Below are 56752 nucleotides of genomic sequence, written 5' to 3'. Positions count from 1 at the left end.
ATAGGGGATGTGATTCGCAACAAGACGTCGAGCCTCGCGCAGCCGGTTGGCTCTCATTACAGCGCGGCGTTGCCCAACCTCCACGCTCATCGATGCCTCGAAGCCCCTGCCCAGCGCAGCACTTCCGGAAAATCGTCCGCATACGCATTTAATTTAAAATGATGCAGCGCCGCTTTACGCATACTCCACGCGACGGCGTTACAATCAAAAATGTTTTAGAGCCTCTTTATACTCCGGATTTATTTTACAGTGCTGAAGGGCGTATTAGCGCAGATCGTGCCGGATCCGGCGGCGATCGTCGAGCGAGACAAGGGCGTCGCATTTCTTTCTGCCACGCGTTCGATTTATCATCTCAATGATCTTTTCTATTTGTGTGTGAATATCCCCCGGCATTCGAGCCGTGCGTTCGTACATTGTGCGTTCAGCAGTGATTTTGCGAGCCAGGCGATTACGCCTTATCCCATTCCGCCTGCGCAACTCGCGGACTTGGAAATCACGAAACTCGCGCAGCGTTGGAAAGGCTGCAGCACCAACGAAGCTTCAGAGTCCGCAATTGAGCTGACGGCCCGCGGCCGTGAGATCGCGATTTTAGGATACACGCGCAGCGTGCCTCTGGCGGGCGACACGGAAGCGGAAGGCGCGCCTTCCTGTGCAGAGCTCAAGACGCTCGGTGACTATTTCCATAGCCATATGCTCCGCCGAAACGGCATCGATACATCCGATGCGCTCGTGATATCGGCGAGAGAACTGGATTGCTTGCGATGGGTGGCGGCCGGCAAGTCGGCTTGGGAGGCAAGCGTGATCCTCGGGATCAGCGAACGCACCGTACGATTCCACCTCAATTCCGCGCGAGAGAAGCTGAACTGCACGACGACGACGCAGGCTGTCGCGAAAGTCGTTGCTCAGCAACTCATCGCGATATGACGGCTTTTCTGTTTAGAGTTCCCAAGCGGCAGCACATTTGCCATCGCAAACTTGGGCGGAAGTGACGGCGAAGGCGAGACCTCCGCAACGGCGGAAAGGTTTTCGAACTTTGCTCGAACGCGGACATATGCTGTCCATGCGCACGTCGCCATCTTCCATCCCCCGATCACGCCTTCAAATGAGCGAAGCGCGCGGCCGGCAATGATGGCTGCTGCGATCGTCGTTCCGATGGTCAGTGTGCCTCCGAGCAAGAGATGCGCACTCCAGCCAAGGATCGCGGCCGCCGTCAACGCCTGCGCGACGTAGGAGGTCCGGCGCGTGCACTTTAGAACAATGGTCCCAGATACGAGGGCTGAGATCAACACGATCGCTCCGAGACCGGGATCAATGAGGACGAGTCCAGTAAAAAAAAGTGGCAGCATCGGCGCATCAGTGAGGTGCAGCATTGTCGGGCTTCCGAGGAAAATGCGCACTTGGTGTACGTCGCGTAGCCTTTCCACATAGCCACGTTCCTGCGTCGGCCCGGAGGCCAGCATCGCAGAAAGTAGCGCGTTGCCGAAGAGCATTTCCATCGAGACCGCAAGGCCGTTCAAAATCGTCCTTCGACGAATGTCGAGCATGGACATCGCGGCGATCAGGATCAGCGTCAGAAGCGGCAATGACAGAAGCGGCGCAAGCCCTCTATCCGGCAAAACGAAATCGGATAGTTGAAGAAGAGAGAGCGGCACGATCAGCACCAACAGATTGGCCAAAATCGATACCATCGCAACGCGAATGAGCGTCCGCTTTGCCATCTGCCGCCAACGCACCAGTGTTTCGATGGCGCGCTCGGGCTGTAGCGATGCGGTTTCTTGGGGCGGCTTTTGTGCGAACGATTGCTCGAACTCGCGCTGAATGTTCACAAGTCGCCGTAATGCCGGATGTGGAATAACGGTTCCGCTTGCGTCACAACCACTTGTCAGTGAGGCATTGTGCTCAGCCGCTGGCATGGCCGGCCTCGAAGAGGTCGAGCGTGCTGGTCAGATGATCGAGATCGATGTTCGATGCCGTCAAATGATGTGCGGGAAACGGCTGCGGTGCAGCGCCAATCTCTTGCCGAAAGATCGATCTTACCCGGCAGCGGCCGCGCGTCATCCGCTGGCTGATGATATTCCGGCGCAGGCGATAGGCGAGATGACGATGGAAGCTGCGGCCGACTTTCCGGTATTGCAACGGATTCTGATCGTTCATCCACCTCTCCTATCGGTGCAAGGCGACGTTGCTGGCAAGCTTTGCTGGGCGCGAACAATGCCGGAGAAGCATCGTTCAAGAACCTGATCGGAACGACAGTGGCGCTTCGAGAATTCTGCTCAAATTGAAAATAGAACGCTTGCGCGACTTCTACGTAACCACCGGACGCAAATTTGCCGGTGGCATTGGCGGGTTGATCTGTACAGAGAGAATTGCGAGAGCTTCTCGCTTGCGGGCGCCTCGGTCTGGGAGAGAAACGAGACGCCCGCTATCCGGCCAACGCGCGGACGGAGGCTTCGCTGGCCCGCCCAGAGTCTCACATAGGCGCAGCCAATCAACTGTCGAAACCGTCAGGGGCATTTGCTGGAAAAGCCCATAGCGTGCGCGCGTTTTGTAGGTTCAATTGGCATGAGGCTTCGACTGCCCCGTTTCGCCAACTTTTTTGCCCGGAAAGATCGATCGATGAAAGCCATGGTCTTCCACGCCGTCGGACGGCCACTGGAGCTCGAAGAGCGGCCCGATCCTATACCCGAGAGCGGCCAGATACGCATTCGCGTCGAGGCTTGCGCCGTCTGCCGGACGGATCTTCACATCATCGACGGCGAATTGCCGTTTCCGAAGCTGCCGATCATTCTTGGTCATCAGATCATCGGCATCGTGGATGCGGTGGGTCCTGGTACGACGGATCATCGGGTTGGTGACCGCGTTGGTGTGCCTTGGCTCGGACACGTCTGCGGACACTGTCCCTATTGCGCCAGCGGACGAGAGAACCTCTGCGACGTCCCGCTCTTCACGGGCTACACGCGTGACGGCGGTTTCGCGACACATACCATCGCGGATGCCGATTTCGCGTTTCCCATGGCGAATTTCGATGATCCCGTCGCAGCAGCGCCCTTGATGTGCGCGGGCCTCATCGGCTGGCGATCATTGCGGCTCGCCGGTGAGGGCGAGCGGATCGGCATCTATGGCTTCGGGGCGGCGGCGCACATCATCACGCAAGTGTGCCGGTGGCAGGGCCGCGAGGTCTATGCCTTCACCCGATCGGGCGACGAAGCCGCGCAGCGGTTCGCCCTCGCTCTCGGCGCGCGCTGGAGCGGCACATCCGACGCTATGCCGCCGGACCCTCTCGATGCCGCCATCATCTTCGCGCCGGTCGGATCGCTGGTCCCCGCGGCGCTGAGGGCCGTCCGGAAGGGCGGCCGCGTCGTCTGCGGAGGTATCCACATGAGCGACATTCCCTCGTTCCCCTATTACATACTCTGGGAAGAGCGGGAAATTCGATCGGTCGCCAACTTAACCCGGCAGGACGGCAGGGAGTTTGTCGCCATTGCTCCGAAGGCCGCGGTCAAGACAACGACGACAATCTATCCGTTGACGGCCGCGAACGAGGCGTTGGCGGATCTCAGGGCGGGACGCTTTTCCGGCGCGGCCGTGCTTGTTCCTTAAGCCGCCGCGCCGCCCCATCGACTGCGCTTCTCAGAGACAACCAGAAACGCTCGAGGCGTTACGCCCGGGTGTCGATGTTCCGTGCTTGCAGCGCCATTGCGCTCAAGGCGCAGCCACCAAAGATCAAGTTGATGCCGACCAGAAGGCCGATTGCCCAGCCCGCTGAGGATGGCAGACCAAAGAAGATCAAGCCCGCCAGCACCAAGTCGACAATTCCGCTCAACAGCATGGCCCACCAGCTTCCCGGCAATTCGGCGCGATGCTCCAACGCGAACAGGATCGAAGCGATACCTTCGAGAATGAAGAAGGCAATCAGGACGAGAGTGAGCGATATCACGCCGGATATCGGCCAGAAGAGAAGCATCAAGCCGGCTGCGATCCCGATCAAAGCCGAGAAGAGCGACCACCAGAAACCCGGCATCGGACGAATCGAGAAGGTCGTAAAAAGACCGGCTATGCCGCTGAACAGCAGGAGCCAGCCAATGAAGAGCTCGACAGTCAGCGTCGCGATTTGAGGAATGAGGATTGCGGCTATGCCAAGAATGATCAGCACGATGCCTTCGAACAGATAGAGCTTCCAATGGGCCTGAAGCGACGACGCGAGTTCCATTCTGAAGCTGCGGACACCCGATTGATCGAACGTCATTTGTCAAACTCCCGTGGGTTGGAGTGAGAAATCATACCACGGACATTACGACAAAACCCAACGTCCTGCCGCAAGAGCCGACACGTCGTGAATAACTTATGACCGGCGCTTGGAAATTCCGTTGCCTTAGCCTCGACCGGCGCGCCTGTGGGTCGAAAGTCACCATGGGATTTAGCGAGTTGCGCTTGCAAGCTTCGCCGTTGACCGAGAGGGTGCAGAAGTGGCGCCTCTATCGGCTTCGCAATCGACACCTCCGCCGCGCTCTAGCGTGGCCGATGCGCGGCTTGGCACATCATTGCCCTCGGCGTTGCGACGCGATCTGCTTCGAAACAAAGCCACGAGTTTGGAGATGTCGCGCATTCATTCCGCTAAAACGGCAATGGCCATTTTTGCACGCGCATGCATGACGAATACGTGTTTTAACCAAATCATCGGCCACGATTTCGCCGCAACCTATTCACGCGGGCTTCATACGGCTGCCTTTATCCCTCAGCGTCGAAGGGATAGCTTCGGCGCCGTCGGATGCGGCAATTGCCGGAATTCCAACTAAGAAGAACGTCGAAGCTAAATCGATTCGCAACGTCATCCGGGGACGCTGCAATAATTCGAGGGATCAGCATGACATCTACCCGAAAAGCGATCTTGGCGACCGCTTCGCTATTGGCAGTATTTGCCGCGGCGCCGACGCTCGTTCGCGCCGACGATCAGCGTCAACCGCCGGCAGGCGACAATAACGGCAAGGACGACAATTCGAAGCGCCACGGGAAGGACGATCGCGGCGGCAACGACCATAGGCAGCAACCTGGACAGCCGGGCGGCGGACAAGAACAGAACCGGCAAGATCGGTCTTGGGGCCAGAAGCAGCAGGGCCAGCAACAGGATCAACAGCGCCCGCAGCGGGAAAGACCTTCAAGAGAGTTCGGTGGCGGCAACCAGCCTCAGGGCAACCCGAATGCGTTCGGCAATCCGCAGAAAAATCAGCCTCAACAGGGCCAGCAGCAGGATCAGCAGCGCCCGCAGAGGGAACGACCTTCAAGAGATTTCGGTGGCGGCAACCAGCCTCAGGGCAATCCTAACGCGTTCGGTGATCAGCAGCAGAGAAATCAGCAGCAGCAGGGCCAGCAGCAGGATCAGCAACGCCCGAAGCGGGAAAGACCTTCAAGAGAGTTCGGTGGCGGCAACCAGCCTCAGGGCAACCCGAACGCGTTCGGCAATCCGCAGCAGAAAGATCAGCAAAACAAGCCGCCGGTTGTGAATAACCCGGTCAAGGCTCCGCCCCCGCAACAGCAGCAGGCTGAACCGCAGCCACAACAACAGCCGTTCAACGGCAAGCCGAAAAACCTCAACGATCAGTTCGGCGGCCCGGGCAACGACCGGAACCGGCCCGACAAATCGAAGCAGTTCGGTGGACGCGATCGCGACCACGATCAGGCGCCAAATCCAGGATCCAACCAGCCTCCGCCCGGACGTCCTGTCATCGACAATCCCGGCGGCGGAACCCAGCCACAACCGCCGGCGCAGACGAACAATTTCGGTGAGCCGAACAGGCCGCTTTCGCCCGCAGACGCCAAGCGCAGGTTCGAAAACCTGCGCGAACAGCGCAAGGAAGTGAAAATCGACGGCGGCAAGGGAGTCGTGATCGAAGAGCCGGGCCAGCGCCGGATTTTCAAAGAGAACAATCGCGTCGTCATCCAGCACGACGAGAACGAGCGCTTGCGGCGTGTGGACCCGCGTGCGCGCTTTGAAAAAGGCCAGGGCGGCACGAACGTTTCGATCATCGACCGGCCGGGCGGTTTCAAGGTTTATTCGGAAACCGACGCGAACGGACAGCTTCTGCGCCGTTATCGTCGCGGGCCGGACGGGCGCGATGTCATCATCATCGACAATCGCCGCCGCGGGGGTGATGGCATCGGCAGAGGCATCGCGACAGGCATCGGCATCGGTATCGGCGTCGCTGCCGGTGCGGCGATCCTGAATTCGGTTCTCGACGTGCCGCCGCCACGCGTCCTTATTCCGCGCGACAAATACATCGTCGATTACGAACGTGCGAGCGACGACGACGTGTACGAGGCCCTGAGCGCGCCCCCGGTCGACGATTTCAGCGATCGTTACACGCTGGACGAAATCCGGGCGACGGTCGGTCTTCGCGACCGCATGCGTCGTGTCGATCTTGACGATATCACCTTCGAGTTCGGTGCGTGGGATGTCGATCCGAGTCAGTATCGCAAGCTCGAGCGGATCGCGCGGGGCATGAACCGCATCATCGATCGCAATCCCAACGAGGTCTTCATGATCGAAGGCTACACGGATGCCGTCGGCTCGGTGGAAGACAACCTTTCGCTATCGGACCGGCGCGCGGAGTCTGTTGCCACAGTGTTAAGCGAACAGTTCCAGGTGCCGTTCGAAAACATGACGACCCAGGGCTATGGCAAACAGTATCTGAAAGTGCCGACATCAGCCCCAGAACGGTTGAACCGCCGCGTCGCCGTTCGCCGCATCACGCCGCTTCTCGCGCGTGATGGTGGACCTCCGCCGCCGCCACCGGGTGGAGACCGGCCGTATGGCGATGATCGGCGCGGCGATAACGGACCGTATGATGGCCCTCCGCGCGATCCGCGGTACTGAGATCGTGAGGGACGGCCGTGCCTCGCCGCATCATGCTGATAGGAGCAACAGGCTTCTTCGGGCAACGGCTGGCACGGCGGCTTGCGACGATCGAGGGCGTGGAACTCACGCTCACGTCACGTAGCGAAGAGCGCGCCAGGGCTCTTACGCAGAAATTGAAAGGGGGTGCGCGTTGCATCCCCTTTGCTTTTGACCGGAACGATCCGTCGAGCATGGCCCGGCTGCGGTCGCTATCGCCGTGGCTCGTCATCGATGCCTCGGGCCCGTTTCAATCCGCCAACTACGATCTTGCACGCGCGGCTATAGGCCTTGGCGCGCACTGGATCGATCTTGCCGATGCGCGCGATTACCTTCTCAACTTCGGAACGGCACTCGACGCCGTCGCGCGCTCCCGGGGCGTCGCCGCACGTGCCGGGGCAAGCTCGACACCGGCGTTGTCGATGGCTGTCGTCGAGGATCTGACCACGGGATGGCGGCGCGTCGACAGCATCGATATCGCGATCATGCCGGGAGGCGGCGGCGATGTCGGCGAGGCTGTCATTCGTGCAATTCTCTCCTATACCGGCGCACCGATCACGGTCTTCGACGAAGGCAGACAACGTGGCATTGCTGGTTGGGGCGGCGTTCGGCGCACCAAGATCGAGCGGCTTGGAACGCGCTATCTCTCGCCAGTCGAAACGGCCGACGCAGTGCTGATGCAGCGGCGCTTTGACGTCCGGTCACGGGTGTCATTCAGCGCCGGGCTTCAGTCGCGCATCGAGCATTTTGGACTATTCGCGCTCGCGCAGCTCAGGCAGCGCGGCGTGATTACGAAAATCGAATCCTTGGCGCCGTTGCTGGAGAAGGCGCGACGCATCACGCGTCTCTTTTCGACCGATCGCGGCGGCATGACGGTGACGTGCGCCGGCATCGATGCGAGCGGGCGACAGACCCGTGCGCGCTGGCTTCTCATTGCCGAAAAAGGTGCAGGTCCGGACGTTCCGGTTCTTCCCGCCGTTGCGTTGACGCGGTCGTTGCTTCGCGGCGGCGAGAGGGCAGGCGCCGAAATCGCAGCATTGCCGCTCGCGTCGATCGAGGCCGAGATGTCGCCGCCGTCGCTTACGACCTCGCGGACCATTCAGTATGCTGACCCGGATTGCCTCATCGCGTCCGCGTCCGGAAGCGCGAGCTACAGGCGATTGCCCCACGCCGTTCGTGCATTTCACGATCAGGACGCGCCGCCGGTCTGGACGGGCAAGGCGGACATCGATGCTGCGACCTCCCTCGCCGGACGCCTGGTGAGAGTGTCCGCCGGTTTTCCGGCGTCGGCCCGCGGCGCCGACGTGACGGTTACGGTCGATCGTGGCGGAGGGGAGGAAATCTGGCAGCGGAATTTCGCTGGGAGCCGCTTTGCGTCCCGCCTCAGATACGAAGGCGGCACCGTTATTTCTGAGCGCTTCGGGCCATTCGATATCCGGCTCGGGCTCAGCACCGAACGCGGCGAAGTGCGGATGCCGGTCGTCGGCTGGCGTATCGGCCCAGTGAGGCTGCCGCTCTTTCTGGCGCCGACGTCCGACACGCGCGAGTTCGAAGGCGAGGACTGGCGCTTTCACTTCGACGTCAGAATTGGACTGCCGCTCATCGGGCTACTGGCGCACTATCGCGGGTGGCTCGAGCCAATGAAGAAGAACGCTGCCGAGCCGAACGTGGATGAGACGTCAATCAGCGCCCGTCCCACGGCATGTGATAGATGCGGCCGTGCGACGAGACATTGCCTTTGATCGCGCAGCCTTTCGGGGCGGCGACTTCGGCGACCTGCCATTCGTTGCGGCGAAAATCCCAAGGCGCCTCGGCCGGGCCTTGCCACACGCCTATGTTTCCCTTTCGCGCTTCGGCTTCGATGGCAACGTAGACCGTCGAATATTTGACGAAGGCCCAGGCGAGCCCGGCGCGCACCATCGCTTCGCCGATGTCGACGCCTTCGACGAAGCAGGTCGCGAGCGTTCGATGATAGCGATCGGTGCCCGTGCGGTCGCAGGCGACGTCCTGGCGCTCGGACAATTTGCGCATCATGGCCGTTGCAGCTTTCCCGCATGCCCAGGATTCCCCAGTTGCGGTCTGGCAGGTCTGCGCCGTTTCCGGGGCATCGATGCCTTCGAGGCGAACGCGCGTGGCGCCCACATCGAGTGTGTCGCCATCAACGACTCGGCCTAAACCTGAGATGATTGCCGGCTGACCGTTTTCCGGCGCTGTCGTCGCGATGGCGGCAATTGGCGGAACGGACAGGAGAAAGAGCGCACCTGCCCGAAGGCAAGTGCGCGATAGTCGTAACGGGAAAGACGGTTCTGGCATTGCCAAAGTCTGCCGGGAATATGCGTCGCAACCTTGGCGAAGTTATGACTTAATTATGCAACCTATGAGGGATTCTACGATCGCGAAAATAGAAATCCCCGCACACTCGCCTCGGGGTAAAATCCGAGGTGCTTAAAAAACGAGGAAAGAAATGGTCCAGCCTGCAGGTAGCCCGCTGACGCGCCTCCCGGGGCATTTCGACTTTGCACCCCAGGGGTTTGCGGCCCGTAAGTGACATAATTCGCATCGATATTTTGCGCCGCTTTACGCGGCCCGTTCGCCGCTCTTAAGAGGACTGCATGTCGTACAATTCCGCGCCGCCGCCGCTGCCGCCTATAAGGCCGAGCTTCGAGCGCGCGCCCCTCGGTTCTGGACCCCGCCGTACGCCGCCACCACCGGGCGGCGGAGGAGGTGGACGGCGGAGACCGCCCGCTCCTCGGAGCAGCCTCTGGGCCGGGGTGCTTTACGTCAGCCTTCTCATCCTCGCTGTCGTCGGCGCCGGCGTTGGTTATCTGCTGCTCAACCCGCCAAGCGACTTGATCCGGCAGACGATCACCGAGCAGGTCAAAGCTCGTACCGGCCGCGATCTCGTCATCGCGGGAGGAGCCGCGTTCACTTTCTTCCCCGTTCTCGGCATCTCGCTGAAGGACGTGTCGCTGTCGGGTCCGCCAGGAATGGAGGGCAATTTCCTCAAGGCGCAAGCGCTCGAGGCGAGCGTCGATCCGATGACGCTTTTGCAGCGGCAGCCCAAGATCAATGCGGTGACGCTCAAGAGCCCCACGCTCGACCTGCGCGTCGATAAGGACGGCCACAGAAATTGGGAGTTCGCAGCCGTCAACGCGCCGACGCGGCTTGCAGAGTTGCAGATGCGGGGAACCCGGCTTGACGCGGCGCCGATCGCAGTCGCGATGGCGGACAACAGCGGCGCGGGCGACAATGCGGCGGACGTGCAAATCGAGAACGTGACACTGCAGAATGGAACCTTCCGCTTTACCGACGAGCGTTCGGGGAAGGTTTCGGAAGTCTCCGAGGTGAACGTTTCGCTCAGGCTGCCTTCGCTCGAAAGTCCGCTCGTCGCCAACGGCAATCTCGTCTGGCACGACCGGCGGCTCGACTTCGACGGCAAGGTCGACGATGTCCGCGGGCTCGCCGCGGAAAAGCCCACTCACCTCGCCTTCAACGCGAACAATCCGTTGATCACCGCATCCTATGACGGCGGCCTCGTCGTCAAAGACGGCGCCTTCCTCGACGGCCAAGTCAGCGCGCAATCGAATTCGACGCGCGGACTTGCCACCTGGTTCGGAACTCAGCTGCCGCCCGTCTCTGGTTTCGGCCCCATGTCGATCAAGGGACGGCTCAAGACATTCGACAACATCACTGTGTTCACGGATGCCGAATTCGGACTCGACGGCGCGGCTGCGAGGGGCACGATCAAGGTCACGACGGGCGGTATCAGGCCCTACGTCGAGGCCGACCTCGGCGTTTCGGCACTCGATCTCAACAAATACCTGACCAGCGCGGTGACCGGCCCGCTCGCGACCGAGGGAGCAGCGGCCAGCCACGATGCCACGCCGGCGCCAGAGCCAGCTCCAGTGCCTGAACCAGAGGCAGCGCCAGCGGCGCCCGCGAGGCAGCCGACGCCGGCGACGCCCGATCAGATCGAGAAACTGCTGCAAGGCTCGAAAGTGTATGGCGTCGAACAGCGGCTAGGCTGGTCGAGCGAGGCGCTGAACCTGACGCTTCTCGGCGTCGCCGACGGCAACGCACGCGTGAGCGTCGACAAGCTTCAGTTCAAGAACATCGCAATCGGCAAATCCTCGGTCGAGGTCGCGGTCAAAGATCTGGTGATGCAGGCGAAGTTCAACGACGTCGCGCTTTACAAGGGGCACGGCAACGGCGTCCTCACAATCGGTGGGTCGGCAGGAAGCGCAAATGTCGGCGCGAACTTCAAGCTCGACGGCGTTTCAGCGCTGCCGTTCCTGAAGGATTCTGCGAATTTCGGGTGGATTTCGGGCAACGCCAATGTGGCACTGCAGCTGACGGCGAACGGCGTCAGCCAGTTGCAGCTGATCGAAAGCCTCAACGGCACGGCCGGCTTCCAGTTTGCGGATGGCGCCATCGTCGGCTTCAATCTGCCCGGAGCGATACGCGGCCTGACACAAGGCAACCTCGGAGGATTTAAAACGGCGCCGTCGGAAAAGACCGACTTCAGCGCGCTCGGCGCGACGTTCACGATCGTCAACGGCGTGGCGCAGAACCAGGATCTGCAGCTCATCAGCCCGATGCTGAGGGTTACGGGTTCGGGCACCGCGCGCATGCCCGAGCGCACCGTCGATTACACGATCCGGCCGAAGCTCATTGCCGCGGCGGAGGGTCAGCCGAGCGATGCGGGAGCCTCCGGGATCGAGGTTCCGGTCCACATCACGGGCTCCTGGGACAAGCCTTCCTATCGTCCAGACTTCAAAGCCGTGCTTTCCGACAAGGACAAGACGGTGGAGACGATCAAGGAGATCGGCAAAAAGTTCAAAGGCAAGAATCCCAACGAGATCGTCGATCAGCTCTTCGGCAAGAAGGCCGACGAGGATCCGTCGAGCACCGCTGCGACCAACAAGAAGAAAGCAAAAGATCTGCTGAACAAATTCCTCGGCAAACAGGACGAGTAATTTGCGCAATTGTCGCGCTTGGATCCCTCAATCAGATCGATTGTTTTATCTTCGGTTAAGTCGATGGAAGCCCTCGACGAAAAAAAATCCGCATGAGGGTCAAAAAGCTCTTGCGTGGGGGGGGCATTGGCCTCATATGCAGCCTCTCTCGTCTGTCCACCTGCCAACATGGTCGAGGTTTTCCAGAACCAATGAGGTAAGGAGCGGGCGAGTCAAACCTATCTGCTGGTTGGGGAGGGTCACATGGCCTTTAATGACACCCTCTTCCAATTGGGGATGGACTTGACTCGTTCAAGCACCGCCCAAGAGGAAGATTTTTCGCGCGCTGCGTTCAACACGGAAGCTCTGGACTCGACTAGGAGTCCGACTGCTGAGCATAGCGTCAATAGTGCAGGGACTACGATCTTTATCGATCTCCACGGCGCGGAGCGCCTCGACGACGTCAAGTCGGCCGAGCGTGCGACAAAGCGTGCCGTCGAGAGCTTGGGCCTCAAGCTCAAGAGCCTCCACCTCGATCGCGTCGCCGGCGGCGGCGTGTCGGGTGTCGCGGTCTTGAGCTCCGGGCACCTGTCTTTGCAGGCATGCTCGCGGACTGGCTTTGCCGCCGTCGACGCGCGCGGATGTGTGGGACTGAAGCCGTCATCGGCTCTGCTCGCCCTCGCGCAGGCGTTCGGCGCTCGCGAAGCCGTCATCCGTCGCAAGCGGACGGTCACGGACTTGACCGTTCCGGCCCTTCGCGTGGTGCCTGAGGCACCGCGCAAGGCTCCGCGCCAGAAGGCCCAAGCGAAGAAAGCGGCTTAAACCGCTTCCGCTCTCCACGACCAGCGATAGTGGCCGCGATCGGACCTCCGATCGCGGCTTTCGTGCTTGGCTAAGCCTATCCGACGTGGCCTTCGCTGAGGCGGGCGACTTCCTTCGGCGGCTCCGCCGCCTTCATCGCTTCCGTCGGCAGGAGCGACGCGCCGGCGGATAGCGAAAGCTTCCTGAAGAACAGGATCGACGATACTGAGACGATTGCGATCAGGATGAAGACCGGCGGGAAATGTCCGGCGTCGATGGCAGTGCCGCCGACGAGGTGCTGCATGCCTTCAAGGCCCATCGCGGCGATGGTGACGCCGACCGAGCCGGACAGTTCCTGACAGACCACGGCGAAGCTCGTCGCCGAGCTCAAGCGCTCAGGCGGCACGTCGGCGTAGGCGAGTGTGTTGACGCTCGTGAACTGAAGCGAGCGGGAGAGGCCTCCCAGGAGGAACAGTCCGACGATCAGCAGCGGCGGCGTGGCGCTCGAGAACAGCGACGGGAAGGCCGCAAAGAGGCTCGATATGACGGCATTCACCATCAGCACCCGCCGGAAGCCGTAACGCCGGATGATCGTCGCGGCCTGCGTCTTCATGAACATGGCGCCGATGCCGGTTGCGAAGGTCATCAGCCCCGATTGGAATGCCGTCATGCCGAATCCGGATTGAAACAGCAGCGGCAATAGAAACGGGCCGGCGCCGAGGCCGGTGCGGAAGAAAAAGCCGCCGACGACACCCGCGCGGTAGGTCGGTATGGTCAGCAATCGCAAGTCGACGATCGGTGCAGGCACCCGCAGGGCATGCCAAACGTAAGCGCCGAGAAGGACCGCTCCGGTTGCCGAAATCAGAAGCACGGTTTCTCTGTCGACGATGCCGAGCCCCATCATCGTGATGCCCGTCAGGAACATCGACAGGCCGGGCCCGATCAGCAGGAAGCCTCGCAAATCGAAGGTGCGCGTCACCTTCTCGCGCACGTCCGGAATGAAGCGGGTGATCAACGCCAACCCGACAACGGCGACCGGAATGTTTATCCAGAAGATCCAACGCCAGTTGAAATAGGTGGTGATGAAGCCGCCAAGCGGGGGGCCCATGACGGGACCGACGAGGGCCGGGACGGTTAACCACGCGATGGCGCCGATCATGTCGGCCTTCGGGATGGTGCGGAGCACGATCAGCCGGCCGACCGGCGTCATCATCGCGCCGCCGATCCCCTGAAGGATGCGTGCGGCAACGAGCGAGCCGAGATCGGTCGAGAGGCCGCAGGCGATGGAACCGGCCGCGAACACTACCATCGCAGCGCGAAAGATGTTCTTGGCGCCGAAGCGGTCGGCCATCCAGCCCGACGCGGGGATGAAAACGGCCAGCGCCAGGAGATAAGTCGTCAGCGCGAGTTTAAGATGAATCGGATTTGCATTCAGATCCTTAGCAATGGCCGGTAAGGATGTGGCAAGCACCGTCGCATCCAGGTTCTCCATGAAGAGAGCCGTGGCAACGATGAGGGGAATTAGGTTGCGGCGGAACAGTTCTGTCATTGCTGGTGTCTGGTATGCATGAAACGATCACCCGGCAACCTTTCCGCCGTGCGCCTTTCGCAGGTCTCATGTGCAATAAGGTGCGGCATAAGCCACGCGTTCCCCCTCGGATAGGGGCTGATTACCCCCTTGAGTGGTGCATGCCCATTCGAGCTGAGCTATGCGCGAATGGCGGTCCGGCCACCAATCCGGTATCCGAATATAAAACAAACAACAGCACGGCTCTGCAGGGACCGCTCGACGTCTCGCCGAAGCCGGAACTGTGACTCTCGGGGAAACGCATCGCATGACTACGAGCAAGGTCATTTCGGCGGACGAAGCCATCGCACGCATCGGCGATAACGCCGTCGTCACGACAACGGGGTTTGTCCAGAGCTGCATTCCAGAAGCCCTGCATGCGGCTCTGGAAAAGCGCTTCGTCGAAACGGGTGCTCCGCGCGATCTGACCCTGATCATGTGCGCGGGCGCCGGCGACAGCAAAGGGCTCGGCACCGGCCGGCTCCATCACGAAGGCCTGCTGAAGCGCGTGATCGCGGCGAACTTCGGTCGGATGCCCAAGGTCGCGCAGGCGGCACAGGACGACAAGATCCAGGGCTACAACCTTCCCCAGGGCGTCATCTCCAAACTTTATCGCAGCTGCGCATCCGGCAGCCCCGGTCTTTTCACCCGCGTGGGTCTCCATACGTACGTCGATCCGCGCCTCGGTGGCGGCAAGGTCAACACGAAGACGAAAGAGGATCTCGTCAAGCTCGTCGAGGTCGATGGCAAGGAGTGGCTGTTCTATAAGGCGACCCCCATCAACGTCGCGCTCATCCGTGCGACGAGCGCCGATCCGCTCGGCAACCTCAGCATGGAACGGGAAGCGCTGACGCTCGACGTGCTGGCGCAGGCCATGGCCGCTCACAACAACGGCGGCATCGTCATCGCGCAGGTCGAGCGCATCGTCGCGGAGGGCTCGATCAAGCCCAAGGACGTGAAGGTTCCAGGCATCCTCGTCGATTGCGTCGTCGTCGCCGATCCGCCCGAGATGCACCGCATGAACTACGGCGTCATGTACGACCCGGGTCTTGCGGGCGAAGTTCGCGTGACAGTCGACAGCCTGCCGACGATGGAACTCGACGAACGCAAGATCATCGCACGCCGCGCGTCGTTCGAGCTGCCGCCGAACGGCGTCATCAATCTCGGCGTCGGCGCGCCAGACGGCGTTGCCAACGTCGCCAACGAAGAGAAGGTCACGCCGTACCTCGTCATGACGACGGAAGCCGGCGCGGTCGGCGGCGTGCTTGCTGGCGGATCGAGCTTCGGCTCATCGGCGAATGCGCACTCGATCCTCGACCAAAACCAGATGTTCGACTTCTATCACGGCGGCGGTCTCGATCTCACGTGCCTCGGCATGGCGGAATGCGACAGCCTCGGCAACGTCAACACCAGCAAGTTCGGCGGCAAGCTCAACGGCTGCGGTGGGTTCATCGATATCTCGCAAAACGCGCGGGCGGTCGTTTTCGCCGGCACGTTCACCGCCGGTGGTCTCGAGGTCGCAATCGAGGACGGCAAGCTGCGCATTATCAAAGAAGGCCGCGCGCGCAAATTCGTGAAGCAGGTCGAGCAGGTGACGTTCTCCGGCAAGTACGCGGCGCAGAAGGCGCAGCCCGTCATCTATGTCACCGAGCGCTGCGTCTTCCAGCTCACCGATCACGGTCTCGAGCTCATCGAGGTGGCGCCGGGCATCGACATCGACCGCGATATCCTCGCCCATATGGCGTTCAAGCCGCATATCCACTCGCCGGTGACGATGAATCCGCGGATCTTCGTCGATCAGCCGATGGATCTGCTTGCCGATCTCCTGAACCAGAATCTCAAAGATCGCGTCAGCTTCGACACCCAGCAGAAGATCCTCGTCCTCAATCTCGAAGGCTGGAGCGTACGCAAGAAGGCCGACATTGCGGACCTCAAGAAGGTGATCGTCGAGGCCTGCGAGGGGATCGGCAGCCGCGTCAACATCATGATCAATCAGGCCAGTTGCCGGATCGCGGAAGATCTCTACGACGAATACGCCGACATGGTCGCTTATGTCACGAAACACCACTATGGACGCTCCGCCCGCTATGCGACGAGCGCGCTTACCCGGCAGAAGCTGCTGGAAGCGCTGAGGCGGCGCGGCCTCGATACGCACGTTTTCGCCAACGCGACCGAGGCTTACGATTTCCTGCGGCAGCAAGCGGCGGCGGAGTAGCAGTCAGTCAGCGGAACATCCGTTCGGCGGCAAGTTTGGCCGAACGGTGACGCATGCCTGGAATGCGCCGCAGTGCTGTGCGGCACTTGATGGAAATGAGGCTCGTCGCCATTTGTTCGCGACCTCAATTCCTCGGGTGCAACATGGAACACAGCTTTTTCCGGGTTCTCGACGATAGCGGCATCGAACGCGACGGCGCTCGCCAGGACGGCGTTCAGCGCGATGACACCGCGCTCATGGATGCCTACAGCAACGCCGTGGTCGATGTCGTCGATGCGGTATCGCCTGCCGTCGTGCATGTTCAGGTTCGCAGCTCGCGCGGCGGCCGTACGGGGCAAGGGTCCGGCAGCGGCGTCATCGTTTCGCCTGACGGCATCATTCTCACGAACAATCACGTCATCGACGGCGCGCAATCGATTTCGGTTGCGCAAGGCGACGGCCAGCGTTTTGGCGCGCGGCTCATCGGGCGCGATCCGGACACGGACATCGCGGTGTTGCGGGCAGAGACGACGGAGCGGCTGAAATTCGCGCGTCTGGCGGATTCCAAAAAACTGCGTCCTGGCCAGATCGCGATCGCCATCGGCAACCCGCTCGGCTTTCAATCGACGGTGACGGCCGGCATCATCAGCGCGGTCGGGCGTTCGCTTCGCGCCGAGAACGGCCGCCTGATCGACGACGTGATCCAGACGGATGCGGCTCTCAATCCCGGAAACTCCGGCGGTCCGCTCGTCAATTCTTCGGGGCATGTGATCGGCATCAACACTGCGACCATCATGGGTGCGCAGGGGCTTTGCTTCGCCGTCGCGTCGAATACGGCCGAATACGTGCTGACTCAGATCCTGAGCCATGGCCGCGTGCGGCGTGGCGTGATGGGCATCGTCGCCGAGCACGTCGTGTTGCCGCAGCGCATTCGACGCGCGCTTGGCCTCACGCAGGCGGGCGCCATCGGCATTCGCAGCGTGCAGAACAATGGCCCAGCGGAGGCGGCGGGTCTAATGGCTGGCGATATCCTGATCGCGCTCGACGGCGTAGCGATCGCTGGCGTCGATGACGTTGCGCGCGTTCTCGACGCTGGCCGCATCGCCCAGAAGACGATCGTCACGATCTTGCGGGCTGGAGAGAAGCTCGAGTTCTCGATCGTGCCGGAGGAGCGGAGCTAAAAATCCCGCTTCAAGTCCCTCACCTGCCCTTCGGGCATCCTCTCCCGTTCCGGGAGAGGAGACGTGAAAATTACTTCCTTCTCCCAACGGGAGAAGGTGGCCGAAGGCCGGATGAGGGGTGGCTTACCCCTCGCCCTGACCCTCTCATGCAAGGAGAGGGTATGAGCGCCAATAGAGTCTGTCATCCTCGAGACAAGCCCGAGGATGACATTACTCGCGCGTCAGTCCTTTGGCGGCGAGCTCTTCGAGATATTCACCCCAGCGCGTTTCCTTTTCGCGGCCGATGAGGTGGAGATAACCCCATGTGAAGAGCCCAGTGTTGTGGCCGTCATCAAAGGCGATGCGCGTCGCGTAATTGCCGATCGGACTAAGGCCTGTGATCTTGACGTGCTTCTTCCGCGGCACCGTGATGCGCTGCGCGGGCGAGTGGCCTTGCACTTCGGCGGAAGGACTGACGACTCGCAGGAATTCGGCCGGCAGATCGAACGAGCGGCCGTCGGGGAATGCCGCTTTCAGAAGCTTGCCGCCGTCAGCGATTTCGAGAACGGGTGGCGGGGTCAGTGTTCCCTTCGCACGCTCGACCTCAGTCCAAGTGCGCGCCGCCAATTCGCGGAAAATACCCGCGTGAACGCTCTCGGGCGCGGCAACCGTCACGGGCTTGCCGCTATCGGACGTCTCGCGGATGTCCATGTGCAGCGGCACTTCGCCGAGGAACGGCACGCCGAACTTCGCCGCTTCGTCGCGGGCTCCGCCATGGCCGAACACATCCGAGCGCTCGCCGCACTTCGGGCAAAGGAAATAGCTCATGTTCTCGATGATGCCGAGGATCGGGACCTCGACACGCTTGAACATCGCGATGCCTTTGCGGGCGTCGATCAGCGCGAGATCTTGCGGCGTCGAGACGATCACGGCGCCGGAAAGCGGAACGCTCTGCGAGATCGTCAACTGCACGTCGCCGGTGCCGGGCGGCATATCGATGATGAGAACATCGAGATCGCCGGCGGTGCCTGCCCAATCGGTATCGCGCAGCATCTGTCCCAGCGCCGAGACGACCATCGGTCCGCGCCAGACGACGGGTGTTCCTTCATCGACGAGGAAGCCCATCGACATGACTTTCAGGCCCCAGCCTTCGAGAGGCTTGATGACCTTGCCGTTCGCAACCTGTGGCTTTCCGGTGATGCCGAGCAGACGCGGCTGCGATGGCCCATAGATATCGGCATCGACAATACCGACCTTCATGCCGATCGCCTGGAGGCCAAGCGCGAGATTGACGGCGACCGTCGATTTGCCGACGCCGCCTTTGCCGGAGGCGACGGCGATGATGTGTTTGACCCCTGGAATGTTCTGGGCTTTCGCGGCGGGGTTGGCTCCAGCAGCTGCTGCCTGACGCGGACCCGCAGCATCGCCCGTCGCGCCCTTGGCACGCGCCTCCTGCACGCGCGGATGCTCAGCGCGCGGACCGGACATGGCCTTGATCGCTCCGGCGGGGGCGCGCGGTGGCGGCGGCGCTGGCCGCGATTTTCCCGCTTCCGCTTCGGCGGTCAGCACGGCCGTCACGCCGGCGACACCCGCGATATCCGCCACGACTTTCTCAGCTGCGAGCCGCAGCTGTTCCAGCTCTTCCGCGCGGCTCGCTGGAATCGTGATCGAAAAATACGGATGGTCATCCTTGATGAATATCTCGGACACGAGGCCAAGATCTACGATGTTGCTTTCAAGGTCAGGACCTTTGACCCGACGCAGGGCGGCAAGCACCTGTGTCTTATCGACTGGCATGAGCGTCTCCCGGGGCGCCAAAGCAGCGCCGCTTTCCATCCGCGCGATATAAGTCCGGGCGGCTTGAGTGGAAAGGACCATTGTGGCGGCTAAACCGCCGGGGCTCAAATATTTCCGCGACTTGCAGACTTTCGGCGAGAACCCTAATCGTTGCGCATGCCCACTTCCAATCAGATCCTCGGCGTCATTCTCGCGGGAGGCCGCTCGCGGCGCTTCGGCGGCGGCGACAAGGGATTTGCCGATCTCGGAGGACAAACGATCCTCGCGCGGGTCATTGCGCAGTTTCGCCCGCAGGTCGGGCGGCTCATTCTCAACATCAATGGCGATCCGGGGCGGTTCGCGGAATACGGCCTCGTGACCGTCTCGGATGATGAAAATCCGGAGCTTGGTCCCCTCAGCGGTCTTCTGGCAGTGATGGATTGGGCAGTGCAGCATGCGCCGGACTGCACCGCGATCGCTACGGTTTCCGCTGACGTTCCGTTCTTGCCCAACGACGTCGTGGCGCGGCTCGACGCCGACAGGGCGAACGGTGTTGCGATAGCGACGTCGGGCGATCGGCGTCATCCGACAATCGCGATTTGGCCGATGAGCACGCGGCCGACAATTGCGGAAGCTCTCAACGCCCGTGCCTTGAGTGTCGATAAGCTCGCGGCCAAGCTCAAGGCTGTTGCGGTCGCCTTCCCGATGCGCGACATTCGGGACGCGAAAGTCGATCCTTTTTTCAACATCAATACGCCTGACGATCTTTCAACCGCCCGCGCTCTCTTCGCCGGACCCACAGAAGGATAACAAACCTTGGGCAAAGCGTTTCGGCAGACACCATCGTTGCCGCTCTTCGGCGTCGCCGGTTGGTCGAATTCAGGCAAAACCACGCTGATCGAAAAGCTGACGAGGCACTTTTCAGGCGAAGGGCTGCGGGTCGCGACGATCAAGCATACGCACCACAAATTCGATATCGACATGCCGGGAAGCGATACGGCGCGGCATCGTGCGGCCGGGGCTGCGGAAACGGCGATCGTCTCAGGCTCGCGTGTTGCGGTGATCGAAGAAATCGAAACCGCAGGCGAGCCTGCGCTCGAGGTGGTCGCAAGCCGGCTCAATCCGTCGGACATCATCCTCGTCGAAGGCTATAAGGCGGCCAACATTCCAAAGATTGAGGTCCGGCGTGCGGCGGTCGCGCCGGAGAAGCTGCTGGCCCCGACCGACCCGCTCGTTCTCGCTATCGCGGCCGACTACGAGGTCGATGCGCACGGCAAGCCCGTATTCGATCTCAACGATATCGACGGCATCGCGGCGCTAATCGTCAGGACGCTCGGCCCGTTCAACAAGGTCAGGCAGCGGGCCTAGGAATGGCCGCTAAAGCTGGTAAACGTGCGCAGCAGCTCGGCATTCAAAAAGGCAAAAACGAGCAGCCAGAGCACGGATGCCGTGACAAAGCCGAGCACGAAGTAAGCCGTTGGACTTTTCATTTTTCCCTCCCGCCAGATTGTATTAATACGATCTAAGACACCCTGACGCGAGGGCCGAGCTTGCCCTTGACGCCCGGAGGTACGATATGAAACGTCTCAGGCGTCTTCCGGAGATCTTCGCATGCTGGGCGAGCCTGCCCATAAGACCGAACAACCGCTGATCGATCCCTTTGGCCGGGCGATCGAATATCTGCGCGTGTCCGTGACGGACCGGTGCGATTTTCGCTGCGTTTACTGCATGACCGAACACATGACGTTCCTGCCGAAGCGCGATCTGCTGACGCTCGAGGAACTCGACCGGCTGTGCGCGGTCTTCATCCGGCAGGGCGTGAAGAAGTTGCGCATTACCGGAGGCGAACCTTTGGTGCGCCGCAACATCCTTTGGCTCTTCCGGGCTCTCGGGCGGCATCTCGAAACCGGCGCACTCGAAGAGCTGACGCTCACGACGAATGCCAGCCAGCTCGAGAAGTATGCAAGCGAGCTTTATTCAGCTGGCGTGCGGCGGATCAACGTTTCGCTCGACACGCTCGATCCGGTGAAGTTCAAGGCGGTGACACGCTGGGGCGATCTCGCGAATGTTCTGCGCGGCGTCGATGCGGCCGAAGCGGCCGGCATTCGCGTCAAATTCAATGCCGTTGCCCTCAAGGGCATCAACGAAGACGAGATCGAGGGTCTCATCCGGTTCGCGCATGGCCGCGGGGCCGATCTCACCTTGATCGAGACGATGCCGCTCGGCGACATCGGCGAAGACAGGACGGATCAATATCTGCCGTTGTCGATCGTGCGCGCCCGGTTGATGGACCGGCTGACGCTCCAGGACATTCCTTATCGGACGGGTGGACCTGCCCGCTACGTGACCGTCAAGGAGACGGGCGGCCGGCTCGGCTTCATCACGCCGCTCACGCACAATTTCTGTGAAAGCTGCAACCGCGTGCGCGTGACGTGCACGGGTCAGCTCTATATGTGCCTCGGCCAGGAAGACGATGCGGACCTTCGGGCTCCGCTCCGGGCATCTCCGGAAGACACGCTGCTCGACGCCGCCATCGTCGAAGCCATCTCGCGGAAGCCCAAGGGCCACGACTTCGTCATCGACAGGCGAACGAAGAAACCTTCGGTTGCCCGCCATATGAGCGTGACCGGCGGTTAATCGCGCAATCGCCTCGCCATCTCACACGCTGAAGCTTGCGTGGATCCCGGCCTTCACCGGGATGACGTTCAGTGTTCTCCAGGAGTTAGCGTGTCCTAAGACAATACGCTTTTCACGACCTGCTTGATCTGGTCGAGTGTGAAAGGCTTCGAGATCGACAGCAGGCGGCGCACCCTGAGACGGGCGGCGCGCTCCAGCTGGTCCGTGAAGCCCGACATCAAGATAACGGCGAGCGCGGGCTTCATGATGAGCGCCTTCTCGGCGAGGGAGATGCCGTCGAGCTGGGGCATATCAACGTCAGTGATCAGGATATCGAAGGCGACGCCGTTGGCGCTAAGCGACTCCAGCGCCTCGACGCCGTCCTGTGTGACGTGGACGGTATGGCCATCAGAGCTCAGAGCCCGTCTCACGAGGTCACGAACCGCAGCATCGTCGTCTGCGAGCAGGATCATCGCCATTTCTACCGCCCCTCCCCCTCTTGTATTGCGCATGACGACTCGCGTTCCGCGAGCCGGCCGTCATGCGCGGAAAGAACCCGTCATTCCAGTCTAGTCGACGAGGCGGCCTACGAAAGGCAGCTCCCTGTACCGGTGCGCGACGTCCATGCCGTAACCGACGACAAACACGTTCGGGCATTCGAAAGCACAATAGTCCGGTTCGATCGATACGGCGCGCGGTGCCTTCTTGTCGAGCAATACGCACGTTTCGATGCGCGTCGCGCCGCGGGCCGAAATCAAATCCTTGGCAAAAGCCAGCGTACGGCCGGAATCGAGAACATCGTCGATCAGAATGACGTGCCGGTTCTGAACATCGAGATCCAAATCGCGCAGAATCGTCACTTGACCCGACGATTCCCGGCTTTTCCGGTAGCTTGAAAGCGTCAGGAAATCGACTTCCGGCGCAAGGCCAGCGGCATAAAGGGCCCGCAACAGATCGGCGGCGAAGACGAAACTGCCCTTGAGAACAGGCACAACCAGAAGGTTCTGGGGGGCTTTGGCCGCGATTTCGGCGGCAAGGACCCGGAGACGAGCGCCAATATCCTCAGCAGAAAAAATTGTTTCGATCGTCAGCTTGGCGTTTGAATCGGGCATTTGAACATCCTGTCGTTCAGGGCGATCGTCGGGCTGGACCCTGAAGGATCCTGTGTACACGACCGCGCCACAATCGTAATCGATTGATCATTGTGTCTGCGACGTGTCTATACGTTGCGGGCTTCGCAAAGTGCTTCGAATATCCACTGTCAAGGCAAATACCTCTTGATTCGCTTGACGAATGTCGGACTGAAATACGACAGAGGGCCTGAGGTGCTGCAGGATGTGACGTTCCATCTGCGGCCAGGTTCCTTTCACTTTTTGCATGGGGAATCCGGGGCGGGTAAGTCATCGCTGCTCCGGCTGATGTTCATGTCGCTGCATCCGAACCGCGGGGAAATCCGCATGTTCGGCGAAGATGTCACGAAAGTCCGGCCGCAGAAGCGCGCCCAAATGCGGCGGCGCATCGGCATCGTCTTTCAGGATTTCCGGCTGCTCGACCATTTGACGGTCTGGGAGAATGTCGCGCTGCCGCTACAGGTGATCGGCAAGAAGCCGTCCGACTACCGGGAGGACGTCACGGACCTGTTGCAATGGGTTGGGCTGGGCGACCGGATGTATGTTAATCCATCCGTGCTGTCGGGCGGCGAGAAGCAACGCGCGGCCATTGCCCGGGCGGTCATCGGCAAGCCGGAAGTTCTCCTCGCCGACGAACCGACAGGAAACGTCGATCCGCAGATGGCCCGGCGCCTTCTCCGGCTGTTCGTCGAGTTGAACAGGCTCGGCACCTCCGTCGTAATTGCGACGCACGATCATCAGCTGATGCGGCAGTTCAAAGCGCCGCGCATTGAGGTGCACAAGGGCCATGTCCGGATCATCTAGCCGCTTTCCCGGGCGTGTCGAGCCGGCAATGCCGCTGCCGGCCTACGATCCCTATGACGAGCCGACCACGGGCGTGACCGCGCGCACGGGGGGCTATCCGCCGCAGTATGGCGACGCTGAACAGACGGTGACGGCGGAAGATCCGCAACGCAATCTGAAGCCTCCCGCGCGTGACAGCGACCGGGCGCGCAAAATGAAAGTGACGGCTCCGGTCGTGCCGCCGGGCTCGGTCACCGGCCGGTCGCTGACGCTGGTCATCGGCATCATGTGCTTCCTCGCGTGCCTCACCTCAGGCGCGGTCTGGATGATCAAGGAATCCTCCGACGCCTGGCTCAACGATATCGCGAGCGAGGTTACGGTTCAGGTCACTCCGCAAGAAAATGGCGACATCGACAAAGTCGTCGCGGACGTCGTGGCCTATCTGAAGAAACAGCGGGGCGTTGCGAGCGTCAACGCCTTGAGCCTCGATCAATCGGCGGCGCTTCTGCAGCCTTGGCTCGGTTCGGCCGATGCGCTGAAGTCGCTTCCGGTGCCGCGTCTGGTGGCGGTCGAGGTCAACCGGACCGACCCGCCGGATCTCGCCGAAATCGGATCTGCTCTCGGACGGGATTTCAAAGGCGCTTCGCTCGACGACCATCGGCGCTGGCAGGCGCAGATCCGGGCCGTCACGCGATCGCTGGCGTTGGGAGGGCTTGCGATCCTTGTACTCGTCGGCGCGGCAACCACCGCTATCATCGTGTCGGCGACGCGCAGCGCCATGGCCTCGAACCGCGAGATCGTCGAGGTTCTGCATTTTGTCGGCGCTACCGATAGGTTCATTGCCCGCGAATTCGAGAAACACTTCTTGAGGCTCGGGATCAAGGCCGGCATCGTCGGCGCGAGCTGTGCCATGCTGGTTTTCATTTGTATGCCAGCGATTACTGAATTGCTGGGCGGGGGGGCCGTAAGCGCCGTCGAGATGCAACGCCTGATCGGTACGGGGGCGCTCGATGCACTCGGCTACGTCATTCTGGGATTTGTCGTCGTAACCATAGCCGGGCTCTGTATGGTCACATCCCGCGTCGGCGTCTATCGCATTCTGAATGGGCAACACTAACGGCCACTGCCGAAAAATCTCGCTCCCAGCCGCGTGCCAACGCGCGTGATTTCGTGTAGGGCAACGCCGTGACTGAACGGCGGGGAGGCTGCGTGACCGGTTCAAATCGGTTACACTTCGTCCCGCTGAGCCACTGACAGACAGGCGACACGAACAAGTACATCCCGCGAATGAAGAAGATCTCTCACGCGCTGGTTCTCTTGCTGACGCTCGGCGCTGCCGCGTTGGCATTTGGCTTCGTGCTGTTTGCGGTTTCGGTCACCCGGGACGATGCCGCCAACCTCGACAAGGCGGACGGCATCGTGGTTCTGACGGGCGGCGACAACCGGATCGAAGCCGGCGCGAAGCTGATGAGCGAAGGCCGCGCGAAGCGGATGCTCATCTCGGGAGTGAACCGCAAAGTCAGCCGCGAAGAGATGCAGCGCATCGTCAAAATCGACAGTCAGCTTTTCAATTGCTGCGTCGATCTCGGATACGAAGCGCTCGATACGGTCGGGAATGCCGATGAGACGCGAACGTGGGCCAATACGAACAGCTATACGAAGCTCATAATCGTGACGTCACGCTATCACATGCCGCGCAGCCTCGCTGAGCTCGCTCTCGTCATGCCGGGCGTCACGCTGCTTCCCTACGCGGTCACACCGAAACGCTTTCCGGAAACCGCCTGGTGGCTACACGTTGCGACGACGAGGGTGCTGCTTTCCGAATATCTGAAATTTCTTCCGGCCGTCGCGCGTCTCACCGCGCAGCGCGTCATCGACTGGCATGACGGGCAATCGGTCGCGATCATGCCGCAGAAGCGCGTCGATGGCTGACAGCACAATGGACCAAACCTTGCCCCGGCCAAGCGCGCTGGTCATCGCGCGGTCGCTTATTTATTTCGTCGTCTTTTACGTCGTCACCGCGCTTTATCTCGTGCTCGGCTCATGGCTGCTGATCGGGCCGCGCCCGTGGGCGATGAAGGGGCTTGAGGTGCATGGGCGAACCTGCGTCTGGCTGCTCGATTTGATCTGCGGGACCAAGCTCGAAGTTCGCGGCCACGAGAATTTGCCGAAGACGGGATGTCTGGTCATCTCCAAGCATCAGTCGGCGTGGGACACCTTCGGCCTCATTTCGCTCTTTCGCGATCCGGCGATCGTGCTCAAGGACGAGCTGAAGTGGATTCCGTTCTACGGCTGGTTCTGCGTGAAGTTCGAGCACATTCTCGTCAAACGCGAGAAGGCTTCGGCGGCGCTGAAGTCGATGATCCGTGACGCGCGGCAGCGCATCAGCATCAATCGCGAGGTCGTCATCTTTCCGGAAGGCACGCGTACAGTACCGGGCGCGCCCCCCGATTATAAGCCGGGTTACGTCGCCCTTTACGAGGCCCTCGGCGTCGTCACTGTTCCACTTGCCCTGAACTCGGGTCTCTTCTGGCCACGCCGGAGCCTCTGGCGATATCCCGGAACGATCGTCGTCGAGTTTTTGCCGCCGCTACCACCCGGATTACCGCGTGCTGAATTTCGTTCGCGTATCGAATCTGCGATCGAGGCGGCGAGCACGCGGCTGATCGAAGAAGCCGCGAGAAGTCCCTCTCCGCCACCGCTTGCACTGGCCTATCGGGGCACGCACGCCGGTTGACGTTTTCCAGGTTTTCCGGATGCGGATGATGTCCGGATGCCGCTACGCCGCGGAAATCCGCATCGCGGCCATGGTTTGTTGTACGCGGACGCCTCGCCGATATGGCACGGTCGAGTTCTCGTACATTTCCAAGCATGGAGACGTCCAAATGCGCACTGCCGCCCGATTGATGTGGGCCGTTCTCGCCGTCGGAGGCGCTGCCATGGCAGCCGCGCCAGCAGAAGCCAAAAGCTGTTTCAAGAAAGCCGCCGAAGGCGTCGCCCTCAGCGAGCAGCTCGCGCACTTCCAGGTCGATGCCGCCCTGCTGCAGGCGACCGATTGGAGCATCTATTTCACCTGGGTATCCGGCAACGGCACGCCCGGCTATTCGTTCGGTCCGCGCCATTACAAGTGCAGCGCCGGAACTATCGGCTGGCAGTGCAAGGGCGAAGCGACGCTCTGCAAGCTCTGAGAGCGCAGATTTCCGAAGACGTCAGTGCCGTCTGCTTGTCGTTCGGGTCACCCCGGGCGCTCAGGCAGGCGGCATTTTTCTGGCTGCAACGTGCATCGCGATTGACAGCAGGTTGCTAAGAACATATAGTGAACGCAATTTGAAAACGGGGTTTGCGTTCCTATATTCCGGGCACCTTGATGAGCGCGATTTTGTCAGATTTGCCAGCCATTTCCGACGCTATTTGGCGGCGTAAATACCGCTTTGCCGGATCGTCCTCCGCAGCGGCCGACAAGACGTTGGAGGACACCTTCCGGCGGATTGCGAACGCTGCGGCTTCGGTCGAGAAGCCCGATAGCCGAGAGGCGTGGGCCAGCGCCTTTTACGATGCGGTGGCCGACTTCGGCTTTCAGCCGGCAGGGCGCATCCTCGCGGGCGCCGGCACCGACAGAAACGTCACCCTTTTCAACTGCTTCGTTCTGGGCCGGATCGACGACGACCTTTCCAGCATTTTCGAGAACGTCAAAGAGGCGGCGCTGACGATGCAGGCGGGCGGCGGCATCGGTCATGATTTCTCGACGCTTCGGCCGCAGGGCGCGCCTGTCAAAAGCATTGGCGCGGACGCCTCGGGGCCCGTCAGCTTCATGGACGTCTGGGACGCGATGTGCCGGACGATCATGTCGGCTGGTCAGAGGCGCGGTGCGATGATGGCGACGCTCCGGTGCGATCATCCCGATATCGAGGCATTCATCGCGGCGAAGGCGGACGCGCTACGGCTCAGGAATTTCAACCTTTCTGTTCTGGTGACCGATGCGTTCATGAGCGCCGTCAAGCGTGGCGCCTCGTGGGATCTCGTTTTCGAAGGCAAGGTCTATAAGACGGTCGAAGCGCGCGCGCTTTGGGACAAGATCATGCGCGCGACCTACGATTACGCGGAGCCGGGCGTCATCTTCATCGACCGGGTGAATGCCGCCAACAATCTCGAATATTGCGAGACGATCTCGGCGACGAACCCGTGCGGCGAGCAACCGCTTCCTCCCTATGGCGCGTGCCTTCTGGGATCGATCAATCTTGCGCGCCTCGTCGAACATGCCTTTACGCCTGCGGCCGGCATCGACCGCAACAAGCTCGAAGCGCGCGTCTCAACGGCTGTCCGCTTTCTCGACAACATCATCGATATTTCACGCTATCCCCTCGAAGCGCAGGCGCAGGAAGCGCGTGCGAAGCGCCGCATCGGTCTCGGCATCACGGGGCTGGCGGATGCTCTGATTTTTCTCGGACTTCCTTACGGCAGTCCAGCAGCGCGCGAAAAGGCCGCCGAATGGATGGCGGCAATTCAGAATGCCGCCTATCGCGCCAGCGCCGCTCTTGCCGCCGAGAAGGGTGCGTTTCCGCTTTACGATGCGGAGGCTTTTGGCGCGCGTCCGAACGTGTTGCGGCTCGACGCCGACGTGCGCGAGGCGATTGCGGCGCACGGCATCCGCAACGGCTGCATCACTTCGATCGCTCCGACAGGGACGATCTCTCTTCTCGCAGGTAACGTATCGAGCGGCATCGAGCCCGTTTTCGATTTCGTCTACCGGCGCCGCGTCCTCCAATCTGGACAAACGGCGACCGAAGAAACAGTCGAGGATTACGCCTACCGCAAATTTCGATCGCTATCGGGAGAAGGCGCGGCATTACCGGAAGYGTTCGTCACCGCCGATACGCTTTCGCCCGTCCAGCACATCGCGATGCAGGCAGCGCTGCAGCCCTACGTCGACAGCGCGATTTCGAAAACGATCAATTGCCCTGAGAACATTTCCTTCGAGCAGTTCGAAGACATTTATGCGGAAGCTTTTGATCTCGGTCTCAAAGGCTGCACGACCTACCGGCCCAATGCGATTACTGGTGCCGTTCTCTCGCGTTCGAGCGATGGCCCAGTCGAAGCCGAGGTTCCGCCCGGCGAGATTCCGGCCGCTCGGCAGGCATCGATGCCCAGAGTGCTCGAAGATCCGGCGAAGTCGGGCGATGTCGTCTATATGACGAAGCCGCTCGAGCGCGATGCGGCGCTCGAAGGCGTCACCTACAAGATCAAATGGCCGGCGAGCACGCATGCGCTTTACGTGACGATCAATGACATCATCCGCGATGGACGGCGGCGCCCGTTCGAGATCTTCATCAACACGAAGAACCTCGAGCACTACGCCTGGACAGTCGCGCTGACGCGCATGATCAGCGCCGTGTTCCGCCGCGGCGGCGACGTCACGTTCGTTGCCGAAGAGTTAAAGGCGGTTTTTGATCCCGAGGGTGGGCGCTGGATGGGCGGGCGTTACGTTCCGAGCCTCTTGGCGGCCATCGGCGACGTCATCGAACAGCATATGATTCACATCGGGTTTCTCACCCGTGACGACGAGGTCCGCGACGACACTTCGAAACGCCAGCCTATCGCCGCGGTGCAGCGGATCTCCGGGGACGGGGCTCTCGGACCGCAGGAGCACGTTTCCGCGCTCGCCACGGCCCGCATTTGTCCCAAATGCGGAGATCGGGCTTTAAGGCATATCGAAGGCTGCTGGACGTGCGCCAATTGCGATTATTCGCGGTGCGGCTGATCTCCGGCAATTAACAATACCGAAGCAGCCGCAATCTCTTCTTGCGGCCCCGCCACGCCTCAAATCGCTAACGCGCGTTGACGTTTGCGCCGATGAACCGCGCATACTCGGACGGAGTGTTTGCAATCCGCTCCGTTCTCAACACTTCATTGACCATCGGGGCGCGGATGAGGCAATCGCGTCAAATTTTCGGACCAAAGTTCACCATTCCTCACGGCCGGGCGGGTATCACTGTTGCAAAGACAGTCATCGGCAAGTGTCGCCGATAAGGGGTGTGCGTTATGAGTGCCGAAATTATTCAGCTTGCTGCGTTCCGAGCTAACCGGCAGGCGGCCGAACCCGCTCCGCTGGCGAACCTGGGAACACCGCTTCCTGAAGCTCCGCCGAGATTTCATTTCTGGACCGGCGCGTCGGGCAAACGCTACGTGCACACCGTCTACAGCCTCTTCGACTGCCCGACGTTGGAAGACGCCAACTACATTCTCGTCCGCCGGAGCGACCGCTCACGGCGTACGGTTCTCGCGATCGGCCGTCTCGCCAACCGCTGCCCGACGCAGAACCTCGCGGAGATCCGCCAGCATTCGGCAGCGCTCGGCGCCGATGAAGTTCACGTGCACCTGCTCGCATCCTCATCGCAGGAAGCAGAAGCGGTCGAGGCCGATCTCATCACCGCGCAGTTCCTGATGGAACCGCACTCGGCTTAAACGCCGAGCGCCGCAAATTCACTTCGAGCTATCTTTTGCGCGAGCGGGGGACCGGCCGAAGTCGGGCTGCGCCGTATCCTGCCCTGCCTGAATGATCCCGCGCCGGATCGCGCGCGCTTCGGTGAAGAGACGTTGCAGCGTGTCGCCGTCAGCAAAACGGATGGCGCGTTGCAAAGCGGTGAGATCTTCCGCGAAGCGGCCGAGCATTTCGAGTACGGCGTCTTTGTTGTTCAAAAAGACGTCGCGCCACATCACCGGATCGGAAGCGGCGATGCGCGTGAAATCGCGAAAGCCGCCGGCCGAGAATTTGATGACCTCGCTGTCCGTCACGCGCTCGAGATGGGCTGCCGTATTGACGATGTTGTAGGCGATCAAGTGCGGGACGTGGCTCGTGATCGCGAGCACCATGTCGTGATGCTCGGGCGTCATGATCTCGACGTTCGAGCCGAGCTTCCGCCAGAACTCTTCCAGTTTTGCGAGCGCTGCGGGATCAGCTGTGTCGCCCGGTGTCAGGATGCACCAGCGTCCGTCGAAGAGTTCGGCAAAGCCTGCGTCAGGGCCTGATTGCTCGGTTCCCGCGATCGGATGTCCTGCTATGAAGTGAACGCCCGCTGGAATGTGCGGCGCAATGTCGTTGATGGGTGCGGCCTTCACCGAGCCGACGTCAGAGACGATCGCTCCCGGTTCGAGGTGCGGTCCGATCGCTTCTGCAATTTTCTTGTAGGCGCCGACGGGCGTGCAGAGGATGACGAGATCAGCGCCTTTCACGGCGTCAATTGGATCAGCGTATGCCTTTCGGACGAGGCCGAGTTCTTCTGCCCTGGCACGCGTCTCGGGTGCAAGCGCGCAGCCGACGATGTCGCCGACGAGCCCAGCGCGGCGCGCTGCATGGCTGATCGACGAGCCGATGAGGCCAATGCCGATCAGCGCCAGACGCTTGAACATCGGCTTGGCCGTGCTCACGTTTGTACTTTCCGGTTTGGCCATCAAGCCGCGCCCTTCAGGTAACGGGCGAGCGCTTCGATGACGCGCTTGTTGTCGTTCTCGGAGCCGATCGTCATGCGGAGCGCGTTCGGGAAGCCGTAAGCACCGACTTTGCGCACGATGATGCCGTTGGCTTTCAGGAACTCGTCAGCTTCGGATGCGGTCTTGCCGCCGATGCCGTCGAAGTGGATCAGCACGAAGTTCGCAACGCTCGGCGTCACGTTGAGACCGAGCTTCTCGAGTTCACCCACGACCCATGGCAGCCATTTATCGTTGTGAAGCCTGGCGCGCTCCGTGTGCTCGATGTCCTCGATCGCGGCGGCGCCTGCGGCAATCGCCGGAGACGACAGATTGAAGGGGCCACGGATGCGATTGAGCACGTCGGCGACCTCCGGCGGGCAATAGGCCCAACCGATACGGAGTGCGGCGAGCCCATAGATTTTCGAGAACGTGCGCGTCATGACCGTGTTGGCGGTCGTGGCGACGAGCTCGAGCCCGGCTTCGTAATCGTTCTTGCTGACGTACTCGGAATAAGCGGCATCGAGTACGAGCAGGATGTCGCCGCGGAGGCCGGCGCGCAGGCGGCGTATTTCCTCGATCGGGATGTATGTGCCCGTCGGGTTGTTCGGGTTGGCGATAAAGACGACGCGGGTCTTCGGCGTGACGGCTCTGAGAATCGCATCGACGTCCGTCTTCAGGTCGCGTTCGGGCGCCACGACCGGCGTCGCGCCGTTCGTCAGAATCGCGATGCGGTAAACGAGGAAGCCGTGCGCGGTGTAGATGGCCTCGTCGCCGGGACCGAGGTAGCCGCGCGCCAAGAGGCCCAGGAGCTCGTCCGAGCCCGATCCGCAGACAATGCGGCGTGCGTCGAGGCCATAACGCCGGGCGATGGCATCGCGAAGCAAGGTCGCCTGACCGTCCGGATAGCGCTCCAGCTCGCCCGCCGCCATCTTGAAGGCCGCGATTGCCGCAGGGCTCGCCCCAAGAGGTGTCTCGTTCGATGATAGCTTGACGGGGGGCAAAACGCCGCCCGCCTTGCTTTCGCCGGGGATGTAAGCGGCAATGTCCAGGATGCCAGGACGTGCAATCGGCGCAGTAACCACCATATATTATCTCGAATTCTTGAACGGTCTTGTCGATTTCGGGCGCATTGATAGGGTCTTCACCACTTGAAATCAAAGTTTAAAGTTGACTTTATCTGCGGCCAGCCTAGCAAGCCCGCCCTACCCGTTTAGCTCCTGGGACATCGAACCGAACCGATGACTGGCGCCTCGCCCAATCTTGTTGCCCCTGTCTCACTGCGGCATCCCCAGGTGGATACGCCGTCGAGCCCGGTCGTGCATTTCGACGCTAGTGCGCCGCTCCGCCTTGCCTGCCAGCAGGATCTGGCGCCGTTTTCCATCGCCTATGAGACCTATGGCGAACTCAATGCGGCGAAATCCAACGCAATTTTGATCTGCCACGCGTTAACCGCCGATCAGTACGTCGCGAGCCGCCACCCCATCACCGGCAAGCCAGGGTGGTGGAATAGCATGGTCGGTCCGGGGAAGCCGATCGACACAGACCGGTTCTATGTCATCTGCTCGAACGTCGTTGGCGGCTGCATGGGCTCGACCGGTCCGGCATCGATCAACCCGAAGACGGGCGCTCCCTACGGCCTCACCTTTCCGGTCATCACGGTTGGCGACATGGTCGAGGCGCAGGCGCGCCTCATCGACTATCTGGGCATCGACCAGCTGTTCGCGGTGATCGGCGGCTCGATGGGCGGCATGCAGGTTCTCGAGTGGGCGTCGCGCTACAAGGATCGCGTGTTCGCGGCCGTGCCGATTGCGACGGCGGCTTGGCATTCCTCTCAGAACATCGCGTTTCACGAGGTCGGCAGACAGGCGGTCATGGCCGATCCCGAATGGTCGGGCGGCAACTATTACGCTGCGGGAACCGTGCCGAAGAATGGTCTCGCGGTTGCGCGCATGGCCGCGCACATCACGTACCTTTCGGAAGAAGCGCTGCATCGAAAATTCGGCCGGAACTTGCAGGACCGGTCGTCGCTGTCGTTCTCGTTCAACGCCGAGTTCCAAGTCGAGAGCTATCTGCGTCATCAGGGATCGACGTTCGTCGATCGCTTCGATGCCAACAGCTATCTCTACATCACGCGCGCTCTGGATTACTTCGACATGCGCGAAGGCGCAGGCGGTGTTCTCGCCAATGCGTTTCGCGGCACGCGGACGCGTTTCTGCGTCGTGTCGTTTACCTCGGACTGGCTATATCCGACGCGCGAGAGCCGCGAAATCGTGCAGGCGCTGAACGCGGTTGCCGCCAACGTCTCGTTCGTCGAGATCGAGAGCGATAAGGGCCACGACGCGTTTCTTCTCGAAGAGCCGACGTTTTTCGCGACGATCCGCGGCTTCCTCAATGCCGCCGCAACGAAGCGCGGCCTCGGCGCGGCGGAGGCGCGGAAATGAACGCTCCCGATCTCGGAAAAATCGTTGGCGGACCGAAAGTCCCGCGTGTCGACCATGTGCTGATCGCCGAAATGGTGGAAGCGGGCTCGCGGGTTCTCGATGTCGGCTGTGGCGACGGCGAGCTTCTGCAGCTCTTATCCGAGCGCAAGGGCGTTGACGGACGCGGCGTCGAACTGCAGCGCGACAAGGTCAACGCGTGCGTGGCGCACGGCCTTTCAGTCATTCAGGGTGACGCCGATCGCGATCTCGACAATTACCCCGATCAGGCCTTCGACTACGCCATTCTTTCACTCACGATCCAGGCGACGCGGCAGCCTAAAAACGTGCTCGAGAATTTGCTCCGGATCGGGCGCCGGGCCATCGTTTCGTTCCCGAACTTCGGTCACTGGCAGGTGCGCACGAAGCTGCTTTTTTCCGGCCGCATGCCGGTCAACGATAACCTGCCGGACCAGTGGTATCTGACGCCCAACGCGCATCTCTGCACGATCCGCGATTTCGCCGATCTCTGCGAACTTGTACATGCGAACGTCGAGCAGGCGGTCGCATTCAACGCCTATGGTGCGCGCCTGCCGATCAAATGGTCGCTGTCGATGCAGAACATGTTCGGGGAAAAGGCCGTGTTTCTATTGCGCGGCCCGGGGCTACCCCCCGCCAATCGCTAGAAGCGGCGGACGCCGGTCGTGCTGCGCGTCTCCACCGGTTTAAGACTTGCGGGTTGAGCGATCCGCTTGCCGGTGCCGACGGGCGCCATAACTTCCTTCTTCGCCTCGACCAAGATGACGCCTGCGACGCCGATCGACATACTCGATCCGAAACGCTCCAACGGGTTCGCGACGCGCAGCAACAGGCGCTGGTTGACGGGCGGAAAATAGAGCGCCTCACCCCAATCGACGGGCGTGAAGAGCGCGTCGGTGAGCTGGGTTTCGAGCTGCCCGCGGCTGAACGGCAGGCCATGTCCGAAGGGCGTCCGGTCGATGCGCGACCAGAGACCCCGGCGATTGGGAACGACGAACAGCGCCCGGCCGTCCGGCTTCAGCACCCGCCACATCTCGCGGAGCAAGGGTCCGGCGCGCTCGGCCTGCTCCAGGCAATGGACGGCCAGGAGCCGATCAACCGAATTGTCAGGCAATGGCCATTGGTTCTCCGTGACGAGAACCGAGTGACAGTGGCCTGCCCGAGGCCAGACGATTGCCCCCTGCCGGGCCGGCATCAAGCAGGCAAGGCGGGCTGCTTCGGTCCGGAAGGTGCCGAGGAACGGCGAGGCGAACCCGACGCCGGCGACGGTCAAGCCGTTCACCCGGTTCCAGCGCAAGCGTATGGCCGTCGCAAGCTGCCGCCGAACCACCCGGCCTAGGGGGGTTCTGTAGAAATCTCTCAAGGTCTTTGCGTCGAGAGGCATCTTGGCGCTTACCAGGATTGAAAAAAATCGGTTCTACCGGGTCTGTCTCTAAACGATCCGGGGCGACAGAGACAGCCCGAGCTCGCAAAACCCTCCACTTCTCTGCGTCGTTTCGTTACGTTTGACACGGCAGACGCGTCCAACCAAAGTCCCCGCCATGGGAGCTCTCGATATCGTTCTACTGCCGTGCCTGGCGGATAATTACAGCGTTCTTCTGCACGAGCCGGAAACCGGCGAAACGGCCGTCATCGACGCGCCTTGCGGAGCCGCGATCAAGTCCGCCTTGGCCGAACGGGGCTGGCGGCTCAATCACCTCTTCATAACGCATCATCACACCGATCACACGGCCGGTATTACCGAACTCAAGGCGCACTACGGCGCGAGCGTGACGGGTCCGGAAGCTGAGGCGGACCGCATTCCGGGGCTGACGCGCGTCGTAAAGGCGGGAAGCAAACTCGAATTTGCCGGTCACCCGGTCGAAGTTCTCGAAACACCGGGCCACACGCTCGGCCACGTCACGTACTACTTCCCGAAGGATGGACTGGCCTTCACCGGGGACACGCTCTTTTCGCTCGGATGCGGGCGCATTTTCGAGGGCGACCCAGAGACAATGTGGGAGTCGGTCTCGAAAATCGCGGGCTTGCCCGGCGATACCCGGATTTATTGCGGCCATGAGTATACGCTCAACAACGCCCGCTTCGCGCTGACCATCGAACCGGAAAACGATGCGCTGAAAAAACGGGTGGCCGAGGTCGAAGCCATGCGCGCGGCCGGACGGGCGACGCTGCCGACCACGATCGACGTCGAACGGGCAACCAATCCGTTCCTGAGGCCAGGATCGCGTGCGATCCAAGCTCGTCTCGGGATGCTCGGCGCGCCGGATTGGGAAGTGTTTGCGCGCCTCCGCCAGTTGAAGAACAAGGCCTGACCGGCCGCCCGAGGAGGATCCTTTGAAGCGAGATCTCTCCGGCGACGATGTGATCGAAATGCTCGGCCTTTCTCCGCATCCGGAGGGGGGACATTTCCGCGAGACGTTTCGCGATGCGGCCGAGCCTGGAACGCGCGGAGCTTCAACCGCCATCTACTTTCTTCTGAAGGCCGGCGAACGCTCGCACTGGCACGCGGTGGACGCAGCGGAGGCCTGGCACTTCTATGCGGGCGATCCCTTATTGCTCGAAGTGTCGCCGACGGGCGGCCCTATCACGCGCATTCGTCTCGGCGCCGACCTCGGCGATGGCGAACGACCCCAAGCCGTCGTTCCTGCCGGTCATTGGCAGCAGGCACGCAGCCTTGGAAAATGGACGCTGGTCGGATGCACCGTGGCACCGGCCTTCATGTTCGAAGGCTTCATTCTGACGGCGCCGGATTTCTCTCCGGACGCGCCGCCATCCGTCGATTGAGCGGCGAAGCTGCAACAGCAGAAAGCCTTTCGCCAACAATCCACACGTCGTCCCCAACTGCGTTTTCCGGAGCCGTGGCGCGATGGCCTTCCATCCACGGGTTAATTGCCTCTTTCCTCCGGCAGTTAGGTGGCGCTTCTTGCTGGAGGCCTTCGACTCGTCAACAGTGACGGCGAATCATGTTCCGATTCACGGGGGTTGCAGTCCATGAAACGCGAGTCCTCAGGACCCGTCCTATCTACGGTGTTTGTCGATTACGACAACATCTACCTATCTTTGAAACGTAAGAACGAAGACGCTGCGAAGCGTTTCGCCAAAGACAGTGCTGTGTGGCTGCAAGGAATTGCGTCCGGCGAACTCATCACGTCGACGAACTCGTATTCATTGCCCGGCGAGCGCCGCATCGCGATGAACCGCTGCTACGGCAATCCTGTTCCCCGCCGCAATGCGCACGACAATTCGACGGACATGAACTCGTTCCCGTTCATCCGCCATCACTTCCTGCGTGCCGGGTTCGAGGTCATCGACTGCCCGCCGCTGACGGCGCAGCTGAAGAATTCGGCCGACATCCGCATCGTGATGGACGTTCGTGATATTCTCAATCACGATACGTATTTCGACGAGTTCATCCTGCTGTCGGGCGACGCGGACTTCACACCGCTGCTGCATCGCTTGCGCGCGCACGCACGCCGCACGGTCGTTTTTGCAAACGATCATACCGCGCAGCCCTATACGGCGATCAGCGACGGCGAAATTCGCGAGTCCAACCTTATAACGCTGCTGACCAGTGGTGCCCGCGCGATTTCAGGCGAAAGTCCGCGCGAGATTTCGGCCCCCGCTCCGGTGATTGATGTCGAGGCGGCACGGAAAGCCATTGTTGCTGAGGTCGTAGAATTCGTGCGCCTTGCGCCGCAGGCCGTGCCTCTCGAAACGCTGGCCGACCGTGCGGTGCGCGTCATCGGCCGGGATAAGACAGTCGGCACGAACTGGGGCGGTTACGGTTCCTTCCGCGATCTGCTTCTTGCCGATCTTCCGGACGACATCCATCTCAGCGACACGGCCCCCTACACGGTATTCGACGGCAACCGTCACATCTCGGCGTCCGGACTGATCGCGCCGCAGCTGGCGCCGCCTGCTGCCGAGCCGCGTCGTCGCGAACCTGAGCCTGAGCCGATGCGCGCCGAACCGCAGCCGCAACAGGCTGCGTTGTCGGCACCGGCTCGGATGCCTTCGCCGGCCGCACCCGCTGCCATGCCGCAGAACGCCTATCCGGCGACCATGCCCACGTCGCGTTACATCGACCGGATGACGCCTGCCGCGCCTCCGGCGCCGCCGATGCCGGCTCAACGCATGCCGGAACTCACCGCCATTGCTCCGGCGGCCGCGCAAGCTTCGATCGCCCAGGCTGCGGCAGCTCCGGCGTTGCCGCCACGCCGGCAGCCAATCGCGCCGCCGCCTCAGCAGGCGAACTATCAGCCCGAACCACGCCGTGAATTGCCGCGGCCGCAGACTTCGCAGACGCCTCCGCCGCCGGCAACCGCCGCACCGCGCGGAGCCGATCACGCCACGCAGATCCAGCAGTCGATCGCGCGGATCCACGAGGCTTGCCAGGCTCCTGCGCTGGCTCCGGCAGAATATCGCGTTCTCTTCGATGTCATGTCGCAAGAGATCTCGACGAACGGTCTGCAGGGCGCGCAGACGCTCGTCAACATTACGCAACGGGCGCGTGAATTCGGCCTCGACATCAAGCGCGACGATCTGCGTTTCATCTACGACGTGGTGAGCGAGAGCGATCCGTGGTTCGAGCAGGGAACGTCGGCGAGCCTCTTCGCGGGGCGGTTCCGCAACTTCGTTGTGGCGCGCTGCCGTAGCCAGGGGCTCAGCCTCTCTGCCGACGAACTGGATCTGATCGAGGCCTGGTTCTCCGCGCCTCAGCCGCAGCAGGCGGCGCGGCAGCAGCCGGCGTACGGTGGGCGTACCGCTCCCGGGGCCGCGTTGCAGCAGCAGACGTCTGCGCCGATGCCAGCGGCTTCCGCGCCCGCAAGCGAGCGGTGGTGGAACAACGAAGAGGGCCGGCAGCAGATGGTCGAGCAGCAGCGGGATGCCGAGCGGCGCACGACCAACGCCTATGCGCATGCCCAGGGCGACAGCGAGGAGGAGTTTCCGCGCATCGTCACATCGCGCTTCCGCGGCTGACGTTTCGCTCGCAGCAATGCCAAACAAAAAGGCTCTACCGGATTTCCGGCAGAGCCTTTTTCATGTGCGTGAGTTGTTACCGGCGAACGCGCCGCCGGGATCGCGAGGGCCGATCAGCCCGCGAGATACTGGCCGCCGTTTGCGGTGAGCGTCGAGCCGGTGATGAAGCCAGCATCGTCAGATGCGAGAAACACCACGCAGCGTGCGATCTCGTCGGGTTCGCCGAGACGGCCGACCGGAATTTGCGGAAGAATGCTCTTCTCGAGAACGTCCTGCGGGACTGCCTTGACCATCTCGGTTGCAATGTAGCCGGGGCAGATGACGTTGACGGTGATACCGGCGCGTGCGCCTTCCTGCGCCAACGCCTTCGTGAACCCGATGTCGCCGGCTTTCGACGCCGAGTAGTTCACCTGTCCCATTTGGCCTTTCTGGCCGTTGATCGACGAGATGTTGATGACGCGTCCGAACTTTCTGGAGCGCATCCCTTCCCAAACCTGACGGGTGACGTTGAACAGGCCGTTGAGGTTCGTTCCGATGACTTCATCCCACTGCTGCTTCGTCATCTTGTGGAACATGACGTCGCGCGTGATGCCGGCGTTGTTCACGAGAACATCGATGGGGCCGACGTCCTTCGTGATCTGCTGGACGGCTTTCTCCGTCGCCTCGTAGTTGCCGACATCGAACTTGTAGACGGGGATGCCCGTTTCGGCCTGGAATGCCTGCGCGGCAGCGTCGTTGCCGGCGTAGCTCGCAGCAACACGGTAGCCTTTGCTCTTAAGTGCGATCGATATCGCGTGGCCGATGCCGCGCGTGCCTCCGGTGACGAGGGCAACCCGTGCCATAGTATTATCTCCTGGATTTTTTTGTTTCTGCTTGTGATTGGATGGGAGGACGCAGCCGTTCCGAAGAGCGGCTGCGCTCAAGAATTGAAGAGGCTTAGTCGCGCGCGACGCACATGGCGACGCCCATACCGCCGCCGATGCACAGCGTTGCGAGGCCCTTCTTGGCATCACGGCGCTGCATTTCATAAACGAGCGTATTCAAGATGCGCGCGCCCGATGCGCCGATCGGATGACCGATCGCGATCGCACCGCCGTTGACGTTGACCTTTTCGGCATCCCAGCCGAGGCCCTTGTTCACCGCGAGCGCTTGCGCCGCGAACGCCTCGTTGGCTTCGATCAAATCAAGATCGTGGATCGTCCATCCGGCCTTCTCGAGCGCCTTCTTCGAAGCGGAGATCGGGCCGGTGCCCATGATCGAGGGATCGACGCCCGTGGTCGCCCACGAAACGATGCGGGCGAGCGGAGTGATGCCGCGCTTCTTGGCTTCTTCCGCCGTCATCAGCACGACGACGGCGGCGCCATCGTTGATGCCGGAGGCGTTGGCAGCCGTAACGGTGCCTTCCTTCGGATCGAAGGCCGGACGCAGCTTGGCGATGCCGTCGTAGGTCACGCCGTCCTTGATGTACTCGTCCTGCTCGACGACGGTGTCGCCCTTCTTGCCCTTGATCGTGACGGGCGTGATTTCGTCCTTGAACTTTCCGGCCTTCCGCGCAGCTTCGGCCTTGTTCTGCGAGGCGACGGCGAACTTGTCCTGCTCTTCGCGCGTGATCTGCCACTGGCGAGCGACGTTCTCGGCCGTCGTGCCCATGTGATAATTATTGAAGGCGTCCCAGAGGCCGTCCTTCACCATCGTATCGATGAACTTGATGTCGCCCATCTTTGTGCCGTCGCGCATGTGGGCTGCGTGGGTCGACTGGCTCATGCTTTCCTGGCCGCCGGCGACGACGATCGACGCAGCGCCCGTTTGAATTTGCTGCATTCCGAGCGCAACTGCGCGGAGACCCGAACCACAGATTTGGTTGACGCTCCAGGCCGGTGAGTCCACTGGAATTCCCGCACCAACCGATGCTTGCCGCGCCGGGCCCTGGCCTTGAGCTGCGGTCAGAACCTGACCAAGAATAACTTCAGAGACATCGCCTGCCGGTACGTTGGCGCGCTGAAGCGCTGCCTTGATTGCGATCTCTCCGAGCTTCGAAGCCGGCAGTGACGCCAAAGTGCCGTTGAAGGAACCGACCGGCGTGCGTGCCGCACTCGCAATAACGATTGTCGAAGCGTCCTGGCTCATTGTCGGCCCCTCCCTGGGCACAAGTCTGTCTTTTGCTTAAGATTTATCGAACACGCTGCCGGCGCGCCAGTTATTACGGCCTCATTCAGCAAGCAAAGCCACTTTGCAGTGCGTGGTTATTTTCAGCAATTGCGACCTCTTGCCTATACTGCCCGACGGCATTGGTTCGGCCCCGCCCAAAAGAGTGACAGAAACGTCTGGCGGTGATGGGTAAGGGTGTGGTACGCTGCCGCAGTGCAACAACCTGTCGGTAAGCCGCCGTTAGTCGAGAGATCGCGAACGCAATGTTGACCAATCCAGATCCGCAGACACAGGCCCCGAAGCGCGAGGCCGTCGTTATTAAAAAGTACGCTAATCGGCGGCTTTATAATACCGAGACCAGTACGTACGTAACGCTGGAAGATCTAGCGAAAATGGTTCGCGGCGATCGCGACTTCGTGGTTTACGACGCGAAGAACGGTGATGATCTGACGCACGCAGTTCTGACGCAGATCATCGTCGAGCAGGAAAGCCGCGAAGGCGGGCAAGCGCTGCTGCCCATTCCTTTCCTTCGCCAGCTCATTCGCTTCTACGACGACAGCATCGCCCGCATGGTGCCGAGCTATCTGCAATTCAGTCTCGAGCATCTCGCGAAAGAGCAGAGCCGTTTTCGCGAACAGTTCGCGTCGGCCTTCTCAAACCCGGCGGCGGCATTCGATTTCTACCAACAGCAAGCCCGGCAGAACATGGCCATGTTCGAACAGGCTATGTCGATGTGGGCGTCGTTTGGAACGCCGGGCAAGGGCGGCAAGCCGGGCGAAGGCCAGGCTCCGGGAACGGCGGCAGCAAGCACCGAGACGACGGGCGATCGCGACGAGCTGAGCGAGCTCAAGTCGCAGCTCTCAGCCATGCAGCAGAAAATCGAAAAGCTCTCGCAGTCGCGGCCCTAAGCGGGCCTCTGCGTCAAACCTCTATGCGCATCCCAGCGTGTCAGGCAGCTCTGACGTAGTCGGAGCTTGCGAAGGGCATTCCGTAGTAATAGCCCTGCATGTACGTAACGCCTGCATCGATCAGGTATTTTGCAGCGCGCTCGTCGCCGACGCATTCGGCGACCGTTTCCACGCCCAACGATTTCGCGAGTTCGATCATCGTTTTTACGAAAATCTGGTCGCTGGCATCGTCGGCGATGTTCCTCACGAACGCGCCGTCGATCTTCACCATATCGACCTTGAGCAGCTTCAGATTTTTGAAGGACGTGTAGCCCGCGCCGAAATCGTCGATTGYGACGCGGCAGCCGAGTTCCTTCAGAGTATCGACGAAAGCGACGGACTGATCGAGTTCCTGAAGCGCGACAGTTTCCGTGATCTCCACGATCATTCTTCGCAGAACGTCGGGATTGCTCGCGGTCAGACGGCGCAGCGTCTTCAGCCAATCTCTATCGGTGCACGTAAGACCCGATACGTTGACTGACAAGACAAGCTCGCGGTGTTTCTTCAAAAGCTCGACCGTCAGTTCAAGAGTTCTGCGATCGATGAGGCGCGCAAGGCCAAGCTGTTCGGCGATGGGCACGAACTCGCCAGCGGAGACGAGGCTGCCGTCATGCCGCTCCATCCGCAGCAACGCCTCGTAGATCTCGGCCTTGCCGCTGCTCGTCGAAACCATCGGCTGAAGCACGAGACGCATGCGGTTTTCATCGATGGCGCTGACGACACCTTCCGCAATCGTTTTGTTGCGAAGGCGCGCTCCCTCACCCGCTGGTGACGGCTCATAGAGCACAAAGCAATCGAAGCGCTTCGACTTGGCAACATCCAGCGTCCGGAGCGCGAAGTTCACCGTGTCTTGAACGGAATTGGCCTGGTCGGGGATGATGACGCCGCCGAGGGAAATGGTCGCCGACAGCTGCGCAGCCGAAGTCTTGATGGTTGCATCGCGGACGGAGTCGATGAATCGCCCTGCTGCGGCGTGCACAGCGTTGGCACCGCAGTTCATCAGGATGAGACCGAATTTATTGGCGGAGTAGCGGCCGATGACATCGCCGCCACGTAGCTTGGCTCGAATGCGGCGTCCGACTTCGGCGATGACCTCGTCGCCGACTTCGAGGCCGAACGTCTCGTTGATGACCGCCAGGTTGTTCACCGAGATCATGAGAAACGCGCTGGAACGGCGATCGCGCTCGGAGCGCGAGAGCACGGTGCCGAGGGCTTGCGTCAAGCGGATGCGATTGAGCTGACCCGTCAGCTCGTCGATGTCGTTGCGCGCGAGAAGGCGCTGCTGTTCAAGGTACTGGTCGTCGACGATGCGGACGACGCCGCGCGCGAGCTGCGGATGCCCATCGGGTCCGGGCCACCATCGTCCATGGTCTTCCAGACGCACTTCCTTGCCGCTCCGCAGGCCACCAGGGCGCAGCCGATACTGAATGCGATAGGGAACGCCGCGCAGATTGTCGGCTCCAACACTGCGCGAAAAGGCTTGGAGGCGGATGTTCAAATGCTCAGGCGCGATCAGCTCGTGATAGGCGGCGCCCGTCGCGATCGTGCTTAGATCGCCGACGCCGAGAATTTCGAGAGCATTGCTTTCCCAGTCCATCCGACCGGTTCGAAGGTCCCACGCGTAGGCGGTTTCCTCGACGGCCGAGAGAATGCCAACGAGGTCGAGCCCCTCGGAATCCTTGGGGGGATCTTTTTTTTCTGAAGCTGCGGATTGCGGTTCGTCCTCGGGCAGCGCGCCTTCAGATCCACGGCCAGCGTCACGTCCCGAAATCACGGTCACCCTTTGCTCTCTCGCCGCTACCCTTCGAATATCGGGAAGTCGAGGGTGCTCGAGTTGAAGGGAAAACCAATTCGGGCGGCTTCACAAGCGCAAAAATCGCGCATTTACGGGCGCCGAAGGATGAAGCCCCGGGGGCCCGTAAATGTTTAACGTCGATAACCTTATTGGTCGGCGCCAATGTTGAGATCGCGGCGGGCGACACGGATGCCGATCGTGTAGCCGCCAATCACGTCAATGAGCGTGGCGATCAAGATCAAGAAAAAGACCGATGTCGCGGCTTGCGGCACCATCAGGAACTCAGCCCCTACCGCCATGAAGACGACCATCGAAAGCGCGTGGTCGATCAGCGTCGACGTCGTGGTGAACGTTGATTTAACGATCTCGATAAAGAGCAGGACCAGGGTGACGAGCAAAATGAAGTCGCCCCAGGTGAACGCCCAGTCACCGCCACTCAAGAGGTGGACCCTGAAGATCTCGTTGTGCAGAGCCTCCGGCCCGATCGTCAGGACAATCGCATTGTAAAGGATGAATGCGAGGACCAAGAGCGGAATGGCTCTAACGGACATGAGGGCTCTCCTGAATATCTAACCACCCCCTGGGGGCGAGCCCGCGCTTTTTGGCACGGTAAACGGCTTTTGCCAAGCAACGGTGGCCGGCAAAAGGCAATAGGCGCCGCTGCGTTGGCAACGGCGCCTGAAAGTTCATCCGAAGGAGCGCGATCTTCTTATTCTTCGGCTGTGGGCGGCAGGATCTGCCGGCCACGGTACTTGCCCGACTTCAGATCAATGTGGTGCGGGCGGCGACGCTCGCCGCTGTCCTTGTCCTCGACGTAGGCGTTCGCCGTGAGGGCATCGTGAGAACGACGCTGGCCCCGCTTCATGGGGGACGTCTTTTTGCGCGGAACTGCCATCGTCTTGCTCCAAATGTGACAACCGCCGCCAAAGCGGTCGGGCCGCCGAACGAGCGGCGGGAAAGCCTATCTCAAATCGCTGGATAAACCGGCGGCGCCGTTTCCGGGCGCTCGGTACCTTGGGCGGCGCTTATACGCAAGTTGTCGAAGAAATGCCAGTCCCCCCCACGAAACCTTTAAAGCCGCCGCTTCGGCAGGACGCAGGCCAGCTGGCTGGAGGGGGCCAGCCGCATGCGCACCTGGATGGCGTTGGCGAGCCGCTGGAGGCCGGGCCCAGGCTTTCCGGCGTTGCGCACCAATGGGTTAGGCAGCGCGACAGCGAGCCGGGCCGCGTCCCGTTCGGACAGGTTTCGGGCCGACTTCCGGAAATGGAATTCGGACGCCGCACCGACCCCGAAGATACCGGGGCCCCATTCGGCGATGTTCAGGTAAACCTCCATGATGCGGTGCTTTGACCAGACGAGTTCCATCACGTAGGTCAACGGCAGCTCGATCGCTTTGCGCAGATAGCTCTTCGACGGCCAGAGGAACATGTTCTTGACGACCTGCATCGAGATGGTGCTGGCGCCGCCGCCACGCAGCGATCCACTGCCTGCTCGTTCAACCGCCTCCTCCAGGGCCTCGAAGTCGATGCCGGAATGCTGACAGAAGCGACCGTCCTCGCTCAGCAGGACGGCGCGGACGATATTCGGCGACATGTCCTCGATCGCCACCCACTTTTGATAAACCGTTTCGCCGGTGATCCATTGCTGGGCCATCAGTGCTGAAGCCGGCGGATTGACGAAGCGGTAGACGAGGATCAGCAGCAGCACGAGCGCGAGCCAGCCAACGGCAATTCCTGCCAAAAGCTTGATTGATCGCTTGAAGAACGAGCTTCGATTTTTCGGGACCGGCAGTTCCTTCGGCGCCGGTGGCAAGTCCGGTCGCATCGATGGATCGATGGTCAGACCGTCGAAGGCCGGTGGCGGCGGGGGCGCCCACAAACGCGGCTCCAGCATCCGCTGAGGCACCGTTTGGCCGAGAAACTCTTTCGCCGGCTCTGTGGCATCGGGCAGTGCGATGTCGTGCGCGATCGGAACGGCGTCGGATTTAGCAGGCGGATCGACCGTTTCCACGGCCGGGGGCGAGCGCGATGAAACTTCGGCATCGATTTCCGAAAACACATCGCCGCCCGGCGCCGCCTGTTCGATCGGGCTGGCTACCGCCGGTTCGAGCCGTTGAAGGCCTGGTTCTGGTGCTTGTTCCAGCTCTGTCGCTGGCCGTACGGGAATCGGCGGCTCGAACAAGGGCGCCGTTTCGAAGGCTCGTTCGACTGGCTCGCGCCTCTCGTAAAAGGCGCGCGGAGGAAGGGGTAATGGCGGCTGCCAGTGATCTCGCCGGTGATCCGGCAATACCGTCCTGAGCATCGCGTTGTATTCGCCCGTCGCTGCAGCGCCGGACGAGGTCGACGCATGTGCGACGGCAAGCGAATGGGCGAGCGCCGCGCCGAATTCTGCCGCGGCGATTGGACGGGGCGGCATCCGCACGTCGTCACTGTCGCCGAGTGGCGTCAGGGGCGCGGCAGTTGAGCCCGATGTTCCGTCCGGCCGATCCATGCTTTGATTCAATCGATGACAGTGTGATACCGGGTCCGGCATAGCGCCAAACCATGGCCTTGTTTAAGCCGCGGAATGATCCCTGGGGAGAGCATAAGGCAGTGTCACCGTTTCTTGTCCAGCTTGGCAACTCGGCAACAGTCGTAGAAGCCTATTTAGCCGCCGTTCTTGCCGAGCAGGAGGCCGCGGGAACGCCGCCCCGGCTGGCTGAGGCGCTTCGTCACGCGGTTCTCGGCGGCGGTAAGCGCTTCCGGCCCTTTCTCGTCTTCCACAGCGCCGCGCTGTTCGGCGCCGGTGAAGAGGCTGCCCTTCCGGCGGCGGCCGCGCTCGAATGCATCCACTGCTATTCGCTGGTCCACGATGACCTTCCCGCGATGGACAACGACGAGTTGAGGCGCGGCCGCCCGACCGTCTGGAAGGCCTACGACGACTGGACAGCCATTCTGGTCGGAGACGCGCTGCAAGCGCTCGCGTTCGAACTGATCAGCGGAGCGAAGGGCCGTAGCAATCCGAAGGCGCAGGCGGAGCTCGTGCACGTTCTGGCGATTGCCTCGGGCTCTATCGGTATGGTCGGCGGTCAGGTTCTCGATCTCGAAGCTGGAAAGCTCGGCGCGCGCCCGGATCCGACGATCTCGGACGTCATGCGATTGCAGGCAATGAAAACCGGCAAGCTGATTACGGCGGCCTGCGAAATGGGGGCGATCGTGGGCGGCGCTAGCGCCGAACAGCGCGCGGCCCTCAAAACTTACGGCGAGCACCTCGGCGCGGCGTTCCAGATCAGCGATGATCTGCTCGATGCGGAAGGCTCAAGCGCCGATGTCGGCAAAGCAACGGGCAAGGATGCCGCCGCTGGCAAAGCGACGTTGATCGGAATGCTCGGGATTGCGGAGGCGCGTCGCTATCTTGACCGCTCTATTGCCTCCGGCATCGATGCGCTGTCGATATTCGGAAACAAAGCAGAGCCCCTCGCCGAAGCTGCGCGACTGATGGGCCGTCGCGAAAGCTAGAGCGGGAGACTCTGCGGCAGTTCAAATTCAGAACTTGTAGTTGAGACCCAGGCGCACCGTCTGGAAGTCTTGGTTCACGCCAAGCGCATCGTCGCCCAAGCCGACATAGAGATATTCGGCTTTGGCGCTCCAGTTCTGAGCGAATGCCCATTCCACACCGCCGCCGACGGCATAGCCAGTCTGGGTGCCCGAGCTCTTCCAACGATCCCCGTCGGAGAAGCGAACGCGCGTGTCGACGTCAGCGAACGCGACGCCGCCCGTGCCGTAAAGGAGCCAAGGTCCGCTCGCGATACCGACGCGACCGCGCACGGTCGAGAACCAGTTGATGTTGGAGCGGACGGTATCGTCAAAGGCGGTTGTGGTACGGCCGCCGATATCGCCGCCCTGGAAGTCGCCTTCGATACCGAACACCAGACGCCCGCGCTGCCAGTTGTAGCCGACCTGGGCGCCACCGTAGCCGCCCTCAGAATCGGTGACATTCGAATTGGCCCATCCGTAGCCGCCGTTGATGCCGACATAGGCGCCTTGCCAGATCGAAGGCGCGTCGTAGCGCACCTCCTGCGGCGGTGGCGTATAGGGCTGATAAGGACCGAGATCAGCGGCCCAGGCGCTGCTGCTTGCGGCGAGCGAAAGCAAGGCTCCGCCGAACGCGGATTTGACTGGTAGCGATTTCATTTTGAACCCCGTGTATTTAGACCGTCAGGCCATCCTTGAGCCACTAACGTCCTTAAGGGGATATTGGTTTCCAATTGGGCAATTGGATTGCCAAAACGTGGAAACTGCTATGCATAATTAATTTGGCACTAACGGAGTATTTCCGAAATCTCTACGCGCGTGCCGCAAGACGGCTTTTATCGGATTTGAGCTTTTGCTTGCGAGCCAGGCGGCGGTCGCGCAACTTCAGCAGCGGCAAGATCCAGTGGGCAAGGCGAATTTCGCGGCGTGATTTCTCCGGATCTACCAAATGCGTCGTCGGCAACCGCTGCGTGAACGAACTCTCCATCAGCGTGCCTAGCGGAAGGGTCAGCTCGTCCTGCAATGTAATCATGCGCGCATAGAGATCGGACAGCGGCGTGATGAGACGGCCGAAGCCGTTGCGGGCCTGAGCCCATCCGACGATGTAAAGCCCGCGGATGCCTGCAGGGAAGGCTCCGCCATAAACCTGCACGACGCCGCGGTGAACCTTCACGAGGCCTTCGCGGAGAAACGGAAACGACGTGTTGAAGCCCGTTGCCGCGACGATGATGTCGTACGTGCCGGTCGTTCCATCGGTGAAGGTTACGGTCTTGCCTTCGACATGATCGATCGCCGGCCGCGGATTGACGCGTCCGAGACGGATGGCGTTGAGAAGGTCTGTTCCAAATGCGGGGTGCCGGTCGAAAATCTTGTGGTCGGGCCATTGGAGGCCGTAGCGGCGGTAATCGCCGATGGTGACGGCGATAATCGATTTCAAAATCGCGCGCTGAAGGAATATCGGCAATCCCCAAATCGGAATATCCGTCAGCGGGCGTCCCAAGAATGTCTTTGGCAGATACCAATAGCCGGATTTTAGACTGATATCGCACGAGCTGCCGAAGCGGCCCGCATCGCAGGCCATATCGACGCCGGAATTGCCGCCACCGATCACGAGCACGCGTTTGTCAGCAAGCTGCTCGGGGCCGACATAATCCTTGGAGTGCAGAATTTCGCCCGTGAACTTGCCAGGAAAATCGGGATAGCGCTTGTCCCAGTGATGACCGTTGCAGACGACGACGCCTTTGTATTGGCGCTTCTCGCCGTCGGCGAATTTCACGATCCAGGTGCCCGCACCGTCTGTCGACGCGGACTCGACACCCTTATTGAACTCACTCGAACTCAGAATTCCGCGATCTTTTGCGTATGCCGTCAGATAGGCGAGCATCTGATCGGCGGACGGAAAATCCGGATAGTCATCCGGCATCGGGTAGTCGGTATATTCCGTCGCCTTCTTCGATGAGACGATGTGCGCGTGGCGATAGACGCCATGGAGCCAGTTGCCGCCTACGCCCGATGCTGCGTCGACGAGGTCGAAGGGAATACCGTGACGCTTCAATGCTGCTGCCATCGCGAGGCCGACGGGGCCTGCGCCGATGACGAGGTGGCGTTCGAGCGTGCTTATTCCTTCGCTCATTATCCGGAATTCCTTCGTCGTGGCTGGGTCACACGTTCTTTAGCAAACTGCGCAAGGCGCAAGGGGGTCCATTCGGAGATGGTGGTAACTATCGAAGAGGTTGGCGCCGGTCTCCTCGATACATCATCGGGGAAGCGGGACGCGAGTTCACCATTGTCGCAAAGTGCGGCGGAATACCTGCCATACGGCTAGCGCCTAGAAATATCGGGCGATTTCTTGGTTAGCGTGGATTGCCTGTCACTCCGCGGCGGCGCCACCGGCAATTTCCGCGACTCCGAAACGGCGCTGGATGTAATCCTCAACGATCGCTTTGAAATCACCTGCGATATTCGGTCCGCGGAGCGTCATCGCCTTTTTGCCGTCGATGAAAACGGGGGCGGCAGGGGATTCGCCGGTCCCCGGAAGCGAGATGCCGACATCGGCATGCTTGCTTTCGCCGGGACCGTTCACGATGCATCCCATAACCGCGAAGTTGAGCGTCTCGACGCCGGGATATTGGGTTTTCCAATCCGGCATGCGATCGCGGATCATATCCTGGATGTCGCGGGCGAGTTCCTGGAAGACGGTGGACGTCGTGCGTCCGCAGCCGGGGCATGCGGCAACGACCGGAACGAACGACCGCAGACCCATCGTCTGCAGCAGTTCCTGCGCCGCCCGAACTTCCTGCGCGCGATCGCCGCCCGGCTCCGGCGTCAGCGAATAGCGGATCGTGTCGCCGATACCCTGCTGCAGAAGTATGCCCAGCGCTGCCGACGAGGCGACGATTCCCTTCGAGCCCATGCCCGCTTCGGTGAGGCCGAGGTGAAGCGCATAGCGGCTGCGATCGGCAAGCATCGCATAGACGGCGAGGAGATCCTGCACCGACGATACCTTGCCCGATACGATGATCTTGTCACGTCCGAGGCCCATTTCCTCGGCACGTTCGGCGGAGAGCAGAGCCGACTGCACCATCGCCTCGTGCATGACGCTGCGGGCCGATTTCGGCGACGCAGAGCCGGCGTTCTCGTCCATCAGATGCGTCAGCAGCTCGGCGTCGAGTGAGCCCCAGTTGACGCCGATGCGTACGGGCTTGCCGTGCTTCAGCGCCGTTTCGATGATGGCGCCGAACTGCCGGTCCTTCTTATCCTTGAAGCCGACGTTGCCGGGGTTGATCCGGTACTTGTCGAGGGCTTCGGCGCAGGCCGGGTTATCGCCCAGAAGCTTGTGACCGATGTAATGGAAATCGCCGATCAGCGGGACGTTGACGCCGCGCTGGCGCAACTGGTCGCGAATGTGGGGGACGGCTTTGGCGGCTTCGTCGCGATCGACGGTGATGCGGACGAGCTCGGAGCCGGCTCGCGCCAGGTCCGCCACTTGCTTCACCGTCGCGGCGATATCCGCCGTATCGGTGTTGGTCATCGACTGAACGACGACCGGCGCGCCGCCGCCGACCTTTACGCTGCCGACGTTGACGGCAACGGTCTCGTGCCGGGCTTTCATCGTGATGCTGCCGCCGTGCGACATCGTAGAGGCCTTTCCAAACCCTGTGGGCTTTCTTCTAGCGCCGTAAGCGGCTTCCCGCCAGAAGCGATATGGACGCGATTGTGCACAGCGCTATGACGATGCTGGGGCCGCCCGGCGCGTCGCTCCAAAGCGACAGCCAAAGACCGAGGATGACGCCCAAAATGGCCAGCACTGCGGCCAGGAACGCCATTCTCTCGGGAGTCTCGGATAGTGGCCGAGCAGCAACGGCGGGGACAACGAGGAAGGCCATCACGAGCAAAATGCCGACGATCTTCATGGCTACCGCAATGACAACCGCCAGTAGAAGGTCGAACGCCGCCCGGGGAAGCCGCGGGTTGATGCCCTCAGCCGTCGCCAGATCCTCGTGCAACGAAAGGCGCACGAGAGGCTGCCACAGGTAAAGGGTGATGGCGACGACGACCGCGCCGCCGCCGTAGATCCAGTAGAGATCGTTTTTGGTGACGGCAAAGACATCGCCAAAGAGATAACTCATCAGATCGATCGCAGGCCCCTTCACGAGCGCGATTGCCGCGATACCGAGGGCTAGCGTCGCGTGGTGCATCAGGCCGAGCGCGGAATCGAGCGGCACCATTTGCTGGCGGGAGAGTAGCGTCAAAACGCCGGCAGCGGCGATGGCGGCGAGAATGACCGCCAGCGTCAGATCGATATTCGCGGCGAGGCCGAGCGCGACGCCGAGAAGGCCTGCCTGCGAGAGAGTCTCGCCGACGTAGGACATCCGTCTCCAGACGACGATGCAGCCGAGGGGCGCTGCGATGATTGCCAGTCCGAGCGCGGCGAATAAGGCGCGCCAGACGAACGGCTCGGGCCAAGCAAGCACTCAGGTGCCTCGCCCTTGAGGCGGCACGTCCGTAGACGGGACCGGCGCGAGAGGTTCCGGTTCGCCCGCCAGATCGTGCCGATGATCGTGATGATGGCGGTAGACGCCCAAGGCAGAGGCGGCTTGCGGCCCGAAGATGCGCGCATAGGCGGCGTGCTGGGACACGTCCTCGGGCTTGCCGGAGCAACAGACGTGGCCGTTGACGCAAATCACGCGATCGCTGCGCGCCATGACGACATGGAGATCGTGCGACACCAGAAGAACACCGAGGTTGTGGTTGGCCCGCAGGCGGTCGATCAGATCGTAGAGGTCGGCCTCGCCGGTAAAATCGACGCCGCTCGCGGGCTCATCGAGGATGAGAAGGTTCGGCTTACGGAGAAGCGCGCGGGCGATCAAGACCCGTTGGGTTTCGCCGCCGGACAATTTCGACAGCTGCTGACCGATCGTCTTCGCGGCACCGGTTTCTTCGAGCGCGGACTTGATGTCTTTCAGAGTTGCATGCTCACCGAGGGTGAGGAAGGAGCCGACGGTCATCGGGATCGCCGAGTCGACTTCGAAGCGCTGCGGGACGTAGCCGATGCGCGTCGATGCCGGCTTTACGACGCGACCGGCGTCCGGTTGCTCGATGCCGAGCAGAATGCGCACGAGCGTCGTCTTGCCGGCGCCGTTCGGTCCGATCAGCGTGACGATCTCGCCGCGCCTCACATCGAGATTGATGTCCGTCAGCACCTCGCGGCTGCCGCGCCACATCGAAAGACCGCGCGCAGAAATCAGCGCATCAAGATCGGGCTCGCTCGCGGGTTCCCCGGCAAACGGCTGGTGGCCGTGGTTGTGACCACAGCTGCACGGAACGGCCGCGGTATTACACGAACCATTGCCGTTCGGCGCCGGCATTCCTGGTGCATCACGGGGTGACAAACGTGTTTCTCCATGCCCGAAGGCCTTGCGACGAGCCTCGGCGGCTTATGCCTTGCGGCGCGCTGCACAGTCCTGGCACGTTCCAGAGACTTCGACAAAGCGCACGCGCGGTTCAAACTTGGCGCCTTCGGCCGCGGTATCGATGGCGTGGAAGATATCGTCGCCATCGACCTCCTGCACAACACCGCATTTCTCGCAGCTCAAGAACATCGGACGGCGGCCGGTTCTTGGCTGGTGCAAGCGGCGGCAGGCGAAATACGCGTTCTTGCTTTCGAGCCGATGGACGACGCCTGCCTCGAGCAGCGCGTCCAAAGCCCTGTAGACCGAAATCGGCGCGAGCCTCGTGCCTTTTTTGGCGAGCCGATCGAGTACCTCATAGGCGCCGACACTCGCAAGCGTCGAAGCAATCTCCTCGAACACCTTGCGGCGGAGGTCGGTGAACCTGATGTTCTTTTCCGCGAAGATGGCTGTCGCCTGCTCGACCGAGGTTTTGACCCGCTCGCGGGCGCGTTGTTCGTCGGATGCTGTTGTTACCATGACAGTCCCCTAGGCCCGGCCTGCCGCCCTTCAAACGCTCGGCGCTTTGAACTCTCAGGCGGCCGGACAATATAACATGTCGTGATTACCCGCCATTCGGTTCAAGGCGGCGCTGCGCTTTTTGTGCGGCGCAGCTAGGCGCTTGACCCCCTGCCGTTAACGATCCAACTTCCGAATTCTAAAGAGAAGTTCATGCGATGAGCACATTTCGTCTTAATGTTGCCGCCAATTGGCCGGCTCGGCCGCGCAATCATTAAGCGACGCAGAACGCGATTCGCCAGGAACACTAGGCTGGGACCGTTTTCAGCATGGACGTGAAGTTTCTGATCGACAGGCTGGCGGAGAACGCCCGGCCGCTCGGCATCGCCGTTTTCCTGGCGTGCACCATCGCCCTCCTCCTTCGCACCCGGGTCGCCCGGCGCATCCGAACCGCCATCGAAGAGACCGTTTTCTCGAACTGGCGGCTGGCGCTGCTCGGCGCGACCGGCATCGTCCTATCGGCTGCGGCCGGCTGGCGTACCTGGGAAGGAATGTACAATTTCACCGGCGAGCCCCTGCTCTCCGGCATGGTGACGTTCGGCATTCAAGGCATCATGCTGATCGTCGCCTGGCTGATCGGCGAGAGCTTCGCGACCGGAATGAATTCGCGCGCGCGGCCGGGGCAATCCTCACTCGTCAGCAGCGCCGCGCAGCCGTGGATCGGCTCGTTCATCGGTCTCCTGCTCTTCATTACGGGTTTTGTTCTCTTCCTGCAATGGTCAGGCCCGAGCGACGGCAAACACGCTGGCGTCGAGGACATCAACTGGTCAGCTACCAGCGACAAGTTCCTGATGTTCGGGGCGGGCCTCCTGCTTTTCGCGCTCTTCGCACTCTATGCCGCGAGCGATCTGGTGCGGCCCTACGTGCAGGTGTTGCGCGTCATCATCCGGAATTCGATGCTTTGGGTGATGTTCCTCGCCTGCATGGCGACGAGCGTCTTTTTCTCGTTCGACAGCTTCTTTACTGCGATCTTTCCGCCGTCGGAGCGTGTGCGAGCGGCGGAACTCCGCGCGCAGAACCAAGTCTCCGGTATCATTACCGACATCGAGCAGGCGATCGCGACGCGCCGGGCGAGCCTTGCCGAAGAGCTTTTCACGACGGGTGCGTGGAAGGGCTACGAACAGCAGCTCGAGAACATCACGAAAGCTGCCACCCAATCGCAGGGCGTGATCGAGCGGTACGTCAACGATCAAATCGAAGAGCGCCGGCGCGCGGTCAAGGAACAGCAGGAGCGGATTTCCTCCGCGCAGGCGGGCCAAGCCGGATTGGCCAATCGCAAGACATCGCTCACGGATGAGAAGTCGAACCTCGCGGCGCAGCGGCCCGAGCTTGCTGCCGATTATGCGGCGAAGAAAACTGATTATGACGCGAAGCTCCGCGATGTCGATGCCAAGCGCGTCGAAGCGCTGGCCGAGGACAAAGGCGTTGAAGGCAGCGGCAAGGCCGGCCGCGGGCCGCTCTACCGTCAGCGGATGGACGAGCTTGGCCAGCTTCAGGCAACCGTGCAGATTGCCCAGGAGCGCATGAAGGACGCGCAGAAGCGCCTCTCAGGAGTCGAATCCCGGCTTTCAGCCGTCGATCGCGAACTGGCGACGCTCGACGGCGATCTCGCCAAGTACAAGGGCGAAGCAGAAACGGCCGAGCAGCGCATCAAGCTCGCCGAGAGCAGCACCGAGACCGACGCCGGTCCCAAGATCGATCCGACGCGCATCCTGCCGCTCTTCGAACAGACGAAATCCGAGTTCCGGGCCGACCCGACGGTCGAACATCTCGGTGCCGTCCAGCGGATGTGCGGAGACATCAGCAGCGCCATGCAGGCGACTCCGGAAACGAAGGCTCTCGTTTCGAGCATCGACTGCGATCCGAAAACGACGGCCGATGCGGCGACGACGCTGTTTGCGCTGCAGGCCGGTACGAAAGTTTTCGAGAATACGTGTATGGGCGGCGACAAACTCAACGCCAACAAATCGACAGACGATCTCTTTGCGTTCGCCCGGCGGTGTCTCGCGGACAGCGCACTCCCGAGCGCCGACACGGACACGCTCAGAACGCATATCAATCACATCGAGCTTGCACGCGATGACAAGGCCCACCGCTTCGTCGTGACGCTCAACGCGTTCCAGGACGGGAACCGGCTTGCGTATCTCGCGCTCGCAATCGCGATCGGACTCGACGGGCTGATTTTCATGTCGGGCCTTTTCGGGGCGAATGCCGTGCGTTCGCCGCTGTCGGATATTCCGAGTTTCAGGACGCGCTCGGGCTCCCAGCTTGAAGCGACGATCAACGCCGCGCTCGGTGCRCATCCCTATGAGACGGCGTGGCTGACGCTGACATCCCTCAGGCCGATCACCAATCAGGACGGATTTTCAGCGCTCGCGGATTTGAGCGCGATGGAGCGATCGCAAGCCGATCGCGTCCGCATGGTGCTGACGGCTGGCGCGGACATTGGCGCGGTCGAGACCGTCAGCCATAATCCGGAGCGCTACCGGGTCCGCAGCGAGTTGCGCGAATATCTCTCGTCGGTTTGCGACAAGCAGTTCAAGACCGATGCGACCGCCAAGGATCGGGCACGCCTCGATCAGCTCGTCTCCGCAGCGCTTGCGCCGCATCCGCGCGAGCATTCGGAGATCGTGCTGAACACACTCGAGCCGATCCGCGAAACCGAAGGCTTCACGTCCATGGTGACGCTGACGGACATCAACAACGATTACGACTCACGCGTCGTCCGCCGTGTGATGAACGCCGGTGCAGCCGTCAAGGCGGTGGCACCCGACGTCAAGATCGATGATCGCTACTACATTCGCCCGGCGCTTTACGAAACGCTGCTCACGATCCGGGCGACGGCGCCTGAGAGTTCAGGATACGGCTACGAGCGCGCACGGTTCGAAGGCGTGCAGTATCGCCCGGCGCTGGATGGCGGCGTGCTAAGGGATACACAGCAAGAGCTACCGTTGGCCAAAGGAAACGTTCCGGAGATCGAACGGCGGCGTGAGCAGCCAGCGTTGCCTCGCGTCCAACCGTTGAGCCAACAGGAACGCCAGCAGCTCATCGCCTATTATCGCGAGTGCCTGCTCGAAGCGATTCATCTCCGGTCCGATATCGTCGACAAGCGTTTGAACCTGCCGCAGTCGCGCGATGCGATTTTGGAAGCGTGGAAAGCGCTCAACTCGCACAGCAAGAAAAACGAAAACCTCGGCTACCTGCTGCGCGAATTCCAGAATGAGCAGGACCGCATTTTGAGCGAGGTGTACTCGCGCCTGCGCAGCGAGATTGATGGGGACGAGCGCAAACAATCGCTTCTCGAGGGCACGGACGGACGAGTCCGCGACGACCTCCCGCTCTACATGTTGTTCCCTGAAACGGGCCTCATCACCTACCTGATCGAAGAACTCGAGGCTGCGGCGCAGCCAGACGATGGCCTGGCGCACGGCGAGCAAGATCTCAAGGATCAGCTCAAGTACGTGCGCGAGGCGCTCGGCAAGCTCAATCTCGACAATCCACGGTCATGGGACGAGATCCGCCAGCGCCTGGCTATTCGCTCGGGCTCGGATTATCGCAATCTGATGAACAGGCCTTTCAATCCGCCGGAAGACGACGGCGAGGCCTG

51 protein-coding genes (1 of these 51 running past the window's edge) are annotated in these 56752 nt (G+C 61.6%); 27 read left to right on the top strand and 24 right to left on the bottom strand.

Going from position 1 to position 56752, the window contains the following annotated elements:
• Positions 1 to 249: 249 nt before the first annotated feature.
• Positions 250 to 924 (top strand): response regulator transcription factor, encoded by a 675-nt coding sequence (locus AB4Z24_RS14805; protein WP_441709377.1) that lies wholly within the window; start codon positions 250 to 252, stop codon positions 922 to 924.
• On the opposite strand, the gene AB4Z24_RS14800 is transcribed toward AB4Z24_RS14805, so the two are convergent.
• Both AB4Z24_RS14800 and AB4Z24_RS14795 read right to left on the bottom strand, forming a co-directional pair.
• Positions 903 to 1913, bottom strand: a complete 1011-nt coding sequence (locus AB4Z24_RS14800) for a hypothetical protein (RefSeq protein WP_441709375.1) — start codon at positions 1911 to 1913, stop codon at positions 903 to 905. The two genes, AB4Z24_RS14805 and AB4Z24_RS14800, sit on opposite strands and share 22 nt — an antisense overlap.
• The gene (locus AB4Z24_RS14795) at positions 1900 to 2154 is read right to left on the bottom strand and encodes a hypothetical protein (RefSeq protein ID WP_441709374.1); all 255 of its coding nucleotides are present in this window, start codon (positions 2152 to 2154) and stop codon (positions 1900 to 1902) included. The genes AB4Z24_RS14800 and AB4Z24_RS14795 overlap by 14 nt, the downstream gene beginning before the upstream one ends.
• A 462-nt stretch (positions 2155 to 2616) precedes the next feature.
• On the opposite strand from AB4Z24_RS14795, the gene AB4Z24_RS14790 reads away from it, so the two are divergent.
• Positions 2617 to 3600 carry a zinc-dependent alcohol dehydrogenase family protein gene (locus tag AB4Z24_RS14790; RefSeq protein WP_441709372.1) on the top strand — a complete coding sequence of 328 codons (984 nt, stop codon included), beginning with the start codon at positions 2617 to 2619 and terminating at the stop codon, positions 3598 to 3600.
• Positions 3601 to 3658: 58 nt separating this feature from the next.
• On the opposite strand, the gene AB4Z24_RS14785 is transcribed toward AB4Z24_RS14790, so the two are convergent.
• Complete coding sequence (locus AB4Z24_RS14785) at positions 3659 to 4246, bottom strand: HdeD family acid-resistance protein (RefSeq protein ID WP_441709370.1); 588 nt, start codon at positions 4244 to 4246, stop codon at positions 3659 to 3661.
• 618 nt (positions 4247 to 4864) lie between these two features.
• Here AB4Z24_RS14785 and AB4Z24_RS14780 point away from each other — a divergent pair.
• Both AB4Z24_RS14780 and AB4Z24_RS14775 read left to right on the top strand, forming a co-directional pair.
• Positions 4865 to 6871, top strand: a complete 2007-nt coding sequence (locus AB4Z24_RS14780) for an OmpA family protein (RefSeq protein ID WP_441709368.1) — start codon at positions 4865 to 4867, stop codon at positions 6869 to 6871.
• A gap of 17 nt (positions 6872 to 6888) precedes the next feature.
• On the top strand, positions 6889 to 8631 hold the full coding sequence (locus tag AB4Z24_RS14775) for a DUF4166 domain-containing protein (protein WP_441709366.1): 1743 nt from the start codon (positions 6889 to 6891) through the stop codon (positions 8629 to 8631).
• Here the strand turns inward: AB4Z24_RS14775 and AB4Z24_RS14770 are convergent.
• Positions 8573 to 9202, bottom strand: a complete 630-nt coding sequence (locus AB4Z24_RS14770; RefSeq protein ID WP_441709365.1) for a thermonuclease family protein — start codon at positions 9200 to 9202, stop codon at positions 8573 to 8575. The genes AB4Z24_RS14775 and AB4Z24_RS14770 overlap by 59 nt on opposite strands.
• A 299-nt stretch (positions 9203 to 9501) precedes the next feature.
• Between AB4Z24_RS14770 and AB4Z24_RS14765 the strand changes: the two genes are divergently transcribed.
• Positions 9502 to 11865 carry an AsmA family protein gene (locus AB4Z24_RS14765; protein ID WP_441709363.1) on the top strand — a complete coding sequence of 788 codons (2364 nt, stop codon included), beginning with the start codon at positions 9502 to 9504 and terminating at the stop codon, positions 11863 to 11865.
• 276 nt (positions 11866 to 12141) lie between these two features.
• Complete coding sequence (locus tag AB4Z24_RS14760; protein WP_441709467.1) at positions 12142 to 12666, top strand: S-adenosylmethionine decarboxylase family protein; 525 nt, start codon at positions 12142 to 12144, stop codon at positions 12664 to 12666.
• A 76-nt stretch (positions 12667 to 12742) separates the two neighbouring features.
• On the opposite strand, the gene AB4Z24_RS14755 is transcribed toward AB4Z24_RS14760, so the two are convergent.
• Entirely contained in the window at positions 12743 to 14194 is a 1452-nt protein-coding gene (locus tag AB4Z24_RS14755; protein ID WP_441709361.1) for a DHA2 family efflux MFS transporter permease subunit, read from the bottom strand.
• A 140-nt stretch (positions 14195 to 14334) separates the two neighbouring features.
• Here AB4Z24_RS14755 and AB4Z24_RS14750 point away from each other — a divergent pair, with 140 nt between their 5' ends.
• From AB4Z24_RS14750 to AB4Z24_RS14740, 3 genes are all read left to right on the top strand, one after another.
• On the top strand, positions 14335 to 14460 hold the full coding sequence (locus tag AB4Z24_RS14750; protein ID WP_441709359.1) for a hypothetical protein: 126 nt from the start codon (positions 14335 to 14337) through the stop codon (positions 14458 to 14460).
• Positions 14461 to 14480: 20 nt separating this feature from the next.
• Positions 14481 to 16427, top strand: a complete 1947-nt coding sequence (locus AB4Z24_RS14745) for an acyl CoA:acetate/3-ketoacid CoA transferase (protein ID WP_441709357.1) — start codon at positions 14481 to 14483, stop codon at positions 16425 to 16427.
• Between the two features lie 143 nt (positions 16428 to 16570).
• Positions 16571 to 17587, top strand: a complete 1017-nt coding sequence (locus AB4Z24_RS14740) for a S1C family serine protease (protein WP_441709356.1) — start codon at positions 16571 to 16573, stop codon at positions 17585 to 17587.
• 210 nt (positions 17588 to 17797) lie between these two features.
• Here AB4Z24_RS14740 and AB4Z24_RS14735 read toward each other — a convergent pair whose 3' ends face one another.
• Positions 17798 to 19363 carry a P-loop NTPase gene (locus tag AB4Z24_RS14735; RefSeq protein WP_441709354.1) on the bottom strand — a complete coding sequence of 522 codons (1566 nt, stop codon included), beginning with the start codon at positions 19361 to 19363 and terminating at the stop codon, positions 17798 to 17800.
• Positions 19364 to 19519: 156 nt separating this feature from the next.
• Between AB4Z24_RS14735 and mobA the strand changes: the two genes are divergently transcribed.
• The gene (gene mobA / locus AB4Z24_RS14730) at positions 19520 to 20152 is read left to right on the top strand and encodes a molybdenum cofactor guanylyltransferase MobA (RefSeq protein WP_441709465.1); all 633 of its coding nucleotides are present in this window, start codon (positions 19520 to 19522) and stop codon (positions 20150 to 20152) included.
• Between the two features lie 6 nt (positions 20153 to 20158).
• Positions 20159 to 20710 carry a molybdopterin-guanine dinucleotide biosynthesis protein B gene (mobB, locus tag AB4Z24_RS14725; protein ID WP_441709352.1) on the top strand — a complete coding sequence of 184 codons (552 nt, stop codon included), beginning with the start codon at positions 20159 to 20161 and terminating at the stop codon, positions 20708 to 20710.
• Here mobB and AB4Z24_RS14720 read toward each other — a convergent pair.
• A complete protein-coding gene (locus AB4Z24_RS14720) occupies positions 20707 to 20832 on the bottom strand; it encodes a hypothetical protein (RefSeq protein WP_441709350.1) in 126 nt (41 codons plus the stop codon). The genes mobB and AB4Z24_RS14720 overlap by 4 nt on opposite strands.
• Positions 20833 to 20953: 121 nt before the next feature.
• Between AB4Z24_RS14720 and moaA the strand changes: the two genes are divergently transcribed.
• Complete coding sequence (gene moaA, locus AB4Z24_RS14715; RefSeq protein WP_441709348.1) at positions 20954 to 21979, top strand: GTP 3',8-cyclase MoaA; 1026 nt, start codon at positions 20954 to 20956, stop codon at positions 21977 to 21979.
• A 95-nt stretch (positions 21980 to 22074) separates the two neighbouring features.
• On the opposite strand, the gene AB4Z24_RS14710 is transcribed toward moaA, so the two are convergent.
• Together AB4Z24_RS14710 and hpt are read right to left on the bottom strand one after the other, a co-directional pair.
• Entirely contained in the window at positions 22075 to 22437 is a 363-nt protein-coding gene (locus tag AB4Z24_RS14710) for a response regulator (protein ID WP_441709346.1), read from the bottom strand.
• 90 nt (positions 22438 to 22527) lie between these two features.
• Entirely contained in the window at positions 22528 to 23070 is a 543-nt protein-coding gene (gene hpt / locus AB4Z24_RS14705; RefSeq protein ID WP_441709344.1) for a hypoxanthine phosphoribosyltransferase, read from the bottom strand.
• Between the two features lie 165 nt (positions 23071 to 23235).
• Here hpt and ftsE point away from each other — a divergent pair, with 165 nt between their 5' ends.
• The 7 genes from ftsE (at position 23236) to AB4Z24_RS14670 (ending at position 30333) form a co-directional block, all read left to right on the top strand.
• Positions 23236 to 23892 (top strand): cell division ATP-binding protein FtsE, encoded by a 657-nt coding sequence (ftsE, locus tag AB4Z24_RS14700; RefSeq protein WP_290995990.1) that lies wholly within the window; start codon positions 23236 to 23238, stop codon positions 23890 to 23892.
• Positions 23876 to 24988 (top strand): cell division protein FtsX, encoded by a 1113-nt coding sequence (locus tag AB4Z24_RS14695; RefSeq protein WP_441709342.1) that lies wholly within the window; start codon positions 23876 to 23878, stop codon positions 24986 to 24988. Before ftsE ends, AB4Z24_RS14695 begins: the two co-directional genes overlap by 17 nt.
• A 170-nt stretch (positions 24989 to 25158) precedes the next feature.
• Positions 25159 to 25803, top strand: a complete 645-nt coding sequence (locus tag AB4Z24_RS14690) for a YdcF family protein (protein ID WP_441709340.1) — start codon at positions 25159 to 25161, stop codon at positions 25801 to 25803.
• A complete protein-coding gene (locus tag AB4Z24_RS14685; RefSeq protein ID WP_441709338.1) occupies positions 25796 to 26608 on the top strand; it encodes a lysophospholipid acyltransferase family protein in 813 nt (270 codons plus the stop codon). The genes AB4Z24_RS14690 and AB4Z24_RS14685 overlap by 8 nt, the downstream gene beginning before the upstream one ends.
• Positions 26609 to 26756: 148 nt before the next feature.
• The gene (locus AB4Z24_RS14680) at positions 26757 to 27059 is read left to right on the top strand and encodes a hypothetical protein (protein ID WP_290995986.1); all 303 of its coding nucleotides are present in this window, start codon (positions 26757 to 26759) and stop codon (positions 27057 to 27059) included.
• Positions 27060 to 27238: 179 nt separating this feature from the next.
• On the top strand, positions 27239 to 29629 hold the full coding sequence (locus tag AB4Z24_RS14675) for an adenosylcobalamin-dependent ribonucleoside-diphosphate reductase (protein ID WP_441709336.1): 2391 nt from the start codon (positions 27239 to 27241) through the stop codon (positions 29627 to 29629).
• A 281-nt stretch (positions 29630 to 29910) separates the two neighbouring features.
• Positions 29911 to 30333, top strand: a complete 423-nt coding sequence (locus tag AB4Z24_RS14670; protein ID WP_441709334.1) for a hypothetical protein — start codon at positions 29911 to 29913, stop codon at positions 30331 to 30333.
• 18 nt (positions 30334 to 30351) lie between these two features.
• Here AB4Z24_RS14670 and AB4Z24_RS14665 read toward each other — a convergent pair whose 3' ends face one another.
• Together AB4Z24_RS14665 and hisC are read right to left on the bottom strand one after the other, a co-directional pair.
• The gene (locus tag AB4Z24_RS14665; protein ID WP_441709463.1) at positions 30352 to 31278 is read right to left on the bottom strand and encodes a prephenate/arogenate dehydrogenase family protein; all 927 of its coding nucleotides are present in this window, start codon (positions 31276 to 31278) and stop codon (positions 30352 to 30354) included.
• 41 nt (positions 31279 to 31319) lie between these two features.
• Positions 31320 to 32423, bottom strand: a complete 1104-nt coding sequence (hisC, locus tag AB4Z24_RS14660; RefSeq protein ID WP_441709332.1) for a histidinol-phosphate transaminase — start codon at positions 32421 to 32423, stop codon at positions 31320 to 31322.
• 153 nt (positions 32424 to 32576) lie between these two features.
• Here hisC and metX point away from each other — a divergent pair, with 153 nt between their 5' ends.
• Both metX and metW read left to right on the top strand, forming a co-directional pair.
• Positions 32577 to 33779 (top strand): homoserine O-acetyltransferase MetX, encoded by a 1203-nt coding sequence (gene metX, locus AB4Z24_RS14655; protein ID WP_441709330.1) that lies wholly within the window; start codon positions 32577 to 32579, stop codon positions 33777 to 33779.
• Positions 33776 to 34441, top strand: a complete 666-nt coding sequence (metW, locus tag AB4Z24_RS14650; protein WP_290995980.1) for a methionine biosynthesis protein MetW — start codon at positions 33776 to 33778, stop codon at positions 34439 to 34441. The genes metX and metW overlap by 4 nt, the downstream gene beginning before the upstream one ends.
• On the opposite strand, the gene AB4Z24_RS14645 is transcribed toward metW, so the two are convergent.
• Positions 34438 to 35178 (bottom strand): methyltransferase domain-containing protein, encoded by a 741-nt coding sequence (locus tag AB4Z24_RS14645; RefSeq protein WP_441709328.1) that lies wholly within the window; start codon positions 35176 to 35178, stop codon positions 34438 to 34440. The genes metW and AB4Z24_RS14645 overlap by 4 nt on opposite strands.
• A gap of 157 nt (positions 35179 to 35335) precedes the next feature.
• On the opposite strand from AB4Z24_RS14645, the gene gloB reads away from it, so the two are divergent.
• The 3 genes from gloB (at position 35336) to AB4Z24_RS14630 (ending at position 38774) form a co-directional block, all read left to right on the top strand.
• Entirely contained in the window at positions 35336 to 36106 is a 771-nt protein-coding gene (gene gloB, locus AB4Z24_RS14640) for a hydroxyacylglutathione hydrolase (protein WP_441709326.1), read from the top strand.
• 22 nt (positions 36107 to 36128) lie between these two features.
• Positions 36129 to 36578, top strand: a complete 450-nt coding sequence (locus AB4Z24_RS14635; RefSeq protein WP_441709324.1) for a cupin domain-containing protein — start codon at positions 36129 to 36131, stop codon at positions 36576 to 36578.
• 207 nt (positions 36579 to 36785) lie between these two features.
• Positions 36786 to 38774, top strand: coding sequence for an NYN domain-containing protein (locus tag AB4Z24_RS14630; protein ID WP_441709322.1), 1989 nt, complete (start codon positions 36786 to 36788; stop codon positions 38772 to 38774).
• Positions 38775 to 38887: 113 nt separating this feature from the next.
• On the opposite strand, the gene phbB is transcribed toward AB4Z24_RS14630, so the two are convergent.
• The gene (gene phbB / locus AB4Z24_RS14625; RefSeq protein ID WP_441709320.1) at positions 38888 to 39616 is read right to left on the bottom strand and encodes an acetoacetyl-CoA reductase; all 729 of its coding nucleotides are present in this window, start codon (positions 39614 to 39616) and stop codon (positions 38888 to 38890) included.
• A gap of 94 nt (positions 39617 to 39710) precedes the next feature.
• Positions 39711 to 40901, bottom strand: a complete 1191-nt coding sequence (locus AB4Z24_RS14620; protein ID WP_441709318.1) for an acetyl-CoA C-acetyltransferase — start codon at positions 40899 to 40901, stop codon at positions 39711 to 39713.
• 284 nt (positions 40902 to 41185) lie between these two features.
• Here AB4Z24_RS14620 and phaR point away from each other — a divergent pair, with 284 nt between their 5' ends.
• Positions 41186 to 41830: a polyhydroxyalkanoate synthesis repressor PhaR gene (gene phaR / locus AB4Z24_RS14615; RefSeq protein ID WP_441709316.1), complete on the top strand. Its 645-nt coding sequence runs from the start codon at positions 41186 to 41188 to the stop codon at positions 41828 to 41830.
• A 40-nt stretch (positions 41831 to 41870) separates the two neighbouring features.
• On the opposite strand, the gene AB4Z24_RS14610 is transcribed toward phaR, so the two are convergent.
• From AB4Z24_RS14610 to mtgA, 4 genes are all read right to left on the bottom strand, one after another.
• A complete protein-coding gene (locus AB4Z24_RS14610) occupies positions 41871 to 43649 on the bottom strand; it encodes an EAL domain-containing protein (protein WP_441709315.1) in 1779 nt (592 codons plus the stop codon).
• Positions 43650 to 43810: 161 nt separating this feature from the next.
• Positions 43811 to 44215, bottom strand: a complete 405-nt coding sequence (locus AB4Z24_RS14605) for a hypothetical protein (protein WP_441709313.1) — start codon at positions 44213 to 44215, stop codon at positions 43811 to 43813.
• Positions 44216 to 44373: 158 nt separating this feature from the next.
• Positions 44374 to 44559, bottom strand: a complete 186-nt coding sequence (gene rpmF / locus AB4Z24_RS14600) for a 50S ribosomal protein L32 (protein ID WP_441709311.1) — start codon at positions 44557 to 44559, stop codon at positions 44374 to 44376.
• Positions 44560 to 44735: 176 nt separating this feature from the next.
• Complete coding sequence (gene mtgA, locus AB4Z24_RS14595) at positions 44736 to 45674, bottom strand: monofunctional biosynthetic peptidoglycan transglycosylase (protein WP_441709310.1); 939 nt, start codon at positions 45672 to 45674, stop codon at positions 44736 to 44738.
• 581 nt (positions 45675 to 46255) lie between these two features.
• Between mtgA and AB4Z24_RS14590 the strand changes: the two genes are divergently transcribed.
• The gene (locus AB4Z24_RS14590) at positions 46256 to 47161 is read left to right on the top strand and encodes a polyprenyl synthetase family protein (protein WP_441709308.1); all 906 of its coding nucleotides are present in this window, start codon (positions 46256 to 46258) and stop codon (positions 47159 to 47161) included.
• Between the two features lie 27 nt (positions 47162 to 47188).
• On the opposite strand, the gene AB4Z24_RS14585 is transcribed toward AB4Z24_RS14590, so the two are convergent.
• The 6 genes from AB4Z24_RS14585 to AB4Z24_RS14560 all read right to left on the bottom strand — a co-directional run bounded on the left by AB4Z24_RS14585 (position 47189) and on the right by AB4Z24_RS14560 (position 53106).
• Positions 47189 to 47836 carry an outer membrane protein gene (locus AB4Z24_RS14585; RefSeq protein WP_441709306.1) on the bottom strand — a complete coding sequence of 216 codons (648 nt, stop codon included), beginning with the start codon at positions 47834 to 47836 and terminating at the stop codon, positions 47189 to 47191.
• A gap of 151 nt (positions 47837 to 47987) precedes the next feature.
• Positions 47988 to 49310, bottom strand: a complete 1323-nt coding sequence (locus AB4Z24_RS14580; RefSeq protein ID WP_441709304.1) for a flavin-containing monooxygenase — start codon at positions 49308 to 49310, stop codon at positions 47988 to 47990.
• Positions 49311 to 49547: 237 nt separating this feature from the next.
• On the bottom strand, positions 49548 to 50813 hold the full coding sequence (gene ispG, locus AB4Z24_RS14575; protein ID WP_441709302.1) for a flavodoxin-dependent (E)-4-hydroxy-3-methylbut-2-enyl-diphosphate synthase: 1266 nt from the start codon (positions 50811 to 50813) through the stop codon (positions 49548 to 49550).
• A 34-nt stretch (positions 50814 to 50847) separates the two neighbouring features.
• Positions 50848 to 51651 (bottom strand): metal ABC transporter permease, encoded by an 804-nt coding sequence (locus AB4Z24_RS14570; RefSeq protein WP_441709300.1) that lies wholly within the window; start codon positions 51649 to 51651, stop codon positions 50848 to 50850.
• Positions 51652 to 52569, bottom strand: coding sequence for an ATP-binding cassette domain-containing protein (locus tag AB4Z24_RS14565; RefSeq protein WP_441709298.1), 918 nt, complete (start codon positions 52567 to 52569; stop codon positions 51652 to 51654).
• A gap of 45 nt (positions 52570 to 52614) precedes the next feature.
• Positions 52615 to 53106 carry a Fur family transcriptional regulator gene (locus AB4Z24_RS14560; RefSeq protein WP_441709296.1) on the bottom strand — a complete coding sequence of 164 codons (492 nt, stop codon included), beginning with the start codon at positions 53104 to 53106 and terminating at the stop codon, positions 52615 to 52617.
• A gap of 308 nt (positions 53107 to 53414) precedes the next feature.
• On the opposite strand from AB4Z24_RS14560, the gene AB4Z24_RS14555 reads away from it, so the two are divergent.
• Positions 53415 to 56752 carry the 5' portion of a hypothetical protein gene (locus AB4Z24_RS14555; RefSeq protein WP_441709294.1) on the top strand. Its footprint extends 1 nt past the window's final position, so only the first 3338 of its 3339 coding nucleotides appear in the window; its start codon is at positions 53415 to 53417; only part of the stop codon is in view: it crosses the right edge, with 2 bases visible at positions 56751 to 56752.

The organism is Hyphomicrobium sp. 2TAF46, from assembly GCF_052114865.1.
Classification (GTDB): domain Bacteria; phylum Pseudomonadota; class Alphaproteobacteria; order Rhizobiales; family Hyphomicrobiaceae; genus Hyphomicrobium_B.
Note: the sequence above shows the minus strand (reverse complement) of the source record. Positions and strands in the feature narration are given on the sequence as shown.

What these genes read in the sequence shown, in the direction of transcription:
- AB4Z24_RS14620 (WP_441709318.1), bottom strand. Translation starts at nt 40,901, where the DNA reads ATGAGCCAGGACGCTTCGACAATCGTTATTGCGAGTGCGGCACGCACG.
- AB4Z24_RS14770 (WP_441709365.1), bottom strand. Translation starts at nt 9,202, where the DNA reads ATGCCAGAACCGTCTTTCCCGTTACGACTATCGCGCACTTGCCTTCGG.
- AB4Z24_RS14585 (WP_441709306.1), bottom strand. Translation starts at nt 47,836, where the DNA reads ATGAAATCGCTACCAGTCAAATCCGCGTTCGGCGGAGCCTTGCTTTCG.
- AB4Z24_RS14670 (WP_441709334.1), top strand. Translation starts at nt 29,911, where the DNA reads ATGAGTGCCGAAATTATTCAGCTTGCTGCGTTCCGAGCTAACCGGCAG.
- AB4Z24_RS14755 (WP_441709361.1), bottom strand. Translation starts at nt 14,194, where the DNA reads ATGACAGAACTGTTCCGCCGCAACCTAATTCCCCTCATCGTTGCCACG.
- AB4Z24_RS14785 (WP_441709370.1), bottom strand. Translation starts at nt 4,246, where the DNA reads ATGACGTTCGATCAATCGGGTGTCCGCAGCTTCAGAATGGAACTCGCG.
- AB4Z24_RS14760 (WP_441709467.1), top strand. Translation starts at nt 12,142, where the DNA reads ATGGACTTGACTCGTTCAAGCACCGCCCAAGAGGAAGATTTTTCGCGC.
- AB4Z24_RS14685 (WP_441709338.1), top strand. Translation starts at nt 25,796, where the DNA reads ATGGCTGACAGCACAATGGACCAAACCTTGCCCCGGCCAAGCGCGCTG.
- AB4Z24_RS14580 (WP_441709304.1), bottom strand. Translation starts at nt 49,310, where the DNA reads ATGAGCGAAGGAATAAGCACGCTCGAACGCCACCTCGTCATCGGCGCA.
- AB4Z24_RS14720 (WP_441709350.1), bottom strand. Translation starts at nt 20,832, where the DNA reads ATGAAAAGTCCAACGGCTTACTTCGTGCTCGGCTTTGTCACGGCATCC.
- rpmF (WP_441709311.1), bottom strand. Translation starts at nt 44,559, where the DNA reads ATGGCAGTTCCGCGCAAAAAGACGTCCCCCATGAAGCGGGGCCAGCGT.
- ispG (WP_441709302.1), bottom strand. Translation starts at nt 50,813, where the DNA reads ATGTCGCACGGCGGCAGCATCACGATGAAAGCCCGGCACGAGACCGTT.
- gloB (WP_441709326.1), top strand. Translation starts at nt 35,336, where the DNA reads ATGGGAGCTCTCGATATCGTTCTACTGCCGTGCCTGGCGGATAATTAC.
- AB4Z24_RS14560 (WP_441709296.1), bottom strand. Translation starts at nt 53,106, where the DNA reads ATGGTAACAACAGCATCCGACGAACAACGCGCCCGCGAGCGGGTCAAA.
- hpt (WP_441709344.1), bottom strand. Translation starts at nt 23,070, where the DNA reads ATGCCCGATTCAAACGCCAAGCTGACGATCGAAACAATTTTTTCTGCT.
- AB4Z24_RS14765 (WP_441709363.1), top strand. Translation starts at nt 9,502, where the DNA reads ATGTCGTACAATTCCGCGCCGCCGCCGCTGCCGCCTATAAGGCCGAGC.
- AB4Z24_RS14790 (WP_441709372.1), top strand. Translation starts at nt 2,617, where the DNA reads ATGAAAGCCATGGTCTTCCACGCCGTCGGACGGCCACTGGAGCTCGAA.
- AB4Z24_RS14695 (WP_441709342.1), top strand. Translation starts at nt 23,876, where the DNA reads ATGTCCGGATCATCTAGCCGCTTTCCCGGGCGTGTCGAGCCGGCAATG.
- hisC (WP_441709332.1), bottom strand. Translation starts at nt 32,423, where the DNA reads ATGGTGGTTACTGCGCCGATTGCACGTCCTGGCATCCTGGACATTGCC.
- metX (WP_441709330.1), top strand. Translation starts at nt 32,577, where the DNA reads ATGACTGGCGCCTCGCCCAATCTTGTTGCCCCTGTCTCACTGCGGCAT.
- AB4Z24_RS14630 (WP_441709322.1), top strand. Translation starts at nt 36,786, where the DNA reads ATGAAACGCGAGTCCTCAGGACCCGTCCTATCTACGGTGTTTGTCGAT.
- AB4Z24_RS14800 (WP_441709375.1), bottom strand. Translation starts at nt 1,913, where the DNA reads ATGCCAGCGGCTGAGCACAATGCCTCACTGACAAGTGGTTGTGACGCA.
- AB4Z24_RS14710 (WP_441709346.1), bottom strand. Translation starts at nt 22,437, where the DNA reads ATGGCGATGATCCTGCTCGCAGACGACGATGCTGCGGTTCGTGACCTC.
- AB4Z24_RS14645 (WP_441709328.1), bottom strand. Translation starts at nt 35,178, where the DNA reads ATGCCTCTCGACGCAAAGACCTTGAGAGATTTCTACAGAACCCCCCTA.
- metW (WP_290995980.1), top strand. Translation starts at nt 33,776, where the DNA reads ATGAACGCTCCCGATCTCGGAAAAATCGTTGGCGGACCGAAAGTCCCG.
- phaR (WP_441709316.1), top strand. Translation starts at nt 41,186, where the DNA reads ATGTTGACCAATCCAGATCCGCAGACACAGGCCCCGAAGCGCGAGGCC.
- AB4Z24_RS14680 (WP_290995986.1), top strand. Translation starts at nt 26,757, where the DNA reads ATGCGCACTGCCGCCCGATTGATGTGGGCCGTTCTCGCCGTCGGAGGC.
- AB4Z24_RS14690 (WP_441709340.1), top strand. Translation starts at nt 25,159, where the DNA reads ATGAAGAAGATCTCTCACGCGCTGGTTCTCTTGCTGACGCTCGGCGCT.
- AB4Z24_RS14665 (WP_441709463.1), bottom strand. Translation starts at nt 31,278, where the DNA reads ATGTTCAAGCGTCTGGCGCTGATCGGCATTGGCCTCATCGGCTCGTCG.
- mobA (WP_441709465.1), top strand. Translation starts at nt 19,520, where the DNA reads ATGCCCACTTCCAATCAGATCCTCGGCGTCATTCTCGCGGGAGGCCGC.
- AB4Z24_RS14605 (WP_441709313.1), bottom strand. Translation starts at nt 44,215, where the DNA reads ATGTCCGTTAGAGCCATTCCGCTCTTGGTCCTCGCATTCATCCTTTAC.
- AB4Z24_RS14780 (WP_441709368.1), top strand. Translation starts at nt 4,865, where the DNA reads ATGACATCTACCCGAAAAGCGATCTTGGCGACCGCTTCGCTATTGGCA.
- moaA (WP_441709348.1), top strand. Translation starts at nt 20,954, where the DNA reads ATGCTGGGCGAGCCTGCCCATAAGACCGAACAACCGCTGATCGATCCC.
- AB4Z24_RS14795 (WP_441709374.1), bottom strand. Translation starts at nt 2,154, where the DNA reads ATGAACGATCAGAATCCGTTGCAATACCGGAAAGTCGGCCGCAGCTTC.
- AB4Z24_RS14740 (WP_441709356.1), top strand. Translation starts at nt 16,571, where the DNA reads ATGGAACACAGCTTTTTCCGGGTTCTCGACGATAGCGGCATCGAACGC.
- phbB (WP_441709320.1), bottom strand. Translation starts at nt 39,616, where the DNA reads ATGGCACGGGTTGCCCTCGTCACCGGAGGCACGCGCGGCATCGGCCAC.
- AB4Z24_RS14735 (WP_441709354.1), bottom strand. Translation starts at nt 19,363, where the DNA reads ATGCCAGTCGATAAGACACAGGTGCTTGCCGCCCTGCGTCGGGTCAAA.
- AB4Z24_RS14750 (WP_441709359.1), top strand. Translation starts at nt 14,335, where the DNA reads ATGCCCATTCGAGCTGAGCTATGCGCGAATGGCGGTCCGGCCACCAAT.
- AB4Z24_RS14745 (WP_441709357.1), top strand. Translation starts at nt 14,481, where the DNA reads ATGACTACGAGCAAGGTCATTTCGGCGGACGAAGCCATCGCACGCATC.